The sequence below is a fragment of the Mucilaginibacter sp. genome, from assembly GCF_964263795.1.
In the GTDB taxonomy this organism is placed as follows: Bacteria; Bacteroidota; Bacteroidia; order Sphingobacteriales; family Sphingobacteriaceae; genus Mucilaginibacter.
Map to the genome: position 1 here is coordinate 1 of NZ_CAXVWK010000112.1, position 57671 is coordinate 57671.

Below are 57671 nucleotides of genomic sequence, written 5' to 3' on the forward strand. Positions count from 1 at the left end.
TCCTCAAAAGCCTTTGTTGCAAAGTTGTGTACCTCGTTTAGGGCAAGGTCGTTACTAGTATGCATCAAATGGTAAACTTCATTTGCTTTCTCAAACGGCTTTAAAAAATATTGCATCAGTAAGGGAGCAATTACATCATCCTTAAGTTCGAGCGGTTGGTTGGATAAGGCATACATCTCGCCTTGCGACTGGTTACCAACGTGATGGACTGAAATTCTATCGAGCGCGGCTTCAAAAAAAGTTACCATAGGGTGGCGAAATTAAAACTTTTAGTTCATAGTAAATTCCGACTTTTGCAGATAGTAATGAGTAATGAAGAAACAATAGTGGCACTTGCCACGCCCAACGGTTCAGGTGCAATTGGCGTGATCAGGCTGTCAGGCCCCGACGCAATTGTGATAGCAAATAACGTTTTCAAAGGAAAAGACTTAACAAGGCAGGCATCACATACCTTGCATTATGGTAGCATAGTTGATGGCGATTTCGTACTGGACGAAGTAGTAGCATCTTTATTTGTAGCGCCGCGCTCATACACCCGCGAGAACGTTGTAGAGATTTCTTGCCATGGGTCAAATTACATTATTGAATCGATCATAAAACTATTTATTAAAAACGGAGCCCGTGCTGCCAAGCCGGGAGAGTTTACTTTAAGGGCATTTTTGAACGGACAACTCGACCTGTCGCAAGCCGAAGCCGTTGCCGATCTGATCGCCTCAAATTCCAGGGCGTCGCAACAAGTTGCCCTGCAGCAACTACGCGGCGGTTTTAGCAACCAGTTGCAGCAATTGCGGGATCAGTTGGTGCAGTTTGCTTCATTAATAGAACTGGAACTGGATTTTGCGGAAGAGGATGTGGAATTTGCTAATCGTGATCAGTTGAAAAAATTGATATATGAAATTGCAAAGGTAATCAGCAGCCTTATCCAGTCCTTTGAATTAGGCAACGCCATAAAAAACGGTGTAAATACCGTAATTGCCGGGCGGCCAAATGCAGGCAAATCAACCTTGCTGAATGCGTTGCTTAATGAAGAACGTGCTATTGTTAGCCATATCCCCGGTACTACGCGGGATACAATTGAAGAGATACTGAATGTTAACGGGATCAATTTCCGACTTATCGATACCGCGGGGATCCGTGAAGCTACAGACGCCATAGAACAGATTGGTGTGCAACGAACAATGGAGAAGATAAGCCAGTCGGCTATTATGCTTTACATTTTCGATGCTGCTCAAATCACACCCGAAGAGCTGGCCAGCGACATTGTGAGTTTAAAACGCGAAGGCGTAACGATGCAGATAGTGGCTAATAAAGCCGACCTTTTAACCACCGAACAATTGGCAGCGCTGCCACAGGATGATACGATTGTGATATCTGCCCGGGAAAAGCAGCACATTGATGAATTAAAGCAAAAGATCTACCGGACGGCCATTCATGACCAGCTTACAGGGCACGAAACATTAGTAACCAACATTCGCCACCTGGAAGCATTACAAAAAACAGAGCAAGCGCTTATCCGCGTGTTAAGCGGAATAGACAGCGTAACCTCCGATTTCCTGTCAATGGACATTAAACAGGCCCTTCATTACCTCGGTGAAATAACCGGCGCCGTAACCACCGACGATTTATTGGAGAACATTTTTAGTAAATTCTGTATCGGAAAATGACCCCTCCAAACAATTCAAAGCACCGACAACTAACGACAATTAAATAACTCATTGTTGGTAAGTTATGACTTTTTCTCTTGTCCAAATTCTTGGATAATTGGCATTGTATTTCTTATATTTGTTACCATCTTGTTACTCAAAACAGAAAAATTTTGAGTGGACAGTTTTAGGGAGAAACTAAGTAGCTTATATACCCTTATTTCCGCTTATTGCGCCTTATATACGCTTAATTCCCTTAAAGTTGGGGATTTAATAACTGATGATTTAATTTAAAGTACATCTGTAGTTGAAGCCCCGGTTATCTCCTCTAAATGGGATAATAATATGATTATTAGTGTTTTAAAATAGGGGGAACTTTCCTGTAGGATTGCTTTGCTCAAATTTTGGCAAGCGGGCTTAATGAATGATTTTAACATGAGTTCAAATTTTACAGTAAATAGGTTATGCGAGCAATGCGGTAATGTGTTTGAAGCAAAGACAACAGTGACCAGGTTTTGCAGTAAACTATGCAACAAACGCTTTTATAAAGCAAAAGAACGAGGTCAGAAAATTGCGTCGATGGATCAAGTCGTCAAAAAGGTACTTGAGGGCAACGCTTCTGAGCAGGTCAATGCGGACTATCTTAATGTTAAAACCGCGGCAAAGCTGCTTCGCGCATCTGATAAGATGATCTACAATCTCATCAATTTAGGAAAGCTTAATGCCATTAACCTTTCAAAAAGAAAAACACTTGTCGCCCGAAAGGATATCGATAAGTTATTTGAGCTGCCTCCGGTAGTTCAACTGAAGGAGCTCAAACCTCCACCGGTTTCGAAATGCTATAATACGGGCGAAGCGCAAAAGAAATTTGATATTTCTGAGAAAGCGCTGTTCGAAATCATTAAACGAAATAACCTGTTCAAGTTTCAGGAAGGTTGGTATACCTATGTAGCCAAGGAAGATCTTAACAGAATATTTAATCCTAAGCATTAAATGGCTAAAGTACATATCCGTAAAAAGCCGGTTACGAAAGGGCGGCATCCAATTTTCCTTGATTATACTCCCCCATTAAGAAATCCAAAAACAGGTAAACCACAGCGTTATGAATTTTTGGACTTGGTTATTTCGCCAATTCTTGTAACGTTATTCCTTTCTGTATCGTTTAATATTACTGGCTAAAATAGCGATTCCCGCTTTATTGCGTCTCTGTTTGCCTTTAACCATCTTCGAATAAAAACAAACTTTTCTTTCCTAAAAAGGGATTATAATCCCTATTTAGGAAGAGTGGAAATTTTAGATAAAAAATCACGACGTACTTTTGTGAATTTTATAGGGATAGATGTATCTAAAAACAAATTTGACGTCGCAATTCTAACCGGAAGCAAATTAGTCATCCAACAAACGATTCCAAATACACAAACTGCTATTTTAGAATGGTTAATTGCCATTAAGGCAACACCTGAACTAACCAGAGCTAAAACCTTGTATTGTATGGAACAACAGGCATTTATTGTAATTTGCTCCTTCACGCATTCGGAAAGGCGAAGATTAATTTTGTTATGAAAACCCAATTCATATAAAAAGATCAATGGGCCTTGTCAGAAAAAAAAGCGATAAAGTCGACGCCTTGAGGATTGCGCATTACGCCAGAAAAACCAAGCAGAAGTTTCCTTGTGGACCCCCAAGCGGCCAGTGATCGAAATGCTGACGGAACTTTCTGCCTTACGGGAGCAACTCTCTATCATTAAGAAGTTGCTTAAAACACCCATTAAGGACGGGAGATTTTTATGTCAGCTAAATTGAAGTATACTAGAGCGCAATATTCCAGAAGATCCCTTAATAATGTACTCGAAGACATTAAAGCGATTGAAAAAACAATTAAAAATACGTTAGCTAAGGATGAACACCTAAATTTGATTTACGAACAGTTAACCTCTGTTCCTGGTTTAGGTCCTCAAACCGCCTTACAAATGATAATTTCATCTAACGAATTCAAGTGGATAACTGAACCTAAAAATTTGCGTGCTATGCAGGTGTTGCGCCTTTCAAAACAGAATCAGGACAAAATAGGCCAAAGGCTCGGGTTTCAATCTTTGCAAACAAGCGTATGAAATCTTTATTGCATATGGGTTCCTTAAAGGCCATTGTTGGTAATGAAGAATTAAAATCTTATTACTTGAGAAAAACGGACATCGAAAAAAAGCCAAAGATGCTTGTGCTGAATGCTATTAGAAACAAGATGATTCAACATGCTTACGCCTGCATTAAACAAAATAGGCTGTTTGTAACACCGCCAAAAAAAGACGAGTTGATCACTGATAGTACAGATTTTCATATAACGATATAATTTAAAGTGGGCCTAAGTACATTCCGTGGCTTAGGATCAATGTCAGGGAGTAGGCCACTTTAATTATACTTATTGAATGGCAGGTGCCTTAAACATAACTCTTGGTTAATGGCCAATGTTTTGGATCAAGGCCTGCCATTTATTACATCTTACGAACTTTATCATGAATTAGGTTTTGTAAATTAGGGGAATATCAATTTCTGACCATCGAAGAGCTTGCATTAAAACAGACTGCTCTCAGCTAAGCCGGATGGAACGGGACAAGGTTAATTTTACAATTTCCATTTTGTTCGACGTTGCCACAGCCTTGCAGTTAGTCCTTCCCGGTTACTGGAAACATCAAATTCACTCCTAAAGAATAATACTTATCAGATTGATAAAAAGGAGATTTAGCATCAATCTCACTTACTCCAATCCTAAATTGGTAGCTTTGACCACTGCAACGTGTTCCCAGGCAACAGTATGCCTATGAGCTGAAATTTATTGAGAGATCCTGATGGGTATCAACTTGGCCGTCATGTGTATATTAAATGTTATATTAGCTATAAAAATAATTGCCTTCATTAAAGGTTTGCTAAATTACAGGCTTTATAAAGCGAATTGTTTAAATCAACTGCAGGCATATACTACAGCTAAAAAAAATATCATTGGTTCATCATCTAAAGAAAGTCGATCTTGCAAGGGGCATTGCAATACTTCTCATTTTTTTGTTTCATTGCCATCTGATCCTGTTTGGTCAATTGGGGCAGTCAGCTTTTTCAATTTCGACGGGGGAGAAAAAAATCGGTTGGTCTGAATTCCTGATCAATTATTCTCCAATAGCCTTTGGTTGGGTAGGGGTACCTTTATTCTTTTTGACTAGCGGTTTTTTGATCCACCTGGGCTATTTAAAGGAGGGCAAAAAGTTTAACTTAAAGACCTTTTTTAGCAAACGTTTTTGGCGCATTTTTCCGCCTTACTGGTTTTCATTCGTGGTGTTTATTTTGGCGGGCCACATTTTCCAACGACATTCCACATCGCTTAATTACACCGATATCTTATTACATTTGCTGACCCTGCATAATGTAAGTGACCGCTATATTTATTCGGTGAATCCCGCTTACTGGAGCCTTGCAGCGGAAGTGCAGCTTTATTTGATTTATCCGGTGTTTTTGCTCATCCGGAGGTGGACAGGGATCCGGAATTGTTTCCTGCTGTTATTATTGCTTTCTGCGATGCTGACTTTTTTAGGTGTATATTTCAATAATTTTGGAACGCTGTATGTTTACAGCAAAAACACGCTGGGATTATGGTTTATTTGGGCCGCCGGGGCCTGGTACGCGGAAGTCATTTATCTTCCTGGGAAAATACTGGTGCCCAAATATGCGCTTCCGTTTTTTTTATTGGCATGCTTTATCCTGTTGGTTAGTTCACTTTTTCGGACCGCCAATTACTTTGCTTTTTTTGTGGCTACAGTGGCCTGCCTTATTTTTTTCGACGCGTTATTGCATGATAAATGGTTTAGCGAAAATCAACTATTGTCAAAACTCTTCATGGTTACCGGGCTCAGCAGTTATAGTTTTTACCTAATCCACCAGCCCTATCTTAAACTTTTGCTCAACTTATGCGGGGCGCAATCAGGAAATCGCTTACGTGTATTATCCGTCATTCCTGCTTTTTTGATAACGTTGGTCGTGGCCTACCTTTTATACAAGCTCATAGAATTGCCTCCGGTTCGATTGGGAAGATGCTCAGAGATAAGCGGGTGCCCCGTTAGGCTAAATATGTCTGGATATAAGTAATTATGAAACAGTATAATAGATGGGTAGGAGTTTAAGTCCCTATTTAGGCAGGACGGAACCTTCGTTAAGTTTCAAAGTTTAGCTATTTTAGCTGGCTTACTGTGTATAAGTTTACATACAATGCGCCGAAACCTATAGTAAGCGTAGCTATCCGTTTCGGTATTGTAGTAAACTTTTTTTGGTGAAAATCAAATAATGGTCCAATCGATTTGTGACTCACGGGGCGAAGCTATTCAACAGTGCCAGCAAAAAGACTTATCATAATTAATGTATCGCAACCATGACAAATGTGATTAAGGTAGAAAATTTGTCCAAAGCGTATCAGCTTGGTGAGATCGGTATGGGAACACTCTCGAATGACCTGAAGCGTTTTTGGGCGAAGGCTTGCGGCAATGAAGACCCCTTCATGAAGATCGGTGAACTCAATGACCGGACGACTGCGGAAGGTGGGAATGTGGTACTGAGCCTGAAGGATATCAATTTCGAGATAGAACAAGGAGATGCAGTCGGACTGATTGGAAGGAATGGTGCAGGTAAGAGCACGCTATTAAAGATATTGAGCCGGATTACTTCTCCTACCGCCGGCTCCGTGAAAACAAAGGGCCGGATAGCCAGTTTGCTGGAAGTAGGTACAGGATTCCATCCTGAACTCACCGGCCGGGAGAATATATTTTTGAACGGCGCGATCCTGGGCATGCGTAAAGCCGAGATCAGCCGAAGATTTGATGAAATCGTCAGTTTTTCGGGCGTGTCCAGATACGTCGATACCCCTGTAAAAAAATACTCCTCAGGCATGTATGTGCGCCTGGCTTTCGCGGTAGCCGCCCACCTGGAGTCCGAAATACTTATTGTTGATGAAGTGCTTGCTGTCGGAGATGCCGAGTTTCAAAAAAAGTGTCTCGGCAAGATGGGTGATATTAGTAAAGGCGAGGGCAGGACAGTGCTTTTCGTTAGTCACAATATGGGGAGTATACAGCAGCTGTGTAAAAAATGTATTTTGCTGCAAAATGGCGAACTGGTCGCTATGGGAGAGAACGGAAAAGTAATAGAGCATTATACTTCGCAGAATGCGAACGCCCGGTACGAAAATGCAGACACAGAACGCGAGGCGATTATAGCCACAGCCTATTTCGATAACGCTAGCCTGCTGAACTCAGAAGAAGCCGTCATTAATATGGAGATAAGAAGCCGTCTTTCCCGTCGTCTTTCCGCCGACGTACGGGTCAGCTCGAACTTGGCCGTACCGGTTGGTTTTGGTTCAGTAGGAGCGCTCAGTTACGATCAGCAGTTAACTATCCGGCCGGGCATCAATAAATTTCGGCTGGCCCTGGATGTTTCTAAACTTGCGCTGGGTAATTACAGTCTAAGCCTAGATATTACGGAACCCAACGTCAAGTTTTACGACCGGTGTGAAAATTGTCTGGGATTCGAGATTGTTAAACTCGATGAGAATGACAGAAGATTATCGCAGTACTGGGGTTATGGTTCAGTGTTGCTTCCATTAAAACTATTGTAATAAATGATTTCATCCTTGACCCGTTTGTTTCAACCGCGCAGCAAAGCCAGCTTTGAGGATAGCCTGCTGGCTCACCGTCTGGAAATTTTCAGGGATAAAAAAATAGACTGTATCCTGGACGTGGGCGCCAATACAGGACAGTATGCGACAAGCGTGTTGTCAGGTTATTCCTGCAGAATCATATCTTTTGAACCCATGAAAAAGGAGTTCGATGAACTATCTCAAAAACTAAGTCGTTATCCGTACTGGACCGCACATAACATAGGTCTCGGTGACCGCGAAGAGCGGGTGAACATTAATATTTCTGAAAATTCATTTAGCAGTTCTATTCTGGGACTTAACCAGGAAACAATTTTATATGATGATAGCATTGGCTTCATTGGAACACAGGTCATTCAGGTTAAACGGCTGGATGCTATCTGGGACACACTTCCTGTCTTCGGTAAGCGGGTCTTACTAAAGATCGATACGCAGGGTTACGAAAATCGGGTACTGAATGGAAGTAGCGGTGTTCTTTCGCTAATCTATGGCATTCAGGTAGAACTATCTATCGTTCAATTGTACAGGGAGGAGCCACTTTTCGATGAAATGTTACATAAGATCCAGCAACTTGGGTTTGATCTATATATGATCGAGCCTGGGTATAAAGACCCGCATAGCGGAAAGCTATTACAGTTAGAAGCCATATTTTTTAGAACAAATGTTTAAGCGAATCTTAAAAAGACTTATCGTAGATCCACCGGCGCCAGTCATGGCTACCATGACGAGGTCCTATGCACAGTACGGCGAAGATCAGATCATCCTGGCACTGCTCTATATATTCAACCTTACCGATGTCAATTATATGGATATCGGGGCAAACGATCCCTGGAAGTTAAACAATACAGCGCTGCTCTACGAAAGGGGAATCACTGGTATGAATATAGAACCTGATCCCGAAAACTTTTTGAAATTAAGTACGGCCAGACAGCATGATCTGAATCTTAATATCGGTATTGGCAGCCAGAATGATCTACTTACTTATTACCGTTTCGTGGACTCTGTTTATAACACTTTTTCCGCACGCGAATATCATACTCTCGTCAATCAACAGAACCAAATACCTTTGCCCTCATTAGAGATAGAGGTGCGCAGCTATGCGGATGTAGTAGAAACGGAGCTTCACGGAATTCCGCCCGTACTGCTATTTGTTGATACGGAAGGACTGGATGAGGAAATCATAGAATCAACTGGGTTTGATCTATATCCACCAAAAGTACTTTGTATCGAAACGTTTTCCTACGGTGAGTTCAGGAAAGACCAGGCGTTGATCGATAAGATCCGCAGCAAAGGATATCATGTCCACGCGGACACTTTTGTTAACACCATATTTATACATCAATCACTATTGCCTTATCCTGTTAGTGCTAACGCCTGATGCATAACTTGCCGAGGATATCTATTGTTACGCCCTCCTTTAATCAGGGGCACCTGCTGGAAGAAACCATCCTCTCCGTGTTAGGTCAACGCTATCCTGAGCTGGAATACATTATTATGGATGGCGAGAGCACAGATGGATCGATAGACGTCATTAAAAAATATGAAAAGGAGCTGAGCTATTGGATCAGCGAAAAGGACCATGGCCAAGCCGCGGCGATCAACAGCGGCTTTCAAAAAGCCACCGGAGATATAATGATGTGGTTGAATAGCGATGACCTGCTCATGCCGGGTGTTTTACATAACATCGCGACGATCGCCCGGAATGGTAATGAGCTATTTATTGGCGAATGCATGCATTTCCGCCAACAGCCTGGCGGCCCGCTTGATGCCTGGGGCAGTGATGTTGCCAATGAATCTAAAACGATAGATCTGGCGGATTTTGATTACGTAATCCAGCCCTCCAGTTTCTGGACCAGGCAGGTTTGGGAAAGCATAGGGCCCTTAAATGAGTCATTACATTTTGCTTTTGACTGGGAATGGTTCCTGCGCTGCCGGGCACAAGGGATCAATTTTAAATACATCCATAAATGTTTGTCCATGTACCGTTATCATGAAGGGCATAAATCTTCCGGTGGCGGAGAGGAACGGCGGAAAGAAATCCTGGAAACTTATTGCCGCTTTAATCCTGATAAAGCCAAATTGTTTGCCTTGTTAGCCGATCAGGTAAGGCGTCAGCCAGGAATAGGTTACCGTGCCATCCGCAAAAGCCTCACCTTTTTCAAAGCAGGGCACCATTATGCCCGTTTGTTACGAATGGCCTATCCCGGAACATTTGGTATTTATACGATCCAGGACATCGAACTTTTGGTCCGCATGCTTTAAATGACCGAAGCTATGAAGTTTTCCATATTGACCCCTTCCTTTAATTCTGGGAGATATTTAAAAAGAATGATCACGAGTGTGACCGCCCAAACTTACGGGAACTGGGAACATATCGTACAGGATGGCTTTTCTACCGACGATACCAAAACGATCTTGGCTGCTAATCCCCAGATCGACTGGATATCCCGACCGGATAGCGGACAGTCAGAGGCCATGAATTCCGCCTTTCAGCGCTCTACCGGTGATATTATTATTTACCTGAATGCCGACGACGAACTCAGGCCGGACGCTTTGGAAAATTACCATAAGTGTTTTCAGGCAAACCCCGAAATCGACATGGTCGTAGCTGATCTGGAGATCGATCATTCCGGACAAAAGACCCTGAACAGGCCTTCGACAGACCTTCAGAAGATTCTGCACTACTGGCCATGTGTCTTTCCGGCGAATCCGGTTTCTTATGCCTATACCAGAACGTTGCAGGAAAAAGTGGGTGTGTTTCCTGCAGAAAATCATTTTACGATGGATTACTGGTTTCTTTTACGGGCAATTTTAAAGGGAAGAGTCATTCAGAAAGATTTTACCGGTGGTACGTTCTATTTTGACGGTCAGAATAAGTCTGCTAACGCCGATAATTCCCGGCTATGGCTCAAAATCGTCAGGGATGATTTTTTATTTAGGTATTTTTATTATCCTCAGGTAGGCAGATTTATTTTGAGACAACTATTGTCCAGGTGAAAAAATTAAAAGTACTTTTTGTACTTCATGACGCTGCCCTGATGGGAGCACCAATGGTCATGCTGCATTTCTTACGCTGGCTGCGTGCGCATAGCGAGGTGGAGATGACAATATTGCTCAAGTCCGGCGGAATTCTTGAACAAGAATTCGAACGCCTTGCGCCGGTTCACCGATGGAGGCCGGGTATGTTACCGGAAAAGGCAGGATTGCGTCTGTTATCTTTTTTTAGCAGGGTTCTTTTTAAAAAGGGCGTCCCGGTTCCGTTTCCTGCTTCTTTAAAAGCCGGCAGCTTCGATCTGATCTATTTGAATACAGCAGACACAATGGACCTGGCACCGCTGCTTAAGCGGCTATTCAATTGCCCGGTGATCGCTCATATCCACGAGCTTTCTTATTCACTTCATGCTTATTTTCCTAACGCTTTCAGTCCAGAGAACCAGTTTTCGGTAGATCATTACATTGCAGCCAGTGAAAGTGTCCGGAAAAACCTTATGAAGAGTTACGATATAGCACCTGAAAAGCTGCAGTTGGTCAACGAGTTTATACCTGTAGATCACATGCCGGTGCCGGATGTTTCCTTATCTGAAATTAAAAAGGAATTACAACTAGGCAACGGGTTTGTGGTAGGTGGTGTAGGACAAGGTGGCTGGCGTAAAGGAACAGATATTTTTATCCGGCTGGCTGCGGCTGTTCATCAACTAATACCGGATATCCCGGTCACTTTCATATGGGTCGGAGACCAGTCCGCAGAAATCCGCGCTCAACATGCGTACGAGATCGAACATTTGAGCCTGAACGGAAAAATTATTTTCACTGGATTGAAGCGTCATTCGCAAAACTATTTTCAGGTATTTGATATTTTCGCGCTAACTTCCAGAGAAGATCCGTTTCCACTGGTGAGTTTGGAGGCTGCGGCCATGTCGAAACCGGTGTTGTGTTTTCAGGGTACCGGTGGCATACCGGAGATTATCAGCAGGGAGACCGGCGGTGTATTCCCTTATGGGGATGTAGATGGGATGGCTGCACGGATTGCAGAATACTGTCGAAGCCCCGGACAAATTGCCGAAACAGGCCGGAATGCTGCCAAAATGGTTCGAAACTATGATGTCGGAATACTTGCCCCAAAATTGTTAGCATTGCTTTATGGGTACTAAACTGGCTATTGTTATTCCTGCGTACAAAACTGCTTATCTGGATGCTGCCCTGGCCTCTCTAACTGCACAGACCAATCAGAATTTTTTTGTCTATGTGGCCGATGATGGCAGCCCTGAAAATATAGGTTTACTGGTCGATAAGTATCAGGAAAAACTCGTGATTAAGTATTATCGTTTTCCCGATAATCTGGGCAGTATCGACCTGGCAGGGCACTGGGACAGAAGTGTTGCTTTGGCTATAGAGCCCTGGGTCTGGCTCTTTTCTGATGATGACCTGTTGTCTCCTGCCTGTGTTCAGCGCTTTTATGAAGCATTAGAACAAACGGGCCATGCTTATAATTTGTACCGTTTCAATATCGATATGATTGACGGAGAAGGAAAGACCATCTGCGTGAAAAAAAGCCATCCAGAACTGGAAAGTGCCTATGAATTTTTGATTGGCCGGCTGAAATCGCGTTCATTGAGCGCAGCCGTAGAATACATATTCCGAAAAGACGTTTTTGTCAAATATGGTGGATTCGTTAGTTTCCCATCTGCTTATTGTTCAGACGACGCTTCCTGGTTATTGTTTGCAGACGAAAAACCTATTTTTACCATTCACTCTGAAAAAGTGTACTGGCGGGCTAGCGGAATTAATATTAGCTCCGGAAAAAAACATGCTTTTCCGAAGGCAATAGCCCTTCTTTTGTTCATCCAATTTATAACTATTAATTTCGGATGGGATAAACGAGCGCTGCTTTTACTGGCCCGCCCTTGGTTCTTCGAACAATTGAATCATATCCAGGGGCGCATCACCATCGGGCAAGCTATGCGGCTGTCGCGGCAATTCAAAAAACTATTTAAAAATAGAGAGAAATACATATTCCGGAAAATCATCGCCTGGCAATATCGTTATACCCGTTTTGCCCGTCTTCTTCAGCTATGGTCCGCCTCTTAGCACTTAGAGAAAGGTTCGCGCATATGCAGGCAATTAGCGGTTATGATGCTTTATATGATCATTTTCCGGCTGGCATAAAGGTGGAGAGTGTTTTCTGCAATTTTCAAAAAAGATATCCCCGGGGAATTGGCCGGATGATGGAAAAGTCGGCGGCCCTTGCCGGCGGCCCTGGTTTCTATAACGCGCAGTCCCTGGAAGCGGAAATGCGGTTGTTGTGGAAAGCAGGGATAAATAAGTATGACCTGGTCCATTATGCCTATGGCGAATCGTATTTCGGGATAGGAAGAATCCTTAAAAAACGCTTACCTGTGTTTGTGACTAACCACCAGCCAGTTTCCTGGTGGGAACGACACACGGGATTTGCAGCCAGATACGCCAACGCGAGCAAGGTGATTACGTTGTCGGAACATGACCGTGATTATTTTAATATACTGCAGCCGGGAAAAGCAGTTTGCATTCCTCATGGTGTCAATACCAAGTTTTACCGGCCGGATACCGCGGCAGTACCCTCTGGACCCTTCAACGTACTTTTTGTGGGACGCTATCTGCGGGATACGGTTGCCTTATGTCGGACGGTAAATAATTTGCGTTCTTTACAACCTGATATCCGTTTCGATGTAGTATATGCAGACCGAGCGGGGTATTTACAGACAGGCATGCAGGAACTTGCAAAGCTTCCGGAAGTGAATTGGCATACCGGTGTCAGCGCGGAGGCTTTGCGCGGGCTTTACAGCAAAGCGGATTGTTGCCTGATTCCACTCGAAGATAGTACAGCCAACAATGCGATACTGGAAGCGATGGCATGCGGCACGCCGGTGGTCACCACCAACCTTCCGGCCGTTCACACCTATCTAGACGAAACATCCGCTATGTTCGCACGCCCAAAAAATTCGGATGACCTAACCGATCTAGTATTGTCCTTATATCGTGAACCCGGAAAAAAATCTGCCATGGGCAAAAAAGCCCGTGAAAAAGCGGTACGTGACCTTGACTGGGAAGTCATCGCCCTTAAAACTTTTGATTTATTTAACAGTTATCATGACTGATCTGATACTAACCATTATTCATGGTTATGACTATCCCTTTCTGGAACCATTTTTTGAATCCCTGAAACTTACAGGATTTAACGGAAAGATCGTCATATTCGTCTCCGAAACGGTTTCCAGAACAACCCGGGCCGCCATTAAACGGCAGGGCGCCCTATTGGTCGACTATAACACCCGGCATCCCTACATGACAGATTATGCCACCGCTTTTCAGGCTATCGTACCGGGAGCGAGTATCTCCAATTATCGTTTTATCCTGTTCCGCGAATTTTTGCTTACCCATCAAGCGGAATATCAAAGGGTTGCGATGACCGATGTCAGAGATGTCATTTTTCAACGTAACCCGTTTACCGGGTTGAACGAAAATGAAATACATGTATTTCTGGAAGATCCCGTTCAGACTTTCCGGTATTCTGAACTGAATTATCAATGGTCCGTTGCGGCTAACGGGCAATCTGTCACCGACACTTTTATAAATGAGGTCGTGAGCTGTGCCGGCTTCACAATAGGTGGGATGCAGCCGGTGCTTGCTTACCTGAACCATATGAAACGCAAGCTTGAATACCGCGAAGTACTGCCCTGGGCATTTGATCAGGGCGTACACAATGGTTATGTCTATGCCTTAAGACCACCCGAAATGCGCACGTTCAAAAATGATGAAGCCGTTGTGGCGACACTAGGTGCTTATCAGCCTTACCAGCTCAATGCGCAGGGGGCCGTGGTCAATAGCAGGGGAGACCTCTATGCTGTCGTACATCAGTACGACCGTTCCGGTAAACTTTTTGCGCTGGTCAAAAGAAAGTATGTAGGCAGTCGTTTCCTGCAAAAGATAAAAAGGGTATTTTATTTGATCATGCCCTGATGCTGAAAATTCTGTCAACAAATTTCCGGGATCTGATCTTGGCTATTTTAAGAAAATCCGCTACCTATCGGAAATTTTTTTTTGTGCCCAGAGCCGCCATATCGCTACCTAAAGCTACGGGGATTAAGGCCATATACACATTTAATGAATCCGGTATCTCCAGGGTCCCGCCGTTGACAAACGATCCGGCGCCCTACTGGAAATTTAAGATGCTGTTGCATGCACCAGCGCTGAACACTTTTGTGCTGGATGCAGATAAATACCGTGTTTGGGGAAATCAGGGCGCGGTGATCACCGCTTCAGGCTATCTGCTCCGGGAGGTATCACGTGAATTTGAAAAAAAATATCACAGTATTTTTAAACAGTTACGCCTCATTCGTCCCGTCCGGTTGAAGGGTACTTCTGCCATAATTAGTGCTTCAGGAGCTGATATGTATTATCACTGGATGTTCGATATTATCCCGCGGATCAGGCTGCTCCGGCAGGCCGGTTTCGAGGACCGGGATATAGACCACTATATCGTGGATTACCGTGATCTTCCTTTTCAGCGTGAATCGTTAGCTTTACTGGGGATTGCTCCGGAAAAGATTTCCCGTTCAACAGATCATTTTGCTTATCATATTACCGCTGACCGGCTGATCGTTCCTTCGTTACCCTCCGCATTAGATGAAGTTTCAGCTGAGGCATGCCGTTTTTTAAAAGAAATCTTTTTTACGCAAGAGCCTGCCATAAGCCCGTTTGGTGACAGGATCTACCTGAAAAGATCCGGAAAACGGGTAATTATTAATGAAGCGGAGATCGAGACGTTTCTGCACGAACAAGGTTTCGAAACGGTACACTGTGACCATTACACTATCGCAGAGCAGGCCACAATCTTCCATCACGCCAGGGTCATTGCCGGCTCTCATGGTGCAGCATTCAGCAATGTCGTCTTTTGTCAACCTGAAGCGCAGGTAATCGAGTTTTTTTCACCACGCTGGATCAATCCATGTTACTGGACCATCTGTAATCACACCGGCGCCACCTATTATTACCTCGTCGGCGAAGGGTCTGTCCCGAACAGCAAGTCTGACGCGCAGGGGACGGCTGCCGATATCACGCTTGATGTTCAGAAGCTGCATGCATTTTTCAACCAATTTAACATAACCAAATGAAAACGGTAAAAAAGACCGTTAAAATAAAGTTTCAAAACGGATTGTCTTTTGGCTTGGGTGTAAAAGAGATCCTGGCCTGCGTGCAAGGCCATTATGAATTTATTGAAAGTGAAGACCCAGACTTTATCATTTTCGGGCCATATGGAAACGACCTGCCTCCCCGAAGCGACGCTTATGTCAGGATCGGTTATTACTGTGAGAATATTGTGCCGGATATGTCTTTATGTGAATGGGCATTTGGTATGCCAAGGGAAGATGAGATAAGAGATTCTAAATACAAAAAAATACAATGGCACAATCTTGATCCGGCTGACCTGATCAAGACCAAAGTGGATATCGACGCCGTCATCGCCGGAAAAAACAAGTTTTGCAATTTTCTTTATGGTCACCGGGTGCCTTATCGCGAAGCCTTTTTTAAGGCTTTATCTAAATATAAAAAGGTCGATGCGCCGGGAAGATCGATGAACAATATGCCCTCGATTGACGATGTTTATCGGGGCGATATATGGGAGCGAAAAAAGCAATTTTTGAAGCCTTACAAGTTCACGATCTCCTTTGAAAATAATTCTTATCCCGGATACCAGACAGAGAAACTTTATGATGCCATGCTGGAATGGAGTATTCCCATCTATTGCGGAGATCCTCTTATCACCGAATTGTTCAATCCGCAAAGTTTTATCAACGGGTTCGATATGCTCGACCCGAACTACGGTTACGTGGTCCGGGGACTGGAAAAAGCCACCCAAATGGATTTCGAGGATTTTCGGCCGGGCGTTTTCCACACGGTACCTCAGCATTTAAAAAGAAAGCTGAAAACGATCGGCCGGGACTTTAAAATGCGATTGGAGTTCAGAGGGCTTAAATACCAGCAATTAGTTGATAAGGTAGTGGAGATCGACCAAAATGATGATCTTTACCGGCAAATGCTAACACAACCCTGGTTTGCGCATAACGCTGTCCCTGAACATACCAGCGCTGTAAATCGCTGGAAAGAGATATTCGGATAATGGAACAGAGTCCCTTGGTATCGGTAATTATTCCTGTTTTTAATAGCAGCATTTATATTGAAGCCTGTATCAGCTCTGTGTTAGCACAGACCTGGCAAAACCTAGAGATCATCGTCGTCGACGATGGTTCGACCGACGACAGCTATGAAAAAGCGGCGCGTTTCCAACATACCAAACTGCGACTTATCCAGCAGCAAAATGCAGGTGCTGGCGTTGCCAGGAATACCGGTCTGGCTGCATCAAACGGTAATTATATTCAGTTCCTAGATGCTGATGATTTTCTTTCAGTGGATAAGATCGCTTCGCAGCTGGCTGTTATGGAGGGATTCTCCGGTTATCTTGGATTGTGTGCCACCATCTATTTTACGGATCAGGAAGACCCGATGCGAGTCGAGGCCACGGAAGATTGGTATAAGACAGGTAGCCACGACCCGGTAGATTTCCTGATCAAGCTTTACGGCGGTGGGGGAGCGCAATATGGCGGCATGATCCAGCCCAATGCCTGGCTTACCCCTAGGACGGTCATTGACCAGGCCGGCCTATGGACCGAAGAACGGAATCCGGACGACGATGGTGAATTTTTCTGCCGCATATTGCTCGCATCTGCCGGTGTTAGATATGCTGCAAACGGATTAAATTATTACCGAAAAAGCACTTCATCTCACCGCCTCAGTAACAGGGGGAGTCATCAGCGCAGTGCGGCCGTATTAAATTCATGGATCTCAAAAGCTAAACATTTAGCTCCGTTTGATCACTTATCGGGCGTGAAAAAGGCATTGTCCATAAATTTTACTGAACTTTGTTACCAGAATTATCCCCGGTTCCCAGACCTGAGCCGAAAAGCCTTTGAATTGGCGTTAGTCTATGGTGGTTTGGCACACCCTCCGTATTTCGGAAATAAATTATTTAATCTTTCACGTCAACTGTTGCCCTGGAGAGTATTACTCCAACTTCAACATATATACCATTGGACGAAAAAATACCTGTCCTGAATTTTTTTATTGATCCTGAACATTATCCTTACGATTATGATCCGGCTTTGAGCATCAATGCTCCTGCGCATCGTCAGCTTAAACTCGCTTTGTCCTCTGCGAACACCTGGCTGTTATGGACTTTGAGGACCTACCTGGAATTAAAAGATCGCTACACCTGCCGCTTAACAGATCAAATGCCTGAGAACGGGATTGTGTTTTTTTTTCGTGGATCGGTCAGTATGGAACAAAGACCCGGGAATGATCAGTTTTGGGTATGTCTGGTCGCAGACAGTACCTGGCATCCCTTTAGCCAGATCAATGTATTTCAGAACCTGGAAGCCTCCAGGCGTTACCGGCAAAGTTTTTTTAAGCGTCACTGGCCTCCTTTGTCCGTCCTCCGGCGTAGACAATCCCGAGATGGCCTGAAACGCATCTATTATATGGGGGATCGAACTAACCTGAGTCAGGAGTTCCGTTCAGCTGACTGGACACGTTTTTTAAAAACCGAAGGGTTCACCTTTGTTTGTCCACCGGTCGGAAAGTGGAATGATTACCGTAAAGCAGATGCTGCGCTTGCTGCACGTAGTTTTGACGGGGATCCGTACCTGAATAAACCCGCGAGTAAACTCATCAATGCGTGGCTTGGACATGTGGTATTCATCGGGACGCCTGAGTCAGCGTATGAGGCGGAGAAAAAGGGTACGCTAGACATGGTCATCGTCGAGAGTTATGCTGCGTTAAAGATCACTTTGCTGCGCTTGCGGGATGATCTCGAACTGTTTCACAGGTATCAGGACAGATCAGCAGAAAGATCCACGGAGTATAACATCGATATTTATCGACGCGACTGGGAACAATTGATAGATGGTCACGTCCTGCCGTTGGCAGCTACTTGGTTCAACCAAACTCGAGCCAGCTACAGGTATTATTTATTCATGAGGAAGATACAAAAAATAGTTTTTTCACTGCGTTACCGTTTGAACAGGAATCGCTGCTAATATTGATCAATGAATTCAGAAATTAGTCTTGTCATCTTTACCTGCGAAGGCAGGGAACACCTTTTGCGCAAAACTTGGGCTTCTTTTCAAAAAGCCTGTGATTTTAAATTCGACCAGGTCATCTTGGCAGTTGACGGTGTTATCGATCACTCAGTCATGGAAATAATCAACCCGGACCTGGTTATTTACGGATATCAACGAAAAGGTTATGTGACCAGCATCAAAAACACGCTAGTCCATATCAGTTCTGCATTTTTCTTTTGGCTGGAAGACGACTGGGCTTTTTACATTCGGATCAATTTGCCGTATTATCAAAATTTATTAATACAGCATCCGGACTGGGCTGAGATCGTCTACAGCAAATACGGGCCGCTTACGGCAGATTTCAAGAAAGAAACCCTTTATGAAAACCTGTATCTTAACGTCAATGGATATTCCACTAATCCGGGGTTAAACCGCACGGCTATTATCCTGGAGGGTTTCAAGGCCATGGAACAGGCTGAAAAAATGAACGGAACGGAAGAGGTGGGGTTTGAGAATTTTCTGACCGCATATTTTGCCGGTCTCTCCCGGCAGGTTGTTCTGATCGATCCGGTGGACCATACCGCCATTGCCCACGAAGGTTATTTAGAGAGTACCCCGCGTAACTGGCATATGATCAGTTCCCTGGAGAAAAAAACGGAAAAACATTTACTTATTTTTCCAGAACCGTCCTTTCCCAGGCGGCTGTATATGATCCTCAAATTATTTCGCGCATTCATTGGTCTGGCCATTCGTCAGCTCCGGAACAATGAAGTGTATGAACTTTGTTTCCGCATTATTGCGATCGCGATCACCACCCAACAGCATGAAAGAAAAACGAACGGTACTGACCCTAGCGACCGGTAAACGGCTATATGTCGACTTGGCTGTAAATCTTATCAGGTCTTTTTGGCTATGGCATTCTGAAAACGGGATCCGGTTCCGGCTGGTTACCGATCTAGCGGAATTTGTCCCGGAAGAAATTCGTGAGCGGATCGATCTGGTGGTTATCGATAAAGAAGAGCTGGGAAAAGGTTTTTCTCCCAAACTACAACTGGATAAACTTATCACGGAAGGGCAGACACTTTTTATTGACAGTGATTGCCTGATTTACCGAAACCTGGATTTTGTATTCGAGCAGTTCCGTGGACACGGGGTTTCGGTTATCGGTAGGGTAATAAGTGAAGGGGAGTGGTTCGGTAATATTCGTCAGATCTGTGCCTATTTCGGGATCAGCAAACTACCTAAGTTCAACGGTGGTGTATATTATGTGGAAAAAGGACCGGAAAGCGACCGCGTTTACGAAGCCGCCAGACGGATCGAAAAAATCTATGATCAAGCGGGTTTTGTCCGTTTGCGCAACAGGCCAAATGATGAAGTGATTCTCGCCGTGTCCATGGAATTAAACGGGCAGCAAGCGATTGCGGATGATGGCAGTGTAATGGCTGAATTCGTGAACTTTCGTTCTGGGATCAGTTCTGATCTTTTCCGGGGAAAAGCAGAATTATATAATACTCCGGGACATATTGACTATGTAAAGGAATGGCCGCTCTTGCTGGCCAAGCCGGCTATCGTCCATTTTCTCGGACATCATAACCAGCTGATGCCTTACATACGGGAAGCTGCACAATTGGCATACCGAAATCCTACCGGTGTTCTGGCTAGGATCCATATGTACTTTCAGGTCGTTCTGCCCTATAATTTACGCAACAGTATGAAGAAAATATTCAGACCCGTCTACCATGCTCTTTTCGGGATCAGGGGAATAACCCAATCGGAAAGGGTCATCGATTGATAGACGTAAGCATCATTATTCCGACCTATAACCGGTTATGGAGTTTGCCCATCGCCCTGCAAAGCTGCAGAGCGTCGTCGCTGGAAATAGAGATCATTATCGTGGATGATGGTAGCACCGACGGGACCCGCGCATGGTTAGCGGAGCAATCCGGTATCCAGATCATCTGTCAGCAGAATGCGGGCAAGGACTGGGCCGTAAATAAGGGCTTTGCCCAAGCTACCGGGAAATACATCCGTTTTCTGGATTCAGACGACTGGTTACTGCCTGGTTCCACAGACAGTTTATTTGAAGAAGCAGAACGGGCCGGAGCCGATGTTGTGTGCGCCGGGTACCAGGTGTATGAAGGGGAAAAACTCGTTAAGGAGATCAGTTGGGCGGATTGTGACGATTTTTTGGCGCGGCAGCTAGGGGAGGGTGATGCTTCCCATTACAGCGCCTATCTCTTCCGGCGAGAGTTTATTGTTGACGTTCCGCACAGACAAGAATTCGGCGCCTTGGATGACCGCAAATTTATCATAGAGATAGCACTGAAATTTCCCGCGGTTAGCCAGATCAATCTGCCTACCCTGGCACACCGTATCCATGACAGGGAACGTCTGCAAAAACCTTCAAATTTGCAGGAGACAGCAGATCACCTGGCCCGTTATAAGATCTATAAAAGCGCTTTTGGTCGCCTGGAGGTATTAGGGGAGCTCACGCAACGCCGCAAGAAGGCCGCCTGTGACATACTTTGGCACCTGGCACACTGGGTTGCTAAAACACATCCCGTAGAGGGCTGCGAGATCTATAACTGGGTGTACAAGCTTGATCCTGCATTTGTTCCCCGGGAGAATTTATTCCTGCATCGTTTATACGCTGCTTTGGGATTTGTCCAAACCGAACGTATGTTACGGTTCCGGCGTTTATTGAAATTTTAAAATGATTAAAACAATCAATATATTTTACGATGAACCGCAGAATGACCGCTGGATAAAGTATGACAGGTACCCCCGAAATCTCATCCGCAGACTGATCCGGGGTAAAAAAAGGCCGGGAGGTGTAGGGATGATCGTACTTAATCTCATGAAAGGACTGGATCTGCTTGGCGTACCCTACCGGCTGAACGATTACCGCTACGCCAGGGCACACCCTGAGGAGATAGTCTGTTTGATCGGAATGCCTTTTTTACTTTACACCAGATCATGGAAAAATCCGATACTTTTTGGCGCCGGCATATTTTCCCATCCCATTTCTTGTCCGGACCTTTTAAGCCGCTACCCTCAGGTAAAAAAGATTTTAGTGCCCGGCGAATGGATGCGCCGCATGTTTGAACCCTTTTATCAGGAAAAAGTAATGGCCTGGCCGGTCGGCATAGATACCGCCAAATGGTCACCGGATATCAAAGGAGCTACAATTATAGATTTTCTCCTGTATGATAAAGTGCGCTGGCAACACGACCGCTACGAACAGGATCTTCTCCAACCTGTCCGCGATCTGCTGGACAGCAGAGGTTTTTCCTATCAGGTGATCACCTACGGACAATATCAGCCGGAAGAACTTGCTGCTGCGTTAAAAACATGTAAAAGTGCCCTGTTCTTTTGCGAACATGAGACACAGGGGTTGGCTTATCAACAGATCCTGTCCACAAATACGCCTATTTTGGCATGGGACAGGGGGGGGTACTGGCAGGATCCTGCCTATTTTCCTGACCAGGTGAAATATGGTCCGGTCAGTTCTGTTCCTTATTGGGATGAACGTTGTGGCATCACCTTTACAGGAATGTCTGATTTTGAACTCAAACTGAACCTCTTTGTAGCCGGTCTTCCCGGATTTAAACCACGCGACTATATAATGGAGAACCTCACGCTGGAAAAATGTGCTGAAGCATATGTACATATATATAACGAAATACTTAGAGCGCAAAGGTGAAAATAGCGATCATTGTTAACCCGCTCATACCAGTTCCTCCTGAACATTATGGGGGTATCGAACGTATTGTATTTATGCTGATCCGGGGCCTTCAGGCCATGGATCACGACGTGACTTTATTTGCCCATCCAAACTCCGAACCCGGGTGCCGGCTGATCGGTTACGGGGAACATGACCCCTATGATCACATGGACTTTGTCAGGATCAACTGGTTAACTTCCGGAAATATTCTTGGGAAATTTGATCTGGTCCATACCTTCGGTCGAATGAGTAATATTGCCCTGCTGATGTTCTCCGGTATCCATAAAGTAGTCTCCTACCAATTACCCCCAACACTATCCCAGATAAAAAAAGCGGTTAGACTGGCCCGTTCCGGTACTTTACACTTTACCGCCTGCAGCAATTTTATCGCGGACCAGATCCGCCCGTTTGGCGAGGTGACCACCATTTATAACGGTGTGGATTTGAATACCTATGATTTTTCACCTGAGTTATCTGAAAATGCCCCATTGGTCTTTTTAGGCCGGATACAACAGGAAAAAGGAACAGATATCGCTATCAGGCTGGCCTTGGAAACCGGCCATCGCCTGGTCATTGCCGGTAACATACCCGACGAACCGGCGCATCAGCAGTATTTTGATGTGGCCGTTAAGCCATTCATTGATCAGAATAGAATCCGTTATATAGGCCCGGTCAATAATGCGCAAAAAAATAAATTGCTAGGAAGCGCGAAAGCATTTCTTATGCCTGTTACCTGGGACGAGCCATTTGGCATTGTCATGGCTGAAGCACTTGCTTGCGGGACGCCGGTGATCGGGTTTAGAAAAGGTGCGGTGCCGGAGATTGTCGAAGATGGTGTAAACGGTTTTATATGCGATACTTTTGAAGCAATGTGCAACGCTGTAGCAGCTGTGAGTAATATTGATCGTCATCGTTGCCGTAAGTCAGCCGCTTTGAATTTCAGTGCTCAGGTGATCACCGCCCGGTACGAACAACTTTATAAACAACTGACGAGCCGATGAGTGAAACTGCCCTGTTTATTTCCGATCAAAACTTTCTTAACCGTGACCGGTCAGGTGGTGTGCAAATCTGCACACGGGAATACTTGGATTATATCCGTTTGGCCGGTTTGTCCGTGAAAGAATATCCGGTCAAACCTGTTATCGGCATTTTTAATAGGATTAAGATCAGGCTTGGACTGGATACATATGACCATTATTCACTGGCACCTTATCTGGAAGACCTGGTCGAAACGATCCGGACAGCCGAAGTAAGCATCGTTTTTTTTAACCAGATCAACCTTTCCCCCTGGGCCGAAGAACTGCGGCGCTATATTGGCCTAAAAGTGAAGTTCGTGGGTCTATCACATGGAAACGAAAGCGCGGACTATTTGAATGAAATTACCCGTCAGGGTGGAGCGAAGCGCTACCAGGAGTGGAAACTGGGTAAGTTACTGGTCAGTGAACATCGCTTTTTCACCGCTGCGCTGGATGGGATCGTTGTACTCACCACCCAGGAGCTGGCAGTGAACCAATGGATCGGATCACAGCAGCAGCTATACCTACCCAGATTACTTAAACCCGAGTTCATGGACCTGAGCCCCCTGCCCTGTGTAGCAGGTTTTGTAGGTACCTTGGATCACCTGCCAAACAAATTTGGACTGATCTTCCTGGCCGACGAACTTCTTAAACTTCATTTTAAGGGCACGCTTAGCGTCGTCGGCGGACCTGAGCAGGAGGGTGAAAAACTGGCCCTCCGTTATCCTTTCATATTATACAAAGGTCAACTGGATGATGAGCGACTGGCTCAGGAGATCATGAGTTGGTCGGTTTACCTTAACCCAGTCTTTTGGTATGCCCGAGGCGCATCCACCAAATTGGCCCAGGCGATCAGTCTGGGTTTACCCTGCCTGACCACATTGGCGGGCAGAAGGGGGTATGAACTAATCGATGAAAGCATCGTGGTACAGGATAATAGACCCGAAAGTTTTGCACGCGCGCTCGTAGTCGCCTTGTGTGACGAAAGCCGGCTGGAAAACCTGAAAGACTCTTCCCGTAAAAATGCCATGGCTTTTGACCGAAAAAGGCACGCCGAAGCCTTTCGTGACTTCCTTCAAAAAATAACACCGGTCAAATGAAAAGGGTTTTGATCATTTCCCCGTATTTTCCTCCCGTCAATGCGGCAGATATGCAGCGGGTCAGGATGAGTCTTCCTTATTTTAAACAATTTGACTGGGAGGTTGAGGTCGTCGTTGTGGATGAAAAGCATGCGCAAATGGTAACAGATGAATTATTGCTCCAGAGCATACCACCGCGGGTGATCATTCATAAAGTCGGGGCACTTTCCTTGAAATGGACAACAAAATTTGGCTTGGGGAGCATTGGCCTCAGATCGTTGATCTACTACAAAAAGTACGTCGACCGGTTATTGAAAGCCAACCATTTTGATCTTATTTTCTTTTCCACCACGCAATTTCCGGTCTGTATTTTAGGGGCATGGTGGAAGAAAAAGTTCGGCATCCCTTACGTGATTGATATGCAAGATCCCTGGCATTCGGATTACTACCGGGATAAACCCCGGAACGAGCGTCCGCCTAAATACTGGTTCTCTTACCGGCTGAACAAGTACCTTGAACCTTTGGCGGTGGGCAAAGCTGATGGACTGATGGCGGTATCGGAAAAGTATATCAGGGACCTAAAAGCCAGGTATCCACGGATTACCCATGTCCCAGAGGCTGTTATTACTTTTGGTGCCTTTGCGCCTGACCTGAAAGTTGCGCAGGCCAACCGGGACCGGTTTATCAACCTGGCAGGCACCGGTGTGATCCGTATCGTATATGTGGGCCGCGCCGGAACAGATATGCATCAGGCACTCCGGCCAATGTTTAAAGCGATTCGTACGGGCCTTTCGGTTGAACCGGATCTTTACAAAAAGTTCCGGTTTTATTTTATCGGCACCAGTTATGCCAGGCAGGGAAGCGGAATTCCAACGGTCGAACCGCTGGCGGCTCGCTACGGCTTGGGCGACCAGGTATATGAATTCACGGACAGGATCAGTTACTACCACACCTTATCGGCCCTCGAAAATGCAGACGCGTTATTGATTCCAGGCTCTGACGACCCAAACTATACACCATCCAAACTTTATCCGTATTTGCTATCTCATAAGCCCCTGCTGGCGATATTTCACGAACAAAGTACGGCGGTCAACACACTGCAGGAATGCGTGGAGGGCGCAGCGATAGTGACTTTTGGCCTTCAACGGAAAAATGTGGCCATTGACATCGGTCGGGTGCTTTCAGCCTGGGCCGTCGGGGATTTTAAAACGATTGTCCACCGCCCGGGTTTCCAACAATACAGTGCCGAAGCACTAACCGGTGAACAGGTTAAATTATTTGATCAGGTCATCAGCAATTTTGAAAAATAGGATACAAGCACTTGACGGCCTGCGTTTTTTGGCAGCGGCCGGCGTATTATGGATACATACCTGGACGCTTTTTGGTAATCCGAGGTTTTATGTGGGCAAACTTGACCTGGCCAGCATAATAGCCATTGGCGGAAACGGCGTGGAGCTGTTTTTCGTCATCAGCGGTTTTTGTATGTATTATTTTTATAGCCGCAGGCCCTTTTCATCTTACCGGGACTTTGGGCACTTTTTCTTGAAAAGATGGGTCAGGCTGTCACCTGCATTCTACACAGCCACAGTCATCTACCTGTTACACGAATATTTTTTCAATTCCGGAAGCCGGATGCAAGGATTACAATTGATACACAGTCTTTTTTATCTCAACTACTGGCTGGGAGAATATGGTGTAGCGAACCACTTCTGGACACTGACCGTAGAGTGGCAATTTTATCTGTTAGTGAGCCTCTTGCTGGTCTGGCAGCGTAAAGCAGGTTTTCGAAGGTCTTTTCTGTACCTGTTCAGTCTCCTAGGCTTAGCCGCCGTCACAACAGTTTTCGTTTATAAGGCGGGTTCTGATTATCTTACCGGAACCATATTATTTCGGGGTGTCGAATTCGGTGCAGGGATACTCACCGCGAGGCTGCTTTTATATCCCAGGCCTGCCTTTAAGAACAGAAAGATCTGGTTTTTTATTTTCGTAGCGATTATCTGTACCGGAAGGGTCCTGGTATCTGAAAGGGCGCTCAGGCTTGCTGTGCATTATTATAATCTTTTCAAACTCGCAGGATTTACCCTCATGGGTATAGGGTTTTCGGGTTTTCTTTATATAATCATTACGTCAAATGGCAGGCTTGCCCGCCTGTTCGGCAATCGTTTGATGGTATCCCTAGGCCGTGTTTCTTACAGTTTTTATTTATTTCATGCCCTGATATTTCCTTATGTAACCGGCTACATTGTCCGGTGGGGAATCTTTCAGGGGATCTTCGGGCCGCTTGTAGCCACCGGCTGCAGCATCCTGATTTTATATCCGCTTTCCTTACTAAGTTACACCGTTCTTGAAAAGCCATTTTTATCGGTTGGCAACATGACCTCCAAATGAAAAAACTTGCCATTATCGTTAGTCATCCCGTCCAGTATTACGCACCGGTTTTCCGTTTGCTAACCTCCCGGGGCCTGGTTAATTTGCGGGTATTTTATACCTGGGGTGAAAAGGCTGTCACTAAACACGATCCGGGTTTTTCAAAAACCTTTGCCTGGGATATACCCTTATTAGATGGATATGCTTATGAATGGGTCATCAACACAGCCGCTGATCCGGGTTCCCATCACTTTAATGGTATTGTTAACCCGAAACTGATCGCGAGTATCGATCGGTTTGCGCCAGATGCTTTGCTGGTTTTTGGTTGGGCTTACCGCAGCCACCTGCGCGTCCTTTGCCATTATCATGGCCGTATACCTATTTATTTCCGCGGTGATTCAACCTTGCTTGATGAGTCAGGCTCCGTGATCAAACGTCAATTGAAAACATTTTGGCTGAAATGGGTTTACCGCCATATTGATCACGCTTTTTTTGTGGGCACAAATAATAAAGCTTACTTTCGAAAATATGGGTTACAGGAAACTCAATTGAGTTTTGCCCCTCATGCTGTTGATAACGAGCGTTTTGGCAAATTTGCAGGTGAAGCGGTAAAAAAAATAAGAGATGCGGCCGGTGTGCCAGAAGACAACATACTGATCTTGTTTGCCGGTAAGTTTGAAAATAAAAAATCCCCGGAGTTGCTCATGGATGCCTTTTTAACTTTAAGCGGAAATAACTGCCACTTGCTTTTTGCAGGCAGCGGACCTTTAGAGACATTGCTACGCCAAAAGGCTACAGGAAAACAACATATTAAGTTCATGGATTTTCAAAACCAGTCAGGGATGCCTGCCTTATACCAGGCTTGCGATGTTTTCTGTCTTCCTTCCGGCGGCCCTGCTGAAACATGGGGACTTGCGGTTAACGAGGCCATGGCCTGCGGCAAACCGGTGGTCGTTTCCAATAAGGTCGGTTGCGCGGCCGATCTTGTTACTGTTGCCAATGGCGGCGTTTTCGAAAGTGGAAGTACGGCCAGTCTGCTGAATATTTTTAACAACTTGCTGGTCAACCGGAAAATGCTAAAGCTATATGGAGAACGATCTGCGCAGATAATAAAAGATTGGAATTTTGCAGCGTTCGCCGAAGCGATCGAGAAAAAAATTGGAGTGGATCCGGTATCCTCCGCAAATCTTGATAAGAAACGATGAAGATCAGCGATAACCAACGGTTTAAATATGTGATTCTATTCTTACCCTGGGCACTGGCTACGGTATTGCAGACCAGTCCGGTTATTTCTTACCTGATCGCCTGGTGCGGATCTTTCTATATTTTTTTCGTCGTGTTTGCCGGAGTAATCAAGCCCTTACCTGCCGACCGCACATTAGCCAATCAACTTATGCGCCCTGTTTATCTTGTGCATCTGATATTCGCAGGGTACATGAGCTGCTCTTCCATATTTTATTTCCTCAATCTTACGGGTAGTTATCACACGGCTTACGCGGTTGTCAACATCGATCATAGCCAGTTATTACTTACAGCTCAGTGCCAGCGTTATTATTGCCTGGGTCATGCTGCCTTTGTAAGTGGGATCTTGGTCTTTATGAAATATCCGGCAGTGACCAAGTATTATGTTGAAAAGGAAAAGATCGCGAACCTGCTGTTAACGGTTGCTTTGATCACCTTCCCGCTTTCCCTTTTTTTTTTAACAACCCCAGGCTTGGCACAGTTTTACTTTCAGCTGAACTCACTGAGTTTTATATCCGGAACACTCGCGCTTGCATTTGCGCTGCCTCTTCGGAAACTTCCGCAAACGGTCATCTGTTTTATTTTATACAGTTTTAATTTTTATAACGCTTTGACCTCCGGCTTCAAAGAACCCGTGATCGTCAGTGTTTTGGTATTAGGTATTTTCTTGTATCCGTCTTATAAAAAGGCGGTGATTGTCTTTTTTGTTCCGCTGATGCTAGCGTTGTTTGTTTATCTTCCATCATACGTTAATTCCTTCCGGGGCAATGCCTGGGGGAATGGAGAAACTTCTGCAGATGCTTCGCAGCTCGCTATAGACGGGGTCCTAAATAATGACGATATTGACGATACTAACTGGGGATTTTTGGTTTACCGGTTAAGTGAAATAGATATGTTCACCGATTATATTAAATCGACGCCGGAATACGTCGATTATTATCGGTTTTCAATTATTGAGCAGGCCGCCATAGCCGTTATCCCGCGTTTTTTCTGGCCGTCCAAACCTGTTACCGAGGACATGATCATGGAGCGCGTTTATGTTGCCAATGTGATTAGCCGTAACTCCCAGGTGTCTGCTAAACCGGCAGTTATCGTAGATGCCTACCTGACTTTCGGGGCGCCGGGCATTTTTCTGGCCTTATTTATCTATGGTGCCGCTGCACAGCTTATAGCACTCAAGGCGGAGCAGTTATTTGGTGGTTATACACTAGGCTGCGCATTGATATTCGGCGGATTATTTGAGGTTTTTTGGCGCGGGATGAGTTTCGAGTTTTTAGTTAACAGTGTGTTTTGGAGTTACATCAGTATGATGATTATCTTCAAGGTGTTGCGTTTTACCAGCGTTCTTAAAGTACACGTTAGTCATAATTCCCCCATGTAGCCGCCTAAGGCCCCGCTCTCCGCTGCCGCTATCATAAGAGGACCTCTTAAACTGATCTTTTCTCTTATCTCATCAAAGCATCCGCAACAGATAGCTACTTTGTCCCCCGGCTACTGGTATCCGTAGACTGTTCCTTTAAATATATGACAACCTTCCTGCGTTCGGGCATCCGATATAATTAGGCGCTCAGGGACGTTCTTCATCATATTCCTATGCCTCGGTCCGGAAGCAGTTTATTATTTAGGTTCCTGGGTTCTGTTTTCCCTCAAATCTTTCAACGTCCATTTTAGCTTATTTACCCGATATTATTATCTGGGAGGTACGATGCGTGATAATGGTTTAATCATTTTTTAAATTTAAAAAAGATTGAAATATTTCCGGTTGATACTTTGTGCCAATCGGTGTGAAGGCCGCTCTACCAATAAGTAAAAAAGATAACCAACCCCTATAGTTAGCACCATAAATAATGGATAGGTAAAGCCGTTCAATGCGATCATCTGTCTTAATAATAGAAATGTTACAGGATGGCAAATGTATAAGGAATAGGAGAATTTGCCCATTTTCTCTAATATTAAGTTGGGCTGTTCCGTATTATAATAAATGATCTCAGTTTGCAGCCATTTGTACAATAAGAGCGCAAGAATGTTCATGGACAGTACGTAGCTTAAATGCATATGAAACTGCGCAAAACAACAAAAAGAACTGGCTGCAAACACACCTAATCGGTAGTATATTAAAGTCCGGATGGTAGTAGTTTTAAGATCGTCTATATGTTCAGCTATTAGCACGCCAAGCAGCCAGCAGGGCATGCCGGCGATCCATGTAAGGTAAATTCCGAATTGCCAGTAATAACCATGATAATTGGTGTTTGATTGACGGATAAATGCCCACACATCATTATTCGCAACAATACCTATGAATAGGGCCGCAATAAGCCAGGCCGCTATAAATTTGACTTTCCAGCTTAATTTGATTTTTAACAAGAGCGGGTAGATCGCATAATAGATTAGTTCGCAGAATAAACTCCAGGTAACCGATTTTTCCGGATGGTCAAACCCCAAACCTATTCCTGCAATTACGGCAAGTGGAATCAAAATTCTTACGAATCGCCTGACTAAAAATTGCGGAATGCTGCTAATCCCTTTTTTGGAGGGATAATGGATCACAAAACCTGATATGATAAAGAATGCAATTACGGCTGATGTGCCATCAATCGCATTTGCCAGAAACACCCCTACTACTTTTAAAGGAAGATAAACTGATTTTTTTAAGCTAAGCGCATACACATTTTGGAAATGATAAAGCATGACCAGGAGCGCCAATATAAATCGTAAGCTGTCAATACCGTAAAACCATTTTCGGGTATGTCTATCCTGCATGATCGGATTGATAAGATATGCCAACAAGATACATTTTTTATTAGCTTTATCTTCGCTATTTAATACGTGGAGTCCTTTCGAGTAACAAAGGGCCCTTATCTAAAAGTGCTTCAATCTAATAGAGCATCACAGGAGAACCGAGATATACAGGTTTGCATTGATGAGACTTCCTGCTCAAATTTGAATATAGGCATGATCCGGTCCATACGAATACCAAGGATGAACTGGAAGTTTATCAATTTCTTAACCATGCATTTTCCGGCGATGGGGCTACGATCATATTTCATAACGGCGAAAGTTTTTCCAAGAAATCTATAGTTGATGAAAACGAGGCTAAACGAGCGCTTGCTTACATCAATTATCTGAACAAGCTCGTCAAAATAGAGTCTTTCTTTAAAGTTAGTTTTCAAGATTTCAGCGAGCCGACTAAACAATCGGAAGAAGTGACCGATGCGCTAATCTCGATCATCAATCAGGAACCATTTGATTTTAAAACCTCGGACACAATCAATTTTACGTTCAATGAATTGCAAAGAGATACACTGGCAACTTTTAAAGGGATCAGCGAGCAAGGGCAGGCTATGAAATTTGTCTATAATGTTCAAGAAGAATTTTCATTACACGGCCACGTATTCGGTTTCTCAAAGAAGGAGGTCATTATTCCGTCCGCCGAAATCACGAATGTGGAAGAACTGAAAACGGGCGGACCAGCAACGGTCAGGATCGTTAGCAGAACAGGAATGATCCAGGAAAAATGGTTGCTAGACACTGAACCTTTATAGCGAATAATTAAAGTATCCACGCCGAGCGCACGCTTGTCTTTTGGCCTCAACTTGGGGTACAGTTCCCTGTAATAGGCCAGGCTTCTTTCCCTGCCGTTCAGGAAGAATAATCCGCCGGTGATATTATAGTCATTGACGATCTGTATGAAGCGATCGCTGAAATTATCCCCTAACTTTTTCACCGCGTGTTTTACGGTCGTGCGTTTCATGGTCTTTAAGTCTACGATTTCCAGGGTTCCGTGGTTAGTGTAGAATTCTTTAATATAGGCGATCTTGTTGCCATCATGGCTAAACTTGATGATATCATCCAAATAGTAAGATTCAAGGTTGATAGGCCCTTTTCCAGCCGCTATTGACTCCGGCATGATTCGCACAGAATCAATCTGCTTTTGCTTTAAGATATCAAAGACATGCAACCAACCTTTTTATCGACGTAAGCGCTGTAATGGGCGTTTGGGGTGATGATATATCTGTAATTATCTATGTTGGAAAGATAGTTGCAATTCTCATTTTGGTCACATACGGCCAATGGTTTTGACTGAAGCAGGTTTTGCAGCAGAATACGGCCATCTGTCTTTCGCAGGGTAAAGCGATTTCCGCCATCTATCCATCGGGTAACCGACCGAAAGGCCGGGAAGCGTCTTACGTTTTTATAGTCGGCAAAAAGTTTTGCTCCATCGATATAATTGTAAATGCTTTTCCGGCGAAAGTTGTAGACGACGAGTTTATCATTGTTTGTCTGAATGAGGGCCTTGGTACCATCGGGGGAAATCAGCGCATCTTTAAGCTTCGAGAATGGACGATAGGAACTCTCGCGCGTATCTAATACATAAGGCTCGATAACAAGATTTTGATTGTCTGAAAGGTAGACTAGCGTATCGGGGAGAGCGGAATGATAGAAATACCTGAGGTTATGGATTTCCCTGATCTTTTTGAGCGGGGTTCCTATTTGCCACTTAAAAAGCGTTACGGAATCGTTTTTGATCGCGAGGTATTTCATCCCTTTCGAAAACTGGTAAATGTCAGGGATGTCCTGCGAATTGTACTTTACCTGGGCCAGCACGCTAACTCCGATTGCTATTTGGTGCTCCGGATCGTAAATAAAGGTAAACCCCTTAGCGTCCACGTAAGAGATCAGATCGGTTTCCTTGATAAAGCCCATTTTATAATCTACCGGGTTGTTGCTTCTTTCCCGGTTTTGCTTGGCTTTACGTTGTGTGAAATTCTCGTATCGGGAATTGTTAATGTTTTTGGCGGTACCTGTTTTGATATTGTAGACCTCGATCTCACCTGTTGCCGCATTCCTGTAAGCCATGTATTTTTTTGTATCAGAAACCTCCAGGTTAAGCGCTGAACTTAACGGGGTTTGAACCAAATGTTCAAACGTTTTATCGGCTGTCCAAATACTGATGCTGCTGTTCCGGTTGTGTACGGCCCACTGATGGTCATTCAGACTGATCAGGTTGTCGCCACCGGAGACGTCATAAAACAAGGTGTCATTCAATAATTGTGTGATGGTATCCTTTTTATATGTGGAAACCAACTGTTTTGAATAAGTGTCCCAAAGCTCGAAGGCCATGTAATGGTCATTATGGCCAAAAAAAGTTTGTGCTTGGTTTTCGACGTTGATGTTAACTGCCCTGCGCAACTGGCTGTATAAGTACAATACAAACAGGACGCCGGCAAGCATGGCAACGGTTACGTACATCAGGATAATTCTGTTCTTTCTTTCCTTTGTTTTTTCTTTTAAAGCCTTCAGCTAAAGTTTTTCTTCGGCTTCAAATCGTTTGACTTGTTCATAATAGCGGATGCGAGCTTCCAGTGCTTCTTTTTCTAAAGTTTCCTGGCCGAGGCGCATGGTTTTTGATTTCTGAACCGATGCTATGAGCTTGTCGTGGCTGAGCTCGAAGGTTTTTCTGCCGTCAGGCGTGTATTCAGTGCGGATGAGGCGGGAGTTTTGCAGGAAAGAAATCAAATCATCGTCATTCCCGATGGCTTCCCTAAACTGGTTTTCGACAAGGATGGTCCGTTGTCCGCCGCTTACAAGTTCATCCTCCAAGGCATGCTGTACAAGTGACCTTTTGTGGGGGTCTTCGATCTTGTTCAGCTGAATGGTATAAAAAGAATCCAAGATAAAGTCGATCTGAATTTCATTTTTAAAAATTTCTTCCGTAAAAGGAAACGGCTCGGTCAATAGTAAAGGATCTGCCGGATGATCGGCAGACGGGATTTTGTTTTTAACGGCGTCTTCAATATAATAACAGATGATCTGCAGGAAGGAAAGATCTATGCCCCTGATGTCACACAAACTGCTGACGATAGCATTGATAACTTCCGGCGCAATTTGGATCGGCGGCGAATTAAATATAAGGTCATTATTGCTGAGCCTGCAAGGGCCAAGAATGGCTTGGGTAGCGCTATCGGGTGTAAAGAGTTTGAGTTCAAGCTGGTTGTCATAGAGGTTCGGCAGGTAAGCGGCTATGTCTTTCAATAAATAGTATTTGTCTGAACGGATCGAAAAAAGTATCCTTACTGTCGGCTGAACAAAATAATTGGGTTTTGCGGCATGACGATCTGTAAGAGACATTGAACGTGCATCCTTTAAAATTCGCAGTGGTAACAGATCATGTGTTACTTCGGAAAGCTGCTGGACGAATTCATTCGTGTCTTCTTTGAAATAGGTGAAGAGCTCTTCAAACTGGTCGAAGATCAGAACAATTATCTTCCCGGTCTTTTTTTCAATAAGTTTGTTTTCCGCATGCTTCAGGTAATCCCAAAGCTTGAAGGTGTTTTCATGTTCTTCGGGCAGGTCGGAAAGCAGGTCGATACCATGCGGCTTCAGTTTCTTTGCTAATCTACCTTTGATGATCCGCAAGTGTGGCAAAATAGTGTCACTTTCCAAGTTGCTCAGATGTTGAGGTGAGAGCCTGATCCGGATAGGTATATATTCACTGAGCATAGCGCTCTTTCGGAAAATGGTATTTAACAGCGAACTTTTACCGACACCCGAGGAGCCGTACACCAAATTGACCCGGTTGTGGACGATCATTTTCGCAAGTCGTATGATTTCCGCATCTCGCCCGAAAAACAGGTCAGCATCATTTTTTTCGAATGATTTCAGTCCGGGGAAACGGTCTTTACCTTGGTTCATGGTCTTTGCTTGATATCGTTTAGGAAACTGTTTAATGTGCCCTCTGAAAATTTGAGGTTGTAATGTTTGCGATAGTACTCTTTATTTTGTTCTGAAACCCTTTCCCTGGCCGAGACTATCGCGTAATTCCCTTGCCGGTGTTTCAAATCGAGTACATCAAAAAGGATTTTGAAATGCCAGTCTGTAAAATCGAACCCAACGAACAGCGCATGATTTTCACTGACAATCTCGCGGATCTTTTTTGGTATTTCGGGCTGGCGCTCATAAGCTTTTCGCGCAAAATTTACCGCCTGTTTTTCCGTAAAAAGGAGCGAGGTCGGGCTTTTGAAAGACCCGAAGATGTTGTAAACGATCGTTTTGTCATCCGGCCATTCGTCAGGGTCGAATACGTACGCGGCGTTGGACTGGTCATAGTGCCCGGCCAGGCAGTCATTCGGATGATTGTCCGGAATGACCGTATCCGGGTTTGTATTAATGATCAACGGGAAATTAAGCTTGAAGAACTGTTCATAATAATTGGTGACCACGGAACCGGATAAATAAATTTCTTCTGCTTCAATACCTGTTTCACCTCTCAGCCGGTTAGGGTTGCTCTCGTATCTGTTGATCATATAGCTGAGATTGCTTGTCTCTTTTTTATCGTAATAGGTATTTTGCCCGGTCAATATCCCGGCTAACTTTTCCGCGAAAAAAGTAGTAAAAAGGGCTGTTCTGCTTCCATCCCAGCATGTCAGAAATTCAGGGCCCAGAAACAAAACGCATTTCCGTTCGGCAATCAGTACACGGATATGATTGTTTATATTTTCAAAGGTAGACTGCTCGATCTCCTCCAAAATACCTTGCAGCGTCCTGTTTTTGTAAGTGGCAACAAGAGCATTTAAAAAGCTGTTGATCTTTTTCTCGGCAATGACATGGTCGAGTGTATTTTCCCAGAATTCCGCCGGCGCGCCGTTCAGGTCAATTTTGGTTTTGTTGATCCCAGCGGTGTTAAGGACAACCCTCATCGCGGCTTTATCGGTGACCAGTTCAGTCCCGATATCAATCAAATTGTTCTTTTGTTGACTATCCAGCATTTTGAGTTATGGAAATTAAAGCGTTGATGATCTTGTTAGCAGCTATACCTTCATTTCGCATCACCTTATGAGGAAGGTTCGGCTCACGAAGCATACCTCCGCTGTGGTGCAGGGCGACCACTTCCCAACTGTTGTTAAACACGGGAGAACCGGACGAACCAGGTTCTGTATCGGTTAAGTATTGAACGATATTTTCGTCGGCATAAGTTACGATGTTGTGGTACAAGGCGATCTGCTTGTAACGCCCGCCAGGGTGTTGAATGATGTTTACATTATCGCCCTTTTTTACCTGCCCGTCCGAAAGTTGCAACATACCGTAGCCGGTGTTCGCGTCACCGCTTACTGCAACAATTGTCCAGTCATCTGTCAGGGAAGTTTTAAAGCAGATCTCCGGCGCTAAACGAAAGTCTTGGCTCTCGGCAGCCAGTCCCTCTTCGCTCTCCTCAAAACCAAAGGTAACTACCGCATTGGCCGCGGAAGACGCTTCAGGAAGGACATGATGGTTCGTAACGATGAGGTTGCCGGCGATCAAGAAACCCGTACCCGCGCAATTACGGCCTCCGTAATTTGAAGTAATTTTGGCTACCGCCCTTGAACAGGTTAATCCTATTGCGAGAAATCTGACGGGCAGCAGCGTACTCGTCCGTTCAATGATCTCTTCATAACCGTTAGCATCATCCAGATCTTTCCATTCGGTTTTACGGATATCCGGTCCGGGGTTATGGTCCGTCATAGTATGATCCCGGTAGGTCAGCAAGTGCGCATTTTTTGGAAAATACTCCAGGGCCACATTGACAAGGTCATCCGTTTGTTCATTTGCCGCGGTATATTGAATGATCTCGTTCCACATCACGATGGGAGATCCGTCGATATCAATGTTAGAACGGGAGATACCGGCCGCATTTAAAATGGATATGGCTTGCTTTTTATCCGGTACCAGCACACTAAGCGCGTCCCGGAGTTGTACCACTGCTTTCGTAAAAAGTTTCATAGCCATACTAAATGATTTGAAGACTTGCAATCAGCGCACGGAGGCTGGCCGATGTTTCCGGAGCGTCGTAAATTGATTTAATGAATATTTTCTGCTCTTCCTCACTGAGCTCGTCAAAGGACCTTTCTTCGTGTCCTAAGAGTTCCTGTAAACCTGCCGACCTGGAGATCAGCTGCAGAATCTCCGTTTCATACATTTCCCTCGTCCCATCATCATCAACTTCGGTAGTTTCCAATACCGATAACCCTGTAATCATTTTTAAAAATGGCCAGCTGACTTCATCCGGCTCCTGGTAAGAGATGTCAACTTGCCCAGGCGATATCGCGAGCATGCGTCCGGCCTGCAGTATGCCGTTACCGAAGTACAGGCGGATGTCTTCCTGCGGTTTACCCGTGATCTTTCGTGCCGCACTCTGGTACATAGCACCGCGGATCTTTTCAACAATTTCCCAGCCTTTTAATTTTTCAAGATCTTCATAGTGCCGCTGGTAATAAATGGCGGCCGCTGCGGCGACCTGAGGAGTCGCAGATGATGTTCCCGCGCCGTTGATACTGACTTGGCTCTCTGTGTGGTAAAGCGCCCATGGCACGTTTGGGGTGAAGGCTGCGATGGCCTTATTCATGGCTTTACGGGGGCCGAAATTGCCCTGCATGGTGCCGGTATAGGCCGGCGAAACAGGCTTATAATACGGGGAATAGTCAAAGGTTACCCCGCATGTTGCCGTCACCCGTTTAAACCTTGCCGGATAAACGAGGGTAGAAGGTGTGATCCGCCCGAAATTATTGCCTGCGGCGGTAACGATGAAAATCCCTTTTTCATAGGCACGGTTGACCGCGTCCGCCCAGGCCTTCGAAGGCATGCCGCCCATGCTCATACAGATGATATGGCAACGGGTATCCGGGTTGTCATACAAGGAGAGCACATACTCCAGCGCATCGGTGAATGCTTTATTTTTCCAGAGCACAACGCTTTTGGCGATCCTGACCGGAACGATGCGGATATTGCCATGCACGCCAAGGTACCCGTTATAATGGTATTGTGGCAGCTTGACCGTTCTCCCGGCAAGAATAGACAATGTTCCCGGCCCATGGCCCGGCTGTTTCATTCAGCCCTCTGACCCTTCGTCTTCGGCAGAGTCGCCGCCCTCCACAAAATTTTTTTGTAAGTGAAAGTCAATATTTTCTTTTGGAAAAGTAATGTGACCGGGATCATAACCCGTGTCAAAATGACAAATGCGAACGATGTTCCCGGTCGTTTCCGCCAGCTCCTAGGCATTTTGCAGTTGTGAAAAGCCGTAAGCAATATACCAAACCTGTTTATCCGGCAAATTTCCGTATACAGGGTGCGGCCAGTCCGGGTCATAATCATCAAAAGCCAAAGTTTCCAATCCGAAGCTTTCGTTATTTACAGCGGCTTCTATCGCCATTTCAGCTTCCGGGTTTTGTATCTTGAGATCGGGTTCGATATAGTCGGGTGTTTTCAATTTCCGCTTCAGGAGGTGCGCGTCATCCCATGGATGATGAAGTGGCCTGCGGCTTCCGGTAAGAAAATGCCCGGCGGGTTCGTCACTTTCTCGGTAAGATCAGCAAAGCCTGCCGGACGGATATAAAATTGTGATTCCATGATTGTTGTATAGGTTGTTCAAATCTAAATCATCCAAATCAAAAAAACATATGTTTTCAAAAAACACGTAGTTTTACGTGGTTTTGACCAACTATAAAATCAGTATATGGAGACATGAAAAACCTGCTTATTGGCAATTCTTCTTAATGGAATATACTGGAAAAAGTTCGTTAAGTGATGCTTCCCCAGAAAGTTTTAAGGTAAATGATCATCATATTTTATGTTCCAATTGGTTAACATTAATATCCGAAGATGAAAATACGAACTTTTTGAGCAACCTTTTTGTTAAATTCTGTTAAGTATTATAACACTTTCATTAAATAACCGAGGTTTGGCAAATCAGGATTTTTAACCGAGGTGCAACACTTGGGTAAGAAATGGATATTTATTGAACTTTCAATGAGTTTTACTATCTTATAATAGAATGGATGGACTTTACGAAGTTCTATGTAGTGAATCTTTAAACACTTTGATTATCAATTTATTATTAATACTTTGTTAGAATAAAGCTATAAAAATAAGATTGAAACATTCGTTGAAATAAGGTTTTGATTGAAGCATAATGTACTCATCCTTAGTGGTATATACGTTAGGGTTCTAATCCCTCCCTCACTTGAACCTTCAAAACTAAATGGCATCAACTTTATAGTACTGATAAAAGCACCTGGACTGAATCCATGAAAATTTGATTGCTATTATCTTAGGCAAAGGCCTGTTCATATGTATAAACGCTTCATTTTTTTGCCACTATAATGAGCTATTCAACAAAGTAATTTGAGCTTAAAAAACTCTGCGCTGTAATGGCAACTACCTTTGTATAAATTAAAGTTACAGACAATGAAAAAAAATTGGTTTATAACAGGAAACTCACTTGGATTAGGCGGAATCTGACCGAAGCGGTTTTAGCGCGCGGTGATAAGGTGGCGGCAACTGCCCGTAATTTTGAAAGACTGAATGACCTTGTAGCGCAATCTAAGAAATAGTTACTTCCGGTACAATTGGATGTTAATGTAAAATAATTCTTATTTTCGCCAAGTTTTCCACACCCCAGAAACAAAATAGCAACAAAAATGACCTAAAAAAGGAAATGAATTTTTATTGCTAAATTGTTACTTAAAACCTTTAACTATCTGATAATCATGGAATAAGTACTTACTGTATCGGCAAGTAACCACCCTTGCGTTACTTGTTATCCTTCGTTACAGTGATATTTAGCATTGATGATTGGCATGGTTTGCTGCGGAGGTACTCCACTCGCTGTTCGGCGGTGTAGTTATTGTTTATCCAGGTTTTGATGTCGCTGCGTTCGATGATGGCCGGCATGCGGTCGTGTATTTCGGCCATTGCAGCATTGGGTGGCATCGTGATCATGGTAAATGTAGGCAGTAATATGCCCGTTTTAATGTCAAACCAAACGTCCCAAAGGCCGGCGATGTAAAATGGCTGGCCGTCTGCACGTTCAATCCGGTAGGTGCGTTCCTGCTCGCGGTTGTATTCAAAAAATGCCTGGATCTTTACAACGCAGTGTTTACGACCCATGAGTTCACGCCAAAGCGGTACCAAAAATAAGGATTCGATGCGTGCATGTTTATTACGGCTGTGGATTTTGTCGTCATCCATTGATAGTAAACCCCAGCGAAACTGTTGCACCTTGTCGGGCATGGCGTCGGTAACTACGGGCAGCATCGAGCCTGGATTGCCGGACGAATTGCTTTTAGGGGTGTAAGCACCACCGTCACGCGTAATTATTTTGATATCTTTTTGCTCGCCAATTTCAACGTGTCCGCACATATGTTTATCAGGTTAAAACACAAAACTAATAATTTTAGCAAAAATGTGAAAATTTTAATCGGATTAGTTAACAACTTTTCGGTCTAGTTATTTGGTCACTACCAAGTCGGCCCAGTTAGTAGTATACTGCTTGCTTAGGTAATCCTGTTTCATAATCCATTTGCGTTCAAAGCCTTCAGCTGCCAGCCGCAAGGTGCCCCGGCCGTAGCGGCTGTTCAAATCATCTATCAGTCCCGAAAGTTTTTGTTCACGGCTATGTTCGTACCCCGCAAATAAATTAAACTGTAGTTCATTTTCGGGAATAATGCCGGTGGCGCGCACCCCCGTTTTGAGGTAATTATAGCCCGGTTGCCAAATAGCGGTTATGGCTTGTACCGCCACCATAGTTAATTGGTGGGTGCTGTTGGCAGCAAAAGGAATTTTGATAGTAATACTTGGATAATGCTGGTCGTGCTTTACATTATGCTTGTTGGTGCGCAAATAGATGGTGAGGGTAAGTGCCATGCTTTTTTGCTGGCGCAATTTTAACGCCACTGTTGCAGCATGCATAGATACGGCCTCTGTGATGGGATCCAGTTCGGTTTGGTATGTGTTAAAGCTTTGGCTGCTTTCAATACCTTTAGAGCGTTCTGCAATATCTTTTATAGGGTTACAGGGAATCCCCCAAAGCTCCTGGTGTAAACGCCAGCCCTGTACAGTCATATGCTGACGCACAAAGTCAGGTTTTAACTGGCGAAAATCATGTGCAGTTTTGATCTTAAACTCCGTAAGTTTATTATAATAGGCATGACCTACGCCCCACACATCTTCGATGGGGAAATCTATGACCGCATCATTTATTTTAAATGCGCTATCCAGCACCATGTAAGGTTTTTTATGTTTTTTTGCCGCTTTATTGGCCAGTTTGGCTAATGAAAGGGTGGGGCCGATACCAATTGTTATAGGCAAACCGGTATGGCAAACTACGTTATGGCTGATAGTGGCCGCATGATGAGCTAAATTGATCCCTTTGATATTACCCAATGCCATAAATGCCTCATCGATACTGTAAACCATCAGTTTATAGGTGTACCGTGCCAGGTTATTCATAAGCCGGGCGCTCATATCAGCGTACAAAGGGTAATTACTGCTAAATATTACAGCGTTGCTATCCTTTAATCGCTCGCGTACCATAAACTCAGCATCGGCCATTTTAATGCCGATAGCTTTTGCCTCGTTGCTGCGGGCAATTACACAACCATCATTATTGGATAATACCACCACTACGCGGCCCTCTAATTCAGGGCGAAACAGCCTTTCGCAGCTTACGTAACAGTTATTAATATCAACATGCGCAAACACGGGCGTACCTCCCCATACGATGCTGCGGCTGCAACACCGGGTTTAAGGTAACTGTTACCACACCCCAGCAGCTCCAATTCTCTGAGTTTTGAATAATGATATTATCCCTATCGGCTTTCAGTAATAAACGGCCTTGCTCCGGCCGGTACTCGCGCGTGTAAAACTCCCCTTCATGAAAAAATACGACAATACTACCCGGAACCGGTTGCAGGGTACGGTCAATTACCAGCACATGGTCCTGCAGGATATGATAGCCCGTCATTGCTGTGCTGCCCATCCGCATATAAAAGGTGTTATCCGGATCCATCACAACTATTTCTGATATATCCAGCTCAGGTTCTTCATAAGTGAGCATAGGCAACCTAAACCCCAGCACATCTCTTTTTACACGGTGTTGTCTAACTCGTAGCATGTTACAAACTTATTAAATCGGCACCTATATTGCTAATATTATTAGTAAAATATTAGAGCGATGCGTTGTTTGTAAAGTTGTAACAAGGATAGTCACTAACAAAAAGCCCCTTAAGCTGGTGCTTAAAGGGCTTTTTCTATATTATGGGCGCGGCGGCGGGGGTGGCAGCTTTATTTTAGGGAAGCTCAACTTGCGGCGGGCCGGGCGCCTTGGGGCAGCCCTTCTGTTGCGTTTTTTACTAAAAATATGTAAGGGGTCTGGCGGTGGCGGTGGTGCATTAGGCAATCGTTGCGCCGGCGATGCCAGCGGCTGGGCTAAAGCCGGTGCAGCATCTGCAATTGCAATGCTTGCAGCCATAAGCGCGGCTACCATGTAAACTTTTGTAATTTTCATCTCTTTAAGGGTTTAGTGCATGTATGTATTTTAAACTAAATAATTTGGCGAATGTTTAACGGGATGCCAATTATTTACTAAGTACTGCTTTATATAAAAAATCGGCGGTAAACTGCCCTGCCTGGCGCCACCTGTCTTTTGTGCCGCCGCTTACTCCAAAAATAGGGTTAAAATGCTTCTGCAGTTCGTGCGAGTATCCTTCAAACAGCTTAAAGTCATTAGGGATTTTCAAATCGTCAGCTTTTTCATGGATAGATACACTACCGTACAGTGGAGCATCCTTATGTGTAAGCGGCACAATGCCGTCTTTACTGCCATGCACACATACAATAGGGATACGGGCGTTTTTCAACCAATTTAAGTCGTAAATGCTGCCCCAGTAATTAATAACACCGGCCACTTTGGTAAATTCTGTTTGTTTGGTACCGGCCACACTATCCGGCAGGGCAGCAATCTTTGCCAGCTCGGCATTAGTGCTGTACGCGGTTTGCAATGCAATCATGCCACCTGCCGAATTACCACCGAGAATGATCCTATCCGGATCGATGTTGTATTCTTTAGCATGGGTTTTAAAAAACGCTATCGCTTTGCGGGCATCCTGTACCGCGTAATAGGTGCTTCGCAGCAATTCGTCAAAGTGTAAAAAGGGGTAATGCTTGCTTAATGTATAATTGATAGATACACAAACATAACCCCGCTGGGCAAATGTTTCGCTCCAAAGTTCTACACCTTTGGCATTTTTAGATCCGTATTTAAAGCCGCCGCCGTGCATCCAAATAATTAGGGGACGGGCAGTTGCATTGTCTCCTTTGGGTTGATACAGATCAAAAAGATGCGCCTTCTTTGCTTCTTTTGTATCACCCGGACTATAAGTTTGGTCGGCAGTTTTAACAACATTGGGAAACACGAGGTCTTTGTATCTAACGGATCCGCCGCCTTGCGCCAGCGATGTAACGGAGATCAAGAGCGATGCTGCAAATAAAAATTGCTGTTTTAACATGGTATTTTATATACGTTACAAATACAACACGCAGATGTTTTTTACCGGGCATTAAACAAGTGCCCACAACACTAGACACACATCTGTTTTTTATTAAATTTGAATTTTTGGCGACGATAGATCACGAAATGGAAATTATAAAGGATAAGGCGAATAATACGGAAACGATACAGGAACAAAAATTGCAGGAACTGCTGAAGTATCTTTCAGAAAACTCCCCGTTTTATAAAAGGTTATTTGCAGAACATAATGTTGATGTAGCGGCTGTTAAGAAAGTTGCAGACCTGACGCTGATTCCCGTTACAACAAAAGACGATCTTCAAAAATACAACGACGACTTTTTGTGTGTACCGGCCGAAAATATTGTTGAGTATATGTCGACGTCAGGAACGTTGGGCAGCCCGGTAACCATTGCCCTTACCGATAGCGACCTGGACAGGCTGGCGTACAATGAATATAATTCATTTTTGTGCGCAGGCGGCACTAAGCATGACCTGTACCAGTTAATGCTGACGTTGGACAGGCAGTTTATGGCCGGAATAGCCTACTACTCCGGTATCCGCAAATTAGGGGCGGGTATGGTCCGTTTAGGGCCGGGTGTGCCTGCCCTGCAATGGGAAACCATTAAACGGTTAAAACCAACCACCATTGTTGCCGTACCTTCGTTTATTTTAAAGCTGATTCAGTTTGCTAAAGAAACCAATATAGACATCAGCCAAACTTCTATAAAAAAGGCAATCTGTATTGGCGAGAACATCCGCAATACCGATTTTAGCCTTAATATCCTAGGTAAGAAGATTACCGAAGCATGGGATATCCAGCTGTTTTCTACCTATGCCAGTACCGAAATGCAGACCGCGTTTACCGAGTGTGCCGAAGGCAAAGGTGGCCATTACCAACCGGAACTGTTGATTGTTGAATTGCTTGATGAAAGCGACCAACCGGTGGGCCCTAATACCCCGGGTGAAGTAACTATTACAACGCTGGGTATACAAGGTATGCCGCTGTTGCGCTACAAAACCGGCGATATGTGCATGTACTTTGACGAGCCTTGCGCCTGCGGCCGTACCAGTTTGCGCTTATCATCTATTATTGGCCGCAAAAAGCAAATGATCAAATTTAAAGGCACAACGCTTTACCCGCCGGCCCTTTTTGATTTGCTGAACGAGCGCGAGGAGATCCTGGACTTTGTTATTGAAGTTTACTCAAACGAGATAGGGTTAGACCAGGTGGCCCTTTACCTGGTGCCGGCAGATGACAGCGAAGAGTGCGACCACCGCATAAGAGCGTATTTACAAGCAAGGTTGCGCGTAAGCCCCCACATCAAATACCTTTCTGTTGAGGAGATCCAGAAGATCCAGTTTAGCGAGGTCAGCCGTAAACCAATTAAATTCATTGATAAAAGGGCTTAAATATTAGCATGCTTTTACCTGTATTTAAGGGAATTTTTATGTTAACCCATGTTTTTTGTAAATATTTGATATTCAAATAAATAGTATGATTTTCACAAAAAAGTGTAAACCTTTGTTAACCTTTGTACACTTTTTGGCTGTCACAATTACTGTAAAATTTCAAACCGAAAAGAATGCGTTTTTACAGGAATAAAACATTGCAAAAGGTTTTGCCGGTCTTATTTAATAAGGTGGGATACGCTGTATTTTGCATATATTTTATACTTTAGCTGATTATTGATCACCCTTGACAGAACTTTAACTGCCCATGATACTTGTTGGCCAAACAACACTTTCTTTAAACAACTTCGCTGACCTTATATTTAAAAATGAGCAAATTGGATTAGACCAAGTTGCCTTACAAAAGGTGAATGATAGTTTTGAATTCCTGAAGCAGTTCTCGTCCAATAAACTGATTTACGGCATAAACACAGGTTTTGGCCCGATGGCCCAGTACAAGGTGAGCGAAGAAAATATCCTGCAGTTGCAATATAACCTTATCCGCAGCCATTCGTCCGGCAGTGGCAAGATCATGCCGGCCCAATTATCTAAGGCTTTGATGATAGCGCGTTTGAGCAGCTTTATGCAGGCTTATTCCGGTGTGCACCAGGATGTGGTTGATTTGTTGACGCAAATGATCAACCTTGACATTTGCCCTTGTATATATGAGCATGGCGGCGTTGGTGCCAGCGGAGACCTGGTGCAGCTTGCACACCTGGGCCTGGTATTAATAGGCGAGGGTGAGGTGATTTTTGAAGATGAAATTCATGCTACCCAGACTATATTTAATAAGTTTGATATTAAACCTTTATCAATTCACATCCGCGAAGGGCTTGCCGTGCTAAACGGTACATCGGCCATGACGGGGATCGGGATGATAAACATTATACAAGCCCGTAAATTACTGAACTGGCAGCTGCTATTTTCGGCTATGATTAATGAGATAGTAGGTGCTTTTGACGATCATTACTCGCAGGAACTAAATATTGTAAAACATCATAAAGGCCAAAACAAAATCGCATCGGTAATGCGCGATGTGCTGACGGACAGTAAAATGATCCGCGACCGGTCTGAACACCTTTACAACCCGGAGAACCTTGACCAGGAAGTATTTGAGGATAAAGTGCAGGAGTATTACTCACTACGCTGTGTAACCCAGGTTTTGGGCCCAATTTACGATACCATTGAACAGGCAGAGCAAGTGCTGGTGAACGAGCTGAATTCGGTAAATGATAACCCGGTGATTGATCATCTGAACCAGAATATATTCCATGGTGGCAACTTTCACGGCGACTATGTATCGCTGGAGATGGATAAGCTAAAGATTGCTACTACCAAATTATCCATGCTGGCCGAGCGCCAGCTGAACTACCTGCTCAACAGCAGGCTCAATCAAAAGCTGCCTCCGTTTGTGAATTTGGGCGTTCTGGGCTTTAACTTTGGCATGCAGGGAATGCAATTTACGGCCACATCAACCGTTGCAGAGAACCAAACGCTGTCATTTCCAATGTATGTGCACAGCATCCCTAACAATAACGACAACCAGGATATTGTAAGCATGGGCTGTAACGCAGCATTGATGACCAAGAGAGTTATAGATAATTCATTCGAGGTATTGGGCATCCACCTCATGACCATTTTACAAGCCATAGATCACCTTGGTTGCCAGGATAAGCTATCAACTGTATCTAAATTGGTTTACGATGAGGTAAGGGCCATCTTCCCTAAATTTGTGGAAGATCAACCCAAATATAAGGACTTGGCACAGATCAAAGAATTCCTAGAAAATAACGAACGCATAAACGCTTTTGCCTGATGAAATGTGCTTTAATCACCGGCGGGTCGAGAGGGATAGGCAGGGCCATTTGCACCAAACTAGCAGCCGAAGGATATTTTATCATCATTAATTACAAAAGTAATACCGCCGAAGCAGAGCATACTTTAACATTAGTAAAGGAAGCTGGCAGCGACGGTGTTTTGTTGCCATTTGATGTTGCCGATAGTGATGCTATTACTACAACACTTGGCGACTGGATAAGCAACAATCCGGAAAAATATATAGAAGTACTGATCAATAATGCAGGTATCCGCGACGATAGCCTGATGGCTTGGATGGAGCCTGCCCAATGGCATAATGTGCTTAAAACCAATTTAGACAGCTTTTTTTATGTTACCCGTTTAGTACTGACAGGCATGCTGATGCGTAAATATGGCCGCATAGTCAATATTGTTTCGCTATCCGGTTTAAAAGGCCTGGCAGGGCAAACTAATTACTCGGCAGCTAAGGCGGGAGTGATAGGGGCCACCAAAGCGCTCGCGCAGGAGATTGGCCGGCAGGGTATCACCGTTAATGCATTGGCCCCGGGCTTTATCCGTACCGATATGACAGAAGGACTGGATGAAAAGGAATTACGCTCATTAATACCCGCCAAACGTTTCGGCACGCCGGAAGAGGTCGCGCATGCAGCTGTTTTTCTGGCATCGCAGGGTGCATCTTATGTAACCGGGCAAGTATTATCAGTAAATGGTGGTTTATATTCCTGAGCCGATGCAGTTCCCTGTCGACGATATCACCGCCCTGATCCCCCAAAAACATCCTTTTGTATTTGTAAATAAACTATTGGAGGTAAGTGATAGTCAAACACGTAGCAGCTTTACCATTATAGACGGTGGCGTGTTTGTAAAGGACGGTTTATTCCAGGAAGCCGGCCTGATGGAAAACATCGCACAAACAGCTGCTTTAAGGGCTGGTTACATAGCCCGGCAAACCGATGGGCCTGTAAAGAACGGCTTTATAGGTAACGTTAAAAACTTTGAGGTGTTCAGTCTGCCGTCTGTTGGTGATGAACTCATCACCGAGGTTACAATTGGCGAACAGGTTTTTGATGTGACGATAATAGCCGGTAAAGTTTGGTTTGGCGCGGTGTTGATTGCCAGCTGCGAAATGAAGGTATTTGCCGGTAACTAAAACAGACAAGATGCGTGCAGGTGAAGAAAATAACCGAAGTGTTTATGTTATAACACACAATATAGTTTCGCCCTTAGGTGATACCAGTGAGGAGAATTTCTTGGCCCTGAAAGCCGGGTTAACATCAGTGAAAAAGCAATTTGACAGCGAAATTGCTGCTGAGCCGTTTATGGCATCTTTATTTGATAAGGATAACGACTTTTTTGATCAGATAGACGAGGATCTCACCCGGTTCGAGCGGTTGTGCATGCAGTCGATAACAGGGGCTTTAAGCCAAACCAGCATAGACATCGCCGGCAATAAAACTTTGTTCATCCTGTCCTCCACTAAAGGAAACATCAGCCTGCTGGAGACACAGCCTGAAAGTGCAGCGCTTAACAGCCGGGTTTCTTTAAATACATCAGCAAAAATAATAGCCGCGCAGTTTGGTTTTACGACCAAGCCGGTGGTGGTTTCAAACGCCTGTATATCGGGTGTGCTGGCTGTTATAACGGCCATGCGTTTGATCCGCACGGGAGAGTACAATACAGCAGTTATAACCGGGGCTGACGTTATTTCGAAATTTGTGGTATCGGGTTTTCAATCCTTCCAGGCACTAAGCAGTGATGTTTGTAAACCCTTCGATAAAGACCGAACCGGCCTTAATTTGGGCGAAGGGGCGGGAACGATTATCTTATCAGCTGACGAAAAATACGCCGGCAATATCAAGGTTTTAGGTGGGGCAGTAAGTAATGATGCTAACCACATTTCTGGCCCATCACGCACAGGCGAAGAACTGGCGGGCGCGATAAACCACGCCCTGACAGATGCAGGTAAGGATGCATCGTCTATTGACTTTATATCTGCGCATGGTACCGCAACAGCCTATAATGATGAAATGGAAGCGACAGCTTTAACACTGGCCGGCTTACAACACGTACCGCTAAACAGTTTAAAGGGTAACTATGGCCACACTTTAGGCGCTGCGGGTATCATCGAGTCGGTAATTTCCTTGCAGTCAGTAGAGCAAGGTTCGCTGATGCCAACTGTTGGCTATCACAAAAATGGTGTCACTAATCCGGTTAATGTTTGCACAGCCGAAACGGCCATCGATGCCCAAACATTTTTAAAGACGGCATCCGGCTTTGGCGGCTGTAACGGGGCAGTGATTTTTGGTAAATAAAATTTATTTTTGACCAGCAAAGGTAACTTGATCATCAACAAACATATAACAGGCAGCTGCACCATTCAAGGCGGAATAGTTCACAAGGATGCCGTAGAACTATTTAGCAACGCAGGCACTTCACTGCCCGATTTTTTGCTTTCGATATATCAGCACTTTGCGTTCAATTATCCAAAATTTTATAAAATGGATAACCTGAGCAAGTTAGGCTGGCTGGCATCTGAAATATTACTTAAAGATGCCGGTTTAAAAGAAGCTTATGAGCCTGCCGGGGTTGCCGTGGTATTGGCCAACGCCAACTCCAGCCTGGACAACGATCTGAAATACGTTAAGACCATTGCCGAAATTGCCAGTCCGTCGGTATTTGTGTACACTTTACCTAATATTGTCATCGGCGAGATCTGTATCCGGAACAATTTTAAGGGTGAACACGCATTTTTCATTCAGGAGGAATTTGATTCGGAATTTATTTATAAGCAGGTAAGTTACCTGATGGACCAAAAGTTAGCATCGGCCTGCATCTGTGGTTGGGTTGATGTATTGGGTAATGATTACAAAGCAGCATTATATTTGATAGAAAGGGAGGTGACCAATGCCTTAGCGTTTTCGCCACAAAATTTAGCTTCGGTATTTAATTCAGAAAATTAACTTTTTAAACTTGAGTACGAATTCAACAGTTTATATAGCAGGCTTGGGCGTTATAACCGCCATAGGGAATAATGTGCCGGATCACCTGGACGCTTTTAAGAATAAGCGCGCCGGGATGGCTGGTATCACACTGGTAGATACGGTGCATAAAGGCAAGTTACCTGTTGCAGAAGTAAAGCTAACCAATAAGGAGTTGATTGCCCTCACAGGCCTTACCGAGCATAACAGCCGTACAGCCCTGCTTAGCCTTGCCGCTGCCAAAGAAGCTATTGCCGATGCCGCTATCCCCAATTTAGACAGCTTGCGCGTTGGGTTGGTATCTGCCAACACAGTAGGTGGTATGGACCGCAGCGAAGACTTCTTTGTACAATTTTTACAGGATAACAGTAAAGGTAAGCTTAAGGACGTTTACGACCACGAGTGCGGCAGCATGACAGAGATTGTGGCTGATAAGCTGGGTATTACTGAATTTGTGACTACAATAAGCACGGCGTGCTCATCATCTGCAAACGCTATTTTTTACGGCGCGCGGTTGCTCAGGAACGACGTGGTTGATGTAGTAATTGCCGGCGGTGCCGATTCGCTTACCAAGTTTACCCTTAACGGCTTTAACACCCTGATGATACTGGATGAGGCTTTCTGTAAGCCTTTTGACCAAAACCGCAAAGGGTTAAATTTAGGGGAGGGAGCGGGTTACCTCGTGCTGGTATCTGATAAGGTTGCAAAAACGCTTACTAAACCTGCCTACTGTACGTTAAGCGGATACAACAACAGTAACGATGCGTTTCATCAAACGGCATCATCGCCGGATGGGACCGGGTCATATCTCGCTATGCAGGGCGCACTTAAAAAAAGCGGCTTGAAACCTGCTGATATCAGCTACATCAACTTGCATGGCACTGGCACACCCAATAATGATAGCGCCGAGGGCACCGCTGTAAAACGCGTGTTCGATCCGCATTATCCGCCCATGAGTTCTACTAAATCATTTACCGGGCATACACTTGGTGCAAGCGGCGGTGTCGAGGCGGTGTTTTCGGCATTGGCCATTAAACATAAAATTATCTATCCCAACCTTCGGTTTCAAACGCGGATGAACGAACTGCCGTTTGAGCCAGAGACACATTACTTAGCCGATCAACCTGTAAAACATGTAATGTCAAATTCTTTTGGCTTTGGCGGTAATTGTACATCTTTAATATTTTCGGAGGTTTAAATGAACATCTATATCCGTTCGTCAGCAAGCGTTTCTGCTCAGCACTCCATTGGTTCTGAAGCTTTTTTAGAAGATATTGTTGAATACAGCGGCAACCGGCTGCCGGTTATTGAACCCGACTATAAAAACTATATCGATCCAAAACAGATTCGCAGGATGAGCCATGTTATAAAAATGGGCGTCGCGGCTGCAAAGGAATGTCTCAACAATGCCGGAATTGAAATGCCTGGCGCCATTATTACCGGTACGGCGTTCGGTTGCATGGAGGATACCATTACTTTTCTAACAAGGATTGTTGAATACCAGGAAGAACTGCTTCCGCCAACGGCATTCATACAATCTACCCACAATACAGTTGCGGCGCAAATAGCGCTCATGATTAAATGCCATAACTACAACAGTACATTTGTACACAAAGGAATGTCATTTGAGAGTGCATTATTTGATGCAGTGATGTTGCTGAAAGAACAGGAAACGGATACTGTGCTGGTTGGCGGGACCGAAGAAATGGTTGATACCAGCTTCGTAGTATTAACGCGTTTGGGGCTTTATCGCCGCGTGCCGGTGTCTAACCTGCAATTATACAACACCACATCTAAGGGCACAATCGGGGGAGAAGGTGCCGCTTTCCGTCTGGTGAGTACCGTTGAGTCGGCAGATAATATGGCTCAACTGGTAGCCACTAAAACGCTTTTTAAGCCAGCCGATATCAGTAAGTCTATAACAGATTTCCTCCACTACAACTCGATGGAGATTGGTGCCGTCGACATGGTTTTGACCGGCAAAAACGGTGATATCAGAAATGACAGCTACTACACCGATCTGGAATCCGGCTTATTTAAGGATAGCACGATAGCCAATTACAAGCACCTATGCGGCGAATATCCTACTTCGTCGTCATTTGCTTTATGGCTGGCGGCGAACGTTTTAAAAAGGCAAACCGTTCCAACGGTCCTCCTGCAAAACGAAACTGTTACCACCCCTCCGGGAACCATTCTTTACTATAATCATTACCAGGGTAACTACCATTCGTTAATGCTGTTAAAGGCTGTTTGATATGAACACAGCAAACACCGAAATCTTTGTAATAGCAAACCAGGTACATAGTGACGGAAGAATCATCGCAGATTTAAAAGTAAATGGCGATCACCCGATATTAAGCGGACACTTTCCCGGCCAGCCGGTTGTACCGGGTGCCTGCATGCTGGCACTGGTCAAGAACGTTTTAGGCGACGCTTTAGCAACCGGCATCCGGCTCAAACTAACCTCAAACGTTAAATTTATGCAGATGATAATACCAGACAGCGCTGAATTGCTAAAGTTAACCATTCAACACAAGGTTGCCGAAGCTGGCTTAGTTAATGTTACCGCAAGTATTATAAATGGAGAAACCGCCTGCTTTAAGCTGCAGGCAGTTTTTGAAGAGATATAATTATTTGGCGCCGTTAGCCTGAATATAATCGGCAATGGTAGCCACGTCTACAAGCACTTTACGGCCTTCTCTCGGGTCTTTGATATCAATCCCGTATTCTTTCTTCAGTAAAACAATTAGTTCAAGAGAATCGATGGAATCCAGCCCTAAACCATCGCCAAATAATGGCTCGTTATCGCTAATATCTGCAGGGGTCAAATCGGTCAGGTTTAAAAACTGTATGATTTGGCGCTTTAATTGTTCTTTAAGTTCGGTAGTTTCCATTAGATTAAGTTCTTTCTTTTTAAGCCCACAAAGGTCAGTACCTGGAGCAGTAGGGTAATAATAAATAAAAGTAGGATATTGTTTACTACGTCTTTAAGTTTTCCGCCTTCTAAAAAAAGCGAGTAATAGGCTTGCAGGCACCAATGCATAGGCGATATATTTGCCGCCGATTTAAAAAAGCCCTGCATGGCAAAGCTGGGTACCATCAGGCCGCCAATACAGGCCAGTATCACTATAGATACAGCACCGAAACCGTTTGCCTGTTCTTGGGTTTGTGCAAATACGCCTACGCACATGGCATAGCTTACCGCGCACCAGCCGCAAACCAACGTTACCAGTACCAGCGCCCCCATATCTGATGGCAGGTTTAACGCCGGCAGCCCTACAAATGGGAACAGCCAGATACCGATAGAAAATATCACAGCAGCCTGCAGCATGGTTACTGCAAGGTAAGTGATCTGCTTAGATGCCATGCCTATCAGGTAGTTGGTAGGCAACGTTTTCAGTCGGATAAAGCTGCCGCTCACTTTTTCGCGCACAACACTGCCGCCCAGCGACATAATGATAAAAAACATAGCAAAGATAGTCCAGGCAGGTACATTGTGCTGGGTAGCATTAGGGGTAGTGCGTGTGCCGTCTTTAGATACAGGGATTTCATTAATCGCTGTTTTATTGTTCAGCATTTCGTTCTCCAGCTTTTCGGGCAACTCCTTTTCGTTGATTGAATAGTACAGGCTGCGCAAAGTTTCGCGGCTTTCAACCAATTGTAATGCACTGCGCAAGGCCCCTTGTATAGAAAGGCGGATATTTTCCTGCAGTACCGGATTATAATAAACCGTAAGCGGGTCAATGTCGCCAACGTTCGTAACTGTATCACCCTCAAGGCCAAAACTTGTCAGGGCTTTGCCGGCAACACTTTTTGATTTAAGCGACACTTTTGTCGAGAAATTCTTAGGGATGATTACACCGAGCATAGCATCGCGCTCATGCATAGCTTCGGCAATTTGCTGCTCTGTTTGGTTGCCGGTTACCTGTGCCGACTTAAACATGCCTATTTTATCTATCGCTTTGATAAGTTGTTTGCTGGTTTGGCCGGTATCACTATTGCTGATGATGATCGATAACTTGTTTTTGTTAACTAACTGAAAGGTGCTGTTCTGGATGCTGGTTACCACTACCACCAAGATAATAGGCATAATAAACATTAGCGATATACCTACCTTATCGCGCAGTAGTATCCTTATGTCTTTTACAATTGTTGCTCCTAACTTAAACATCAGTTCCTGTATTCCTTTCCCGTTAAGCTCAGGAACATTTGTTCCAGGTTTTTATGGTTATGGGTTTTAAGTAAGTGCTCCAGGCTGTCCCGCGCAATGATCTGGCCGCCATCTATTAAAGCTACTTCTTTGCAAAGGTCTTCCGCCTCATTCAGTTGATGAGAAGTATAAACCAGCGTGGTGCCGGTTTTATTTAGAGCTAAAAGGTAATCAATTATAGCGCGGCCGGTTTGTACATCTACGCCAACCGTAGGCTCATCTAAAAATAATATAGGCGGATTATGAATTACCCCGATAGCCAGATTGACCCTGCGCTTCATACCGCCGGAGAATTTTTCAACTTGCTTATTACGTACATGATTAAGCCCCAGAATGGTAAGTAACTCATCTGTACGGTGTTTAATAGCTATTTTATCCAGCCCGCTCCACGCGCCAAAAAACTCCAGATTTTCTACCGGGCTCAGTTCATGGTAAAAAGAAAAATCCTGCGGTATAAATCCGAATAATTTATTTACAGCGCCTTTGCTTCCATTAATATTTTGCCCTAAAAGTTCAATGGTGCCTTCATCAGCAGTTAACAGGCCTGTCATTAAACTTATTAAAGTGGTTTTACCGGCACCGTTAGGCCCAAATAAACCAAAACGATCACCTTTATTAACTTGCAGGTTAAGCCCGTTAAACGATACATCCGGGTTACCCGGATAACGGAAACCTATGCCCTTAACATCTATTGCAACTTCCGGCGTTAATCCCATTTTGTTTTTTTTAAGGTTTCAAACGCTTTTTTTTCTACATCGGCAATGGCTATCAGGTAATCGCCCATTTTGTCAAAGTCCTGTTGAGTGGTTAACCGGCCTTTAAAGATACCCGCAGCCTGCACAGCTGCCGTTCGCCACATATCACCGGCCTGGGTAAAAGTGGTTGAAATCGCGGCCAGGCCTTTGCCGGGCCAATAAGCGTCTGCCTCTTGTAAGAAAGCGGCGTAAATATATCTGAAACCACCACCACCGGTACCAATTTCTTCCTGCATCCTAACCAGTTGTGCCAGGTAAAGTCCGGCTTTTTTTAATCCGAGTTTATTCAGCCATTTCTTGATCTGATGGCCAGTATGTGCAATACCCGCAACTCCGGCAAAATAGCCTGGGATGCTCAGCATATTGTAAACGTTCTTTTTAATGCCCGATTTAATAGCTTGTTTTATCTGCTCATTTGTAATGGCTGTATCTGTTTTTGGAAAGTATATCTGGCCGTTTGGCGCCAGGGCACCTTTGGCAAAACGCACCCTTTCCAGTTCATAGCTGCCGAGAGTGGTAGCATCCTGCATAATAGGGTCGCTAACCAGGTATTTGTCTTTATCGTGACCATACACCACTAAATTGTGCCCGTTAAAATGAAACCGATATTCTTTGGGGAAATAGGGCAGGTAATAAACACCTACCTGGCAACCTACCGGTGTGCCCTTTTCTAATTGCTCCCGTAAAAACTTTTCGGCGCTTTCTTTAGACCAGAAACGCTTTTTAACTATCGGGATATTTAAAGATTTGCAGGTACGGCTAAATATATGTCCCGGAAGTGTACGGAAAGCGATAGCCGGACCATTGTTGATCTTTATGAGCGGGATATTGGCAAAAAACAAACCAGCACCAATGCCAAATGCCAATGGTTCGGTTATTTTACCGTCCGACATTTTTCGGAGCAAGTTGCTTGTAACGCCCGATTCGCAATGGGCTGCCTGACGGTGTTCAAAGTCAGTCTTCATGAACCGTCATCGTTTTAAGATCTTCAATAGTTATGTTAAACGCCTCGGCGTATTTTTGTAAATTTTTATCGGACAGATTATTGAATACGTTAGGCTTTAAATGGCGTTTTATTTGCCACTGCCAAAAGCCGGTATAGTCGGCCAAAATGCTCAGGTCCATTAAACGGTATTCCATAAAAAAGTATACCGGGCTGGCCTGATGGTCAAGCACTTTTTGCCTTGCTGTTTCAATTCGTTTTTTAATATCGGCCCAGGCAAGATCAAGTGCATCTATCTTAACATTCCAGCCGCTGCTCAGGCCGGTTTGATAGTTGCCCTCGGTATCCGTTGCGTAACAAATCTCTTTGGTGATTTTACCCAACGCACTTAAATCTTGCGGAATCTCCTCTTTTTTCATGGCTTAGTAAACCATTAGCAAACGGTAAGCATTGCATACATATATGAAAAACGGGCACTCTCTGGCACCAGCAGCAAAATCTTTTCTCCTTTTTTTAAACGGCCGCTTTTAAACAGTTCGTCTATCATCAGGTAAACCGACGCCGCACCAACGTTGCCCACAGTGTAAAGGTTGATAAACCATTTCTCGTAAGGGATGCCACCGCCATACTCCTGGATCATATCATAGATCTTGCTCTTGAAAAAGTTGCTTGATATATGAGGTAAAAAATAATCGATATCGTTAACGGTCAACCCTTTTTTCTCGAAGATCTCTTTGATTTTTTTGCCACCCAAGGGTACAATATTGTCGCTTAGTAAACCAATATCCTGTTTTACACTGAATATGGATTTGGTCATGATCTCTTCCGGGGTATAATCCATAAAACCTTTCAGAGAACCATCCGGCTGTTTTTCGCCGCCCATGTACATACAGGTATCCATCTCATTGGCGTAAGATACCCCTTCAATCCAGTCCAGGCGTAACGATATACCGTTCTCGTTCGGCTTGTCAGTCATTAGAAATGCAGAAGCACCATCAGAAAGCATCCAACGTAAAAAGTCCTTTGAAAATGCGATGTACGGATTTTCTTCCATCGCTTTAAGATTTTGTGCTTCCTCTTCAAAAACTTCAGAAACAAGTAAACCCGAGAACCTTTCAGATCCGGTGGCTACCGCTGTTTTCACCTCACCCGATTTAATAGCCAGGAAAGCGTATTTTAGAGCGTGCATGCCCGCGCAGCAAACACCGGATGGAGATACCACCTCTATCCCGCCTGCCTCAGGCAACCAACCATGTGTCATTACCCCGTGACTAGGCATCATCTGATCTGGACATGAGGTGCCGCATGATAGCAGTTCGATCTCTTTTAAGCGCTCTTTATCGTTATCAAACAATTCCCGCACGGCAAGCGCAGTCATTTGAGCATTAGTGTGGGTAGATTTATGAGCCTTATCCAACGCATAATATCTGTTTTGAATACCGTTATTACGAAGGACTATTTTTTTAGATTTTGAAGGTTTGTTATCAATATACCCTAAATATTGTTCCATCTCATCGTTAGAAACCGGTTCATTCGGGAAATAGGCCGCAGTATGGTTGATATAAACTTTTGTATCGGACATGAATTATGTAGTTACTTGTAAATAGCTTAATTTTTTTCTTTGGATCTTCTTAGCCGAAAATGGCTTTAACAGTATAGCATCTAAAAGGATTAAAATGGGAGCACCTAAAAATAACGCGATAAATAAATAATATTTAAAAGCGCTAAGCCATGGCACCTGGTTTTTACGTTTGGAAATGATTTTGGCCCATACTGCAAAAATGGGTTTTGCCCTGGCTTCAGTAAACATCAGCGTATAATTAATTTCTACTGCTTTTTGTTTAATCAGTTCATCCTGCAAATTGGTAAAATCGCCGGCGGTAAGGTACTTGCTAACGGTTTCGCCAAACGTTCCAGTATTCAGTATGTCTTTTTCGTCAATACCGGGTTTAGGAAAAATGTTCAAGTACCGTTCTTTCTTACCCGATAACATCCAGTAAAAAATGGTGATAAAGCTTACCACGTTGGGGTGCCTGTCTACCAGTGCTACATTACCAACTAACCGGCCTCCCGCATCTGTAAGCAGTTTTTTTACCCGTACAAAAGCATTAAGCCACATGTTACGGGCAGCGCTGATGGTAATTACAGGTGTGTCCTTCAAAATAGCTTTAAATTGCTCGCTTTGTAATAAAGAACTGCTTGGAATGCTTGGCGACAAAAACCACGGCTGCCATCCTAAAATGATCAGATCGTACCTGTCTTCTTTAAGGCTCAACGGTTCAAAGGGGCGGG

General features: G+C 44.4%; 59 protein-coding genes and 2 pseudogenes (1 of these 61 running past the window's edge). 39 read left to right on the forward strand and 22 right to left on the reverse strand.

Going from position 1 to position 57671, the window contains the following annotated elements:
* Positions 1–248 (reverse strand): annotated as a pseudogene (locus ACE5CV_RS17630) (nucleoid-associated protein); the annotation flags it as partial.
* A gap of 57 nt (positions 249–305) precedes the next feature.
* Between ACE5CV_RS17630 and mnmE the strand changes: the two are divergent.
* The 30 genes and pseudogenes from mnmE to ACE5CV_RS17780 all read left to right on the forward strand — a co-directional run bounded on the left by mnmE (position 306) and on the right by ACE5CV_RS17780 (position 29288).
* A complete protein-coding gene (gene mnmE / locus ACE5CV_RS17635) occupies positions 306–1664 on the forward strand; it encodes a tRNA uridine-5-carboxymethylaminomethyl(34) synthesis GTPase MnmE (protein ID WP_374951513.1) in 1359 nt (452 codons plus the stop codon).
* Positions 1665–2222: 558 nt separating this feature from the next.
* The gene (locus ACE5CV_RS17640; RefSeq protein ID WP_374951514.1) at positions 2223–2636 is read left to right on the forward strand and encodes a helix-turn-helix domain-containing protein; all 414 of its coding nucleotides are present in this window, start codon (positions 2223–2225) and stop codon (positions 2634–2636) included.
* Positions 2637–2822 (forward strand): hypothetical protein, encoded by a 186-nt coding sequence (locus ACE5CV_RS17645; protein ID WP_374951515.1) that lies wholly within the window; start codon positions 2637–2639, stop codon positions 2820–2822.
* 105 nt (positions 2823–2927) lie between these two features.
* Positions 2928–3206, forward strand: coding sequence for a hypothetical protein (locus tag ACE5CV_RS17650; protein WP_374951516.1), 279 nt, complete (start codon positions 2928–2930; stop codon positions 3204–3206).
* Positions 3207–3430: 224 nt separating this feature from the next.
* Positions 3431–3754 (forward strand): hypothetical protein, encoded by a 324-nt coding sequence (locus ACE5CV_RS17655; RefSeq protein WP_374951517.1) that lies wholly within the window; start codon positions 3431–3433, stop codon positions 3752–3754.
* Positions 3718–3990, forward strand: a pseudogene (locus tag ACE5CV_RS17660) (hypothetical protein); the annotation flags it as partial. The gene ACE5CV_RS17655 and the pseudogene ACE5CV_RS17660, both read left to right, overlap by 37 nt.
* A gap of 647 nt (positions 3991–4637) precedes the next feature.
* Positions 4638–5771 carry an acyltransferase family protein gene (locus ACE5CV_RS17665; protein WP_374951518.1) on the forward strand — a complete coding sequence of 378 codons (1134 nt, stop codon included), beginning with the start codon at positions 4638–4640 and terminating at the stop codon, positions 5769–5771.
* Between the two features lie 280 nt (positions 5772–6051).
* A complete protein-coding gene (locus tag ACE5CV_RS17670) occupies positions 6052–7287 on the forward strand; it encodes an ABC transporter ATP-binding protein (RefSeq protein WP_374951519.1) in 1236 nt (411 codons plus the stop codon).
* A 3-nt stretch (positions 7288–7290) separates the two neighbouring features.
* Positions 7291–7995, forward strand: a complete 705-nt coding sequence (locus ACE5CV_RS17675) for an FkbM family methyltransferase (protein ID WP_374951520.1) — start codon at positions 7291–7293, stop codon at positions 7993–7995.
* Between the two features lie 52 nt (positions 7996–8047).
* Entirely contained in the window at positions 8048–8704 is a 657-nt protein-coding gene (locus ACE5CV_RS17680; RefSeq protein ID WP_374951521.1) for an FkbM family methyltransferase, read from the forward strand.
* Positions 8704–9588: a glycosyltransferase family 2 protein gene (locus ACE5CV_RS17685; protein ID WP_374951522.1), complete on the forward strand. Its 885-nt coding sequence runs from the start codon at positions 8704–8706 to the stop codon at positions 9586–9588. The genes ACE5CV_RS17680 and ACE5CV_RS17685 overlap by 1 nt, the downstream gene beginning before the upstream one ends.
* 12 nt (positions 9589–9600) lie before the next feature.
* Entirely contained in the window at positions 9601–10323 is a 723-nt protein-coding gene (locus ACE5CV_RS17690; protein WP_374951523.1) for a glycosyltransferase, read from the forward strand.
* Positions 10320–11477, forward strand: coding sequence for a glycosyltransferase family 4 protein (locus ACE5CV_RS17695; RefSeq protein WP_374951524.1), 1158 nt, complete (start codon positions 10320–10322; stop codon positions 11475–11477). Before ACE5CV_RS17690 ends, ACE5CV_RS17695 begins: the two co-directional genes overlap by 4 nt.
* Positions 11467–12414 (forward strand): glycosyltransferase family 2 protein, encoded by a 948-nt coding sequence (locus ACE5CV_RS17700; RefSeq protein ID WP_374951525.1) that lies wholly within the window; start codon positions 11467–11469, stop codon positions 12412–12414. The genes ACE5CV_RS17695 and ACE5CV_RS17700 overlap by 11 nt, the downstream gene beginning before the upstream one ends.
* Before the next feature lie 23 nt (positions 12415–12437).
* Positions 12438–13460: a glycosyltransferase family 4 protein gene (locus tag ACE5CV_RS17705; protein ID WP_374951526.1), complete on the forward strand. Its 1023-nt coding sequence runs from the start codon at positions 12438–12440 to the stop codon at positions 13458–13460.
* A complete protein-coding gene (locus tag ACE5CV_RS17710) occupies positions 13453–14322 on the forward strand; it encodes a hypothetical protein (RefSeq protein ID WP_374951527.1) in 870 nt (289 codons plus the stop codon). Before ACE5CV_RS17705 ends, ACE5CV_RS17710 begins: the two co-directional genes overlap by 8 nt.
* The gene (locus ACE5CV_RS17715) at positions 14322–15476 is read left to right on the forward strand and encodes a DUF563 domain-containing protein (protein WP_374951528.1); all 1155 of its coding nucleotides are present in this window, start codon (positions 14322–14324) and stop codon (positions 15474–15476) included. The genes ACE5CV_RS17710 and ACE5CV_RS17715 overlap by 1 nt, the downstream gene beginning before the upstream one ends.
* Positions 15473–16483 carry a glycosyltransferase family 10 domain-containing protein gene (locus tag ACE5CV_RS17720; RefSeq protein ID WP_374951529.1) on the forward strand — a complete coding sequence of 337 codons (1011 nt, stop codon included), beginning with the start codon at positions 15473–15475 and terminating at the stop codon, positions 16481–16483. Before ACE5CV_RS17715 ends, ACE5CV_RS17720 begins: the two co-directional genes overlap by 4 nt.
* Positions 16483–17475 carry a glycosyltransferase family 2 protein gene (locus ACE5CV_RS17725; RefSeq protein WP_374951530.1) on the forward strand — a complete coding sequence of 331 codons (993 nt, stop codon included), beginning with the start codon at positions 16483–16485 and terminating at the stop codon, positions 17473–17475. Before ACE5CV_RS17720 ends, ACE5CV_RS17725 begins: the two co-directional genes overlap by 1 nt.
* Positions 17451–18455 (forward strand): hypothetical protein, encoded by a 1005-nt coding sequence (locus ACE5CV_RS17730; RefSeq protein ID WP_374951531.1) that lies wholly within the window; start codon positions 17451–17453, stop codon positions 18453–18455. The genes ACE5CV_RS17725 and ACE5CV_RS17730 overlap by 25 nt, the downstream gene beginning before the upstream one ends.
* 9 nt (positions 18456–18464) lie before the next feature.
* Entirely contained in the window at positions 18465–19343 is an 879-nt protein-coding gene (locus ACE5CV_RS17735) for a hypothetical protein (RefSeq protein WP_374951532.1), read from the forward strand.
* Entirely contained in the window at positions 19303–20271 is a 969-nt protein-coding gene (locus ACE5CV_RS17740) for a hypothetical protein (RefSeq protein WP_374951533.1), read from the forward strand. The genes ACE5CV_RS17735 and ACE5CV_RS17740 overlap by 41 nt, the downstream gene beginning before the upstream one ends.
* Positions 20268–21191, forward strand: a complete 924-nt coding sequence (locus ACE5CV_RS17745; RefSeq protein ID WP_374951534.1) for a glycosyltransferase family 2 protein — start codon at positions 20268–20270, stop codon at positions 21189–21191. Before ACE5CV_RS17740 ends, ACE5CV_RS17745 begins: the two co-directional genes overlap by 4 nt.
* A 1-nt stretch (position 21192) precedes the next feature.
* Positions 21193–22182 carry a glycosyltransferase gene (locus ACE5CV_RS17750; protein WP_374951535.1) on the forward strand — a complete coding sequence of 330 codons (990 nt, stop codon included), beginning with the start codon at positions 21193–21195 and terminating at the stop codon, positions 22180–22182.
* Positions 22179–23204, forward strand: a complete 1026-nt coding sequence (locus ACE5CV_RS17755) for a glycosyltransferase family 4 protein (RefSeq protein ID WP_374951536.1) — start codon at positions 22179–22181, stop codon at positions 23202–23204. The genes ACE5CV_RS17750 and ACE5CV_RS17755 overlap by 4 nt, the downstream gene beginning before the upstream one ends.
* Positions 23201–24319 carry a glycosyltransferase gene (locus ACE5CV_RS17760; protein ID WP_374951537.1) on the forward strand — a complete coding sequence of 373 codons (1119 nt, stop codon included), beginning with the start codon at positions 23201–23203 and terminating at the stop codon, positions 24317–24319. The genes ACE5CV_RS17755 and ACE5CV_RS17760 overlap by 4 nt, the downstream gene beginning before the upstream one ends.
* 155 nt (positions 24320–24474) lie before the next feature.
* On the forward strand, positions 24475–25608 hold the full coding sequence (locus tag ACE5CV_RS17765) for a glycosyltransferase (protein ID WP_374951538.1): 1134 nt from the start codon (positions 24475–24477) through the stop codon (positions 25606–25608).
* Positions 25598–26686 (forward strand): acyltransferase family protein, encoded by a 1089-nt coding sequence (locus ACE5CV_RS17770; RefSeq protein ID WP_374951539.1) that lies wholly within the window; start codon positions 25598–25600, stop codon positions 26684–26686. Before ACE5CV_RS17765 ends, ACE5CV_RS17770 begins: the two co-directional genes overlap by 11 nt.
* On the forward strand, positions 26683–27870 hold the full coding sequence (locus tag ACE5CV_RS17775) for a glycosyltransferase family 4 protein (protein ID WP_374951540.1): 1188 nt from the start codon (positions 26683–26685) through the stop codon (positions 27868–27870). Before ACE5CV_RS17770 ends, ACE5CV_RS17775 begins: the two co-directional genes overlap by 4 nt.
* Positions 27867–29288 carry an exosortase Y-associated Wzy-like protein gene (locus ACE5CV_RS17780; protein ID WP_374951541.1) on the forward strand — a complete coding sequence of 474 codons (1422 nt, stop codon included), beginning with the start codon at positions 27867–27869 and terminating at the stop codon, positions 29286–29288. The genes ACE5CV_RS17775 and ACE5CV_RS17780 overlap by 4 nt, the downstream gene beginning before the upstream one ends.
* A 356-nt stretch (positions 29289–29644) precedes the next feature.
* Here ACE5CV_RS17780 and ACE5CV_RS17785 read toward each other — a convergent pair whose 3' ends face one another.
* The 14 genes from ACE5CV_RS17785 to ACE5CV_RS17850 form a co-directional block, all read right to left on the reverse strand.
* Positions 29645–30667: an acyltransferase family protein gene (locus ACE5CV_RS17785; RefSeq protein WP_374951542.1), complete on the reverse strand. Its 1023-nt coding sequence runs from the start codon at positions 30665–30667 to the stop codon at positions 29645–29647.
* Between the two features lie 601 nt (positions 30668–31268).
* Positions 31269–31760 carry a hypothetical protein gene (locus ACE5CV_RS17790; protein WP_374951543.1) on the reverse strand — a complete coding sequence of 164 codons (492 nt, stop codon included), beginning with the start codon at positions 31758–31760 and terminating at the stop codon, positions 31269–31271.
* 83 nt (positions 31761–31843) lie between these two features.
* The gene (locus ACE5CV_RS17795) at positions 31844–33157 is read right to left on the reverse strand and encodes a hypothetical protein (RefSeq protein WP_374951544.1); all 1314 of its coding nucleotides are present in this window, start codon (positions 33155–33157) and stop codon (positions 31844–31846) included.
* A gap of 51 nt (positions 33158–33208) precedes the next feature.
* Positions 33209–34600, reverse strand: coding sequence for an ATP-binding protein (locus ACE5CV_RS17800; protein WP_374951545.1), 1392 nt, complete (start codon positions 34598–34600; stop codon positions 33209–33211).
* Positions 34597–35673 (reverse strand): SIR2 family protein, encoded by a 1077-nt coding sequence (locus ACE5CV_RS17805; protein WP_374951546.1) that lies wholly within the window; start codon positions 35671–35673, stop codon positions 34597–34599. Before ACE5CV_RS17805 ends, ACE5CV_RS17800 begins: the two co-directional genes overlap by 4 nt.
* On the reverse strand, positions 35663–36664 hold the full coding sequence (locus ACE5CV_RS17810; RefSeq protein WP_374951547.1) for a trypsin-like peptidase domain-containing protein: 1002 nt from the start codon (positions 36662–36664) through the stop codon (positions 35663–35665). Before ACE5CV_RS17810 ends, ACE5CV_RS17805 begins: the two co-directional genes overlap by 11 nt.
* Positions 36665–36671: 7 nt before the next feature.
* Positions 36672–37769 carry a S8 family serine peptidase gene (locus ACE5CV_RS17815; RefSeq protein ID WP_374951548.1) on the reverse strand — a complete coding sequence of 366 codons (1098 nt, stop codon included), beginning with the start codon at positions 37767–37769 and terminating at the stop codon, positions 36672–36674.
* Positions 37770–37931: 162 nt separating this feature from the next.
* Positions 37932–38147 (reverse strand): hypothetical protein, encoded by a 216-nt coding sequence (locus ACE5CV_RS17820; protein ID WP_374951549.1) that lies wholly within the window; start codon positions 38145–38147, stop codon positions 37932–37934.
* An 8-nt stretch (positions 38148–38155) separates the two neighbouring features.
* Positions 38156–38287, reverse strand: a complete 132-nt coding sequence (locus ACE5CV_RS17825; RefSeq protein WP_374951550.1) for a hypothetical protein — start codon at positions 38285–38287, stop codon at positions 38156–38158.
* A gap of 1182 nt (positions 38288–39469) precedes the next feature.
* Positions 39470–40078 carry an SOS response-associated peptidase gene (locus tag ACE5CV_RS17830; protein WP_374951551.1) on the reverse strand — a complete coding sequence of 203 codons (609 nt, stop codon included), beginning with the start codon at positions 40076–40078 and terminating at the stop codon, positions 39470–39472.
* An 87-nt stretch (positions 40079–40165) separates the two neighbouring features.
* Positions 40166–41419, reverse strand: coding sequence for a Y-family DNA polymerase (locus tag ACE5CV_RS17835; RefSeq protein ID WP_374951552.1), 1254 nt, complete (start codon positions 41417–41419; stop codon positions 40166–40168).
* Entirely contained in the window at positions 41403–41831 is a 429-nt protein-coding gene (locus tag ACE5CV_RS17840) for a LexA family protein (protein ID WP_374951553.1), read from the reverse strand. The genes ACE5CV_RS17835 and ACE5CV_RS17840 overlap by 17 nt, the downstream gene beginning before the upstream one ends.
* 141 nt (positions 41832–41972) lie before the next feature.
* A complete protein-coding gene (locus ACE5CV_RS17845; protein ID WP_374951554.1) occupies positions 41973–42224 on the reverse strand; it encodes a hypothetical protein in 252 nt (83 codons plus the stop codon).
* A gap of 70 nt (positions 42225–42294) precedes the next feature.
* Positions 42295–43224 (reverse strand): alpha/beta hydrolase, encoded by a 930-nt coding sequence (locus ACE5CV_RS17850; RefSeq protein WP_374951555.1) that lies wholly within the window; start codon positions 43222–43224, stop codon positions 42295–42297.
* Between the two features lie 128 nt (positions 43225–43352).
* On the opposite strand from ACE5CV_RS17850, the gene ACE5CV_RS17855 reads away from it, so the two are divergent.
* From ACE5CV_RS17855 to ACE5CV_RS17895, 9 genes are all read left to right on the forward strand, one after another.
* Positions 43353–44636: a phenylacetate--CoA ligase family protein gene (locus ACE5CV_RS17855; RefSeq protein ID WP_374951556.1), complete on the forward strand. Its 1284-nt coding sequence runs from the start codon at positions 43353–43355 to the stop codon at positions 44634–44636.
* Positions 44637–44943: 307 nt separating this feature from the next.
* Positions 44944–46491 (forward strand): histidine ammonia-lyase, encoded by a 1548-nt coding sequence (gene hutH / locus ACE5CV_RS17860; protein WP_374951557.1) that lies wholly within the window; start codon positions 44944–44946, stop codon positions 46489–46491.
* Entirely contained in the window at positions 46491–47219 is a 729-nt protein-coding gene (gene fabG / locus ACE5CV_RS17865; RefSeq protein WP_374951558.1) for a 3-oxoacyl-ACP reductase FabG, read from the forward strand. Before hutH ends, fabG begins: the two co-directional genes overlap by 1 nt.
* Complete coding sequence (locus ACE5CV_RS17870; protein ID WP_374951559.1) at positions 47200–47643, forward strand: 3-hydroxyacyl-ACP dehydratase; 444 nt, start codon at positions 47200–47202, stop codon at positions 47641–47643. Before fabG ends, ACE5CV_RS17870 begins: the two co-directional genes overlap by 20 nt.
* A 10-nt stretch (positions 47644–47653) precedes the next feature.
* A complete protein-coding gene (locus ACE5CV_RS17875; protein ID WP_374951560.1) occupies positions 47654–48805 on the forward strand; it encodes a beta-ketoacyl synthase N-terminal-like domain-containing protein in 1152 nt (383 codons plus the stop codon).
* A 9-nt stretch (positions 48806–48814) separates the two neighbouring features.
* On the forward strand, positions 48815–49453 hold the full coding sequence (locus tag ACE5CV_RS17880; protein ID WP_374951561.1) for a hypothetical protein: 639 nt from the start codon (positions 48815–48817) through the stop codon (positions 49451–49453).
* Between the two features lie 10 nt (positions 49454–49463).
* Positions 49464–50669 (forward strand): beta-ketoacyl-[acyl-carrier-protein] synthase family protein, encoded by a 1206-nt coding sequence (locus tag ACE5CV_RS17885; protein WP_374951562.1) that lies wholly within the window; start codon positions 49464–49466, stop codon positions 50667–50669.
* Positions 50670–51725: a beta-ketoacyl synthase chain length factor gene (locus ACE5CV_RS17890; RefSeq protein ID WP_374951563.1), complete on the forward strand. Its 1056-nt coding sequence runs from the start codon at positions 50670–50672 to the stop codon at positions 51723–51725.
* Between the two features lies 1 nt (position 51726).
* Complete coding sequence (locus tag ACE5CV_RS17895) at positions 51727–52101, forward strand: hypothetical protein (RefSeq protein ID WP_374951564.1); 375 nt, start codon at positions 51727–51729, stop codon at positions 52099–52101.
* On the opposite strand, the gene ACE5CV_RS17900 is transcribed toward ACE5CV_RS17895, so the two are convergent.
* The 7 genes in view from ACE5CV_RS17900 to ACE5CV_RS17930 are tightly spaced (at most 14 nt apart) and all read right to left on the reverse strand, a layout consistent with a single transcriptional unit that may run on beyond the window.
* Positions 52102–52365, reverse strand: a complete 264-nt coding sequence (locus ACE5CV_RS17900; protein WP_374951565.1) for a phosphopantetheine-binding protein — start codon at positions 52363–52365, stop codon at positions 52102–52104.
* A complete protein-coding gene (locus ACE5CV_RS17905) occupies positions 52365–53642 on the reverse strand; it encodes an ABC transporter permease (RefSeq protein WP_374951566.1) in 1278 nt (425 codons plus the stop codon). Before ACE5CV_RS17905 ends, ACE5CV_RS17900 begins: the two co-directional genes overlap by 1 nt.
* Positions 53642–54397, reverse strand: coding sequence for an ABC transporter ATP-binding protein (locus ACE5CV_RS17910; RefSeq protein ID WP_374951567.1), 756 nt, complete (start codon positions 54395–54397; stop codon positions 53642–53644). The genes ACE5CV_RS17905 and ACE5CV_RS17910 overlap by 1 nt, the downstream gene beginning before the upstream one ends.
* Positions 54388–55401: a BtrH N-terminal domain-containing protein gene (locus tag ACE5CV_RS17915; protein WP_374951568.1), complete on the reverse strand. Its 1014-nt coding sequence runs from the start codon at positions 55399–55401 to the stop codon at positions 54388–54390. The genes ACE5CV_RS17910 and ACE5CV_RS17915 overlap by 10 nt, the downstream gene beginning before the upstream one ends.
* Complete coding sequence (locus ACE5CV_RS17920) at positions 55391–55798, reverse strand: hypothetical protein (RefSeq protein ID WP_374951569.1); 408 nt, start codon at positions 55796–55798, stop codon at positions 55391–55393. Before ACE5CV_RS17920 ends, ACE5CV_RS17915 begins: the two co-directional genes overlap by 11 nt.
* Before the next feature lie 14 nt (positions 55799–55812).
* On the reverse strand, positions 55813–56961 hold the full coding sequence (locus tag ACE5CV_RS17925; RefSeq protein WP_374951570.1) for a beta-ketoacyl-ACP synthase III: 1149 nt from the start codon (positions 56959–56961) through the stop codon (positions 55813–55815).
* A gap of 3 nt (positions 56962–56964) precedes the next feature.
* A protein-coding gene (locus ACE5CV_RS17930) for a hypothetical protein (RefSeq protein WP_374951571.1) crosses the window boundary here: on the reverse strand, positions 56965–57671 show its 3' portion. The gene runs 196 nt beyond the window's last position; only the last 707 of its 903 coding nucleotides appear in the window; its start codon lies off the right edge, out of view; the stop codon is at positions 56965–56967.

Bases quoted from the DNA above. Each gene is read 5' to 3' on its own strand.
- ACE5CV_RS17810 (WP_374951547.1), bottom strand. From the start codon at position 36,664: ATGAAACTTTTTACGAAAGCAGTGGTACAACTCCGGGACGCGCTTAGT.
- ACE5CV_RS17890 (WP_374951563.1), top strand. From the start codon at position 50,670: ATGAACATCTATATCCGTTCGTCAGCAAGCGTTTCTGCTCAGCACTCC.
- ACE5CV_RS17780 (WP_374951541.1), top strand. From the start codon at position 27,867: ATGAAGATCAGCGATAACCAACGGTTTAAATATGTGATTCTATTCTTA.
- ACE5CV_RS17645 (WP_374951515.1), top strand. From the start codon at position 2,637: ATGGCTAAAGTACATATCCGTAAAAAGCCGGTTACGAAAGGGCGGCAT.
- ACE5CV_RS17750 (WP_374951535.1), top strand. From the start codon at position 21,193: ATGATTAAAACAATCAATATATTTTACGATGAACCGCAGAATGACCGC.
- ACE5CV_RS17840 (WP_374951553.1), bottom strand. From the start codon at position 41,831: ATGCTACGAGTTAGACAACACCGTGTAAAAAGAGATGTGCTGGGGTTT.
- ACE5CV_RS17735 (WP_374951532.1), top strand. From the start codon at position 18,465: ATGAATTCAGAAATTAGTCTTGTCATCTTTACCTGCGAAGGCAGGGAA.
- ACE5CV_RS17725 (WP_374951530.1), top strand. From the start codon at position 16,483: ATGGAACAGAGTCCCTTGGTATCGGTAATTATTCCTGTTTTTAATAGC.
- ACE5CV_RS17800 (WP_374951545.1), bottom strand. From the start codon at position 34,600: ATGAACCAAGGTAAAGACCGTTTCCCCGGACTGAAATCATTCGAAAAA.
- ACE5CV_RS17655 (WP_374951517.1), top strand. From the start codon at position 3,431: ATGTCAGCTAAATTGAAGTATACTAGAGCGCAATATTCCAGAAGATCC.
- ACE5CV_RS17830 (WP_374951551.1), bottom strand. From the start codon at position 40,078: ATGTGCGGACACGTTGAAATTGGCGAGCAAAAAGATATCAAAATAATT.
- ACE5CV_RS17875 (WP_374951560.1), top strand. From the start codon at position 47,654: ATGCGTGCAGGTGAAGAAAATAACCGAAGTGTTTATGTTATAACACAC.
- ACE5CV_RS17700 (WP_374951525.1), top strand. From the start codon at position 11,467: ATGGGTACTAAACTGGCTATTGTTATTCCTGCGTACAAAACTGCTTAT.
- ACE5CV_RS17825 (WP_374951550.1), bottom strand. From the start codon at position 38,287: ATGGAATCACAATTTTATATCCGTCCGGCAGGCTTTGCTGATCTTACC.
- ACE5CV_RS17685 (WP_374951522.1), top strand. From the start codon at position 8,704: ATGCATAACTTGCCGAGGATATCTATTGTTACGCCCTCCTTTAATCAG.
- ACE5CV_RS17900 (WP_374951565.1), bottom strand. From the start codon at position 52,365: ATGGAAACTACCGAACTTAAAGAACAATTAAAGCGCCAAATCATACAG.
- ACE5CV_RS17905 (WP_374951566.1), bottom strand. From the start codon at position 53,642: ATGTTTAAGTTAGGAGCAACAATTGTAAAAGACATAAGGATACTACTG.
- ACE5CV_RS17675 (WP_374951520.1), top strand. From the start codon at position 7,291: ATGATTTCATCCTTGACCCGTTTGTTTCAACCGCGCAGCAAAGCCAGC.
- ACE5CV_RS17920 (WP_374951569.1), bottom strand. From the start codon at position 55,798: ATGAAAAAAGAGGAGATTCCGCAAGATTTAAGTGCGTTGGGTAAAATC.
- ACE5CV_RS17870 (WP_374951559.1), top strand. From the start codon at position 47,200: ATGGTGGTTTATATTCCTGAGCCGATGCAGTTCCCTGTCGACGATATC.
- ACE5CV_RS17690 (WP_374951523.1), top strand. From the start codon at position 9,601: ATGAAGTTTTCCATATTGACCCCTTCCTTTAATTCTGGGAGATATTTA.
- fabG (WP_374951558.1), top strand. From the start codon at position 46,491: ATGAAATGTGCTTTAATCACCGGCGGGTCGAGAGGGATAGGCAGGGCC.
- ACE5CV_RS17740 (WP_374951533.1), top strand. From the start codon at position 19,303: ATGAAAGAAAAACGAACGGTACTGACCCTAGCGACCGGTAAACGGCTA.
- ACE5CV_RS17785 (WP_374951542.1), bottom strand. From the start codon at position 30,667: ATGCAGGATAGACATACCCGAAAATGGTTTTACGGTATTGACAGCTTA.
- ACE5CV_RS17805 (WP_374951546.1), bottom strand. From the start codon at position 35,673: ATGCTGGATAGTCAACAAAAGAACAATTTGATTGATATCGGGACTGAA.
- ACE5CV_RS17715 (WP_374951528.1), top strand. From the start codon at position 14,322: ATGCTGAAAATTCTGTCAACAAATTTCCGGGATCTGATCTTGGCTATT.
- ACE5CV_RS17710 (WP_374951527.1), top strand. From the start codon at position 13,453: ATGACTGATCTGATACTAACCATTATTCATGGTTATGACTATCCCTTT.
- ACE5CV_RS17720 (WP_374951529.1), top strand. From the start codon at position 15,473: ATGAAAACGGTAAAAAAGACCGTTAAAATAAAGTTTCAAAACGGATTG.
- ACE5CV_RS17855 (WP_374951556.1), top strand. From the start codon at position 43,353: ATGGAAATTATAAAGGATAAGGCGAATAATACGGAAACGATACAGGAA.
- ACE5CV_RS17760 (WP_374951537.1), top strand. From the start codon at position 23,201: ATGAGTGAAACTGCCCTGTTTATTTCCGATCAAAACTTTCTTAACCGT.
- ACE5CV_RS17640 (WP_374951514.1), top strand. From the start codon at position 2,223: ATGGATCAAGTCGTCAAAAAGGTACTTGAGGGCAACGCTTCTGAGCAG.
- hutH (WP_374951557.1), top strand. From the start codon at position 44,944: ATGATACTTGTTGGCCAAACAACACTTTCTTTAAACAACTTCGCTGAC.
- ACE5CV_RS17680 (WP_374951521.1), top strand. From the start codon at position 8,048: ATGACGAGGTCCTATGCACAGTACGGCGAAGATCAGATCATCCTGGCA.
- ACE5CV_RS17795 (WP_374951544.1), bottom strand. From the start codon at position 33,157: ATGTACGTAACCGTTGCCATGCTTGCCGGCGTCCTGTTTGTATTGTAC.
- ACE5CV_RS17815 (WP_374951548.1), bottom strand. From the start codon at position 37,769: ATGAAACAGCCGGGCCATGGGCCGGGAACATTGTCTATTCTTGCCGGG.
- ACE5CV_RS17850 (WP_374951555.1), bottom strand. From the start codon at position 43,224: ATGTTAAAACAGCAATTTTTATTTGCAGCATCGCTCTTGATCTCCGTT.
- ACE5CV_RS17705 (WP_374951526.1), top strand. From the start codon at position 12,438: ATGCAGGCAATTAGCGGTTATGATGCTTTATATGATCATTTTCCGGCT.
- ACE5CV_RS17670 (WP_374951519.1), top strand. From the start codon at position 6,052: ATGACAAATGTGATTAAGGTAGAAAATTTGTCCAAAGCGTATCAGCTT.
- ACE5CV_RS17925 (WP_374951570.1), bottom strand. From the start codon at position 56,961: ATGTCCGATACAAAAGTTTATATCAACCATACTGCGGCCTATTTCCCG.
- ACE5CV_RS17910 (WP_374951567.1), bottom strand. From the start codon at position 54,397: ATGGGATTAACGCCGGAAGTTGCAATAGATGTTAAGGGCATAGGTTTC.
- ACE5CV_RS17895 (WP_374951564.1), top strand. From the start codon at position 51,727: ATGAACACAGCAAACACCGAAATCTTTGTAATAGCAAACCAGGTACAT.
- mnmE (WP_374951513.1), top strand. From the start codon at position 306: ATGAGTAATGAAGAAACAATAGTGGCACTTGCCACGCCCAACGGTTCA.
- ACE5CV_RS17775 (WP_374951540.1), top strand. From the start codon at position 26,683: ATGAAAAAACTTGCCATTATCGTTAGTCATCCCGTCCAGTATTACGCA.
- ACE5CV_RS17845 (WP_374951554.1), bottom strand. From the start codon at position 42,224: ATGAAAATTACAAAAGTTTACATGGTAGCCGCGCTTATGGCTGCAAGC.
- ACE5CV_RS17915 (WP_374951568.1), bottom strand. From the start codon at position 55,401: ATGAAGACTGACTTTGAACACCGTCAGGCAGCCCATTGCGAATCGGGC.